We start from the raw sequence: 57671 nt of genomic DNA on the forward strand, positions 1-57671 counted from the left end.
TCGACGCTCCGAGACAAACGTCTTGATTGGGAACATCGTTTGTCGGGTGGCACGAACGTGTCACCCTTGCCCGCTGTGACTTCCAGCTACTGCTGAGAACTGACCAACAATCATCTACCCAAGAGCGGTCGTCTTATTCCACGTGCGGCGCGGTCGCGTCGGTGCGGCCGGGAATCTCGATCTCGATTTCGAGTTCCGGCTCGTCCATCCCTTCGTACTCGACTTCTAGCTCGATGGGTTCGCCGAAGGCGAAGGGGAGTTCCCACTCCTCGTCGACGATGGTGAGTTCCTCGCCATCGCGGAGCTGTTCGCCAAGGGAGACGAGAAAGTCGCCGACCTCGCTGGCATCGAGGCGGTACTCCTGTTCGAAGTTGCGGCCCTGACGGATCACGGTGCGGTCGTCGTCTGCTGGGGTGTCGGCATCTGGCATGGGATATCGACTCAGTAGGCCGCGAACAACAAATCAGTCGCGGTTCAGTCATGCGAGCGCTCGCTCGGCGGCGTGAGCGACCGTCTATCCGAGGAGTCGATGCCAAGCACCGTCGTGGCCAGCCGGTCGGCCACCAGCGGGCTCACCGATCCCGCCAGTTCGAACGCTTCGGCCTCGGGGTCGTCGAGATCGAGCACGTCATCGAAAAAGCGGCGCAACACCAGATACGACTGCTGCAGCTCGACGGCCCGCTCGTGGCCCGCGTCGGTGAGTTGGGTTCCCTCGTAGGGCTGGTGGTCGACCAGTCCTTTGTCGGCGAGCCGCTGGAGCATCTCGGTCGCGGTCGACGGCGACCGGCCGAGTTCGTCGGCGACCCGTCCCGAGGCGACCGGCTCGCCGCTCGGGCCGGCGAGTTGGTAGACGACCAACAGATACTGTGCGGCGTCGCTCATCGACCCACCGTCCGGCGGCAGGTGGTCGACGACTGGCGATGATGGGGTGCAGTGAGTGTCATACGCGTTGTGTGAGATGACGGCGAACGGTTCGCTGGCGGGACTCACAGTAGTCGGTTAGCTGGGCGGCCGCCGAGAGGACGGGGTAGTCGACCGCAAGCGGCTGGTAGAGGTACTCGACGAGCGTACTGTGTGAGAGGCTCGCAGTGGCCGTGTGGTTCGTCGTCCCGTGGAGCGTCGACTGGCGGTCGGCGGCGAGGGCATCACACTGCTGGCGGAAGTCGGCCAGTCGCTCGTGTCGGCGACAGAGGGCCTCGAACCCGAGTTCCAACGACGGCTGGCAGTCGTCGATCCAATCGGCAAGCTCGCCGCGGAGGTCGTCGGCCGCTCGCAACGAGTCGGCCTCGGTGTCGAGTCCCTGCCGCATGGCCCGGAGTTCAGCTTGCGACTGGTCGACCGCCGAGCAGATCGCCGCCTGAACGTCGGCGGTGAACGCCCGGTCAGTCGACGGGGCCACCGCGAGGGCGATCTCGGGGCTGAGTTCTTCGCGGATCGTCACCAAGAGCGGCTCGGGCTCGTCGACGTCCTCGATGCTGTAAGGGCGGACCGTCTCGGCAAACAGCGACCGAACCCGCCGGGTGGTGCCGTCGCTGGAGGTCCGGCCGCTGACGGCCGCCGAAATCGAGCCCGGCGGGCCGGTGCCAGCCGGAGCCGATCCTGCCGACTGCGCCGACCCCGCCGACGAGGTCGGTGAGGTCGTCGACTGCGCCGAGGGCGGTGAGGCCGTGGGGAGTCGACTGACCCCAGTAGCAAACCGGTCGAACGCTGTCAGTTTCTCGTCGATGTGGGTTCGCTCGTCGTCGATCAGCCGCCGGGCGTCGGCGAGCTCGGTGGCCAGCTCCGAGTCGGTCATGCTGCCCCCGCTTCGACGACGCTCAGTGGACCGCCCGCCCCGTCAGCCGTCGCCGTGAGCGTGAGCCGCCACGACGGCGGGACGGTGGCCGTGCGTTCGACGCCGGAGATCCGGAAGTCGACCGCCGACAGCCGCCGGAAACATTCGACGACCAGCGGCAGGGTGACGATGCGGTCGGCGTTCCCGAGCGGGTAGTCGGTGAGGGTGAGCTCCCAGCAGGTCGACGCACAGCGAACCGACTGGCAGTCGACGGTGTACCCGTCGAGTATCGACATCGACTGGAGGCTATCGAGGGCGGCCTCCAGCGGGGCGGCGGTCGGCGTGGTCGTCGGCGTCGAGAGCCGACACGCCGCCGTCCGAAGGATCTCGGCCTGCTCGGCGGGCGAGAGCCGCGTGTCGAGTTCGGTGGCGATGGCCTCGATGAGGAGGAGACAGAGCTCGTCGGGATGAGCGACCGTCTCGGCCACTGCGAGATACCGATCCATGATCGCCGCCTGAACCGCCGAGTGCGACGAGTCGGCGATCGTCTCGAAGACGACCCCGGCGACGGTGTGACAGAAGTCGACTGTCGCCGCTCTGTCGTCGGAACGATCGACCGGGTCTGTCGCGGGTTCGGGGTCGGTCGTGGCTGCGATATCGGTCGCAGCGACGGCGTCGACCGCTGACGGCACCGTCTCGAACTGCTCGCAGACGATGATATCGCGGCGGGGAAGCTGTGGATCGTACCGCCGGAGGGCAGTACGGTACTGTTCGGTCGCCGTGGCCGCCGCCCGGGCGGTCGACCGGCGGTCGAAGTAGCAGCCGTCGGCTGGAACCGGTCGCTCACCGGTTCGGCTACAGACGAGGTAGTAGCTCCCGGTCGGGCTAGCGAGTGACTCGATGTGGTGGCGGATATCGCCGAGTGTGGTTCCGATCATGGCTTCGTGGTGGTCGGGGTGGTCGACGAGGGTGATGGGCGCGAGCCGGTGGCGGTCAGGTAGTCCCGGTGCCGTCGGCGTAGGCGAGTGCGACCGCCGGGTCCGTGTCGGCTGCAGTACGACCAATCCGCGGGTCGGGGATCGTAACGACCGTACCGCCGTACTCCAGTGCGTCCCGTCGCGTCGGTACCGGCGGTGCCGGTCCCTCGGTGAGTATGTTTTAGGCTTACCTAAAAATATATAATTACTTCGGTTGTAGGTCGGCCAAACTGTTGTGCTGTTCGGCGTGCGTCGTCGGCAGCGTGGGGCGGAACAGCCGCCCCAGCGGCTTCGAGAGCCGGGTTCGGTAGACATCGAGTTCGCTCCGTCGGTCGCTACTGACTCCCGTCGGCGGACGTGTCCGGAGCGTCGGCATCCCGATTGTCGTGAATCGGCCCGATCGGTGTGATCGTCGGGCCGCGATCGGTCGACTCCACGTCGGCCTCGATACCGAACACCTCCGCGAGCAGGTCCTCGGTGACAACGTCTGTGGGCCGACCGCGGGCCCGGATCACGCCGTCTTCGAGCGCGATGATCCGGTCGGCGTAGCGGGCAGCCTGCTCGATGTCGTGGAGGACGACGACGACCGTGATGTCGCGTTCGTCCCGCAGCGTTTCGATGATCTCCATTACTTCCAGTTGGTGGTGGAGATCGAGGAACGTCGTCGGTTCGTCGAGCAACAGGACGTCGGTGTCCTGTGCGAGTGCCATCGCGATCCACGCCAGCTGTTTTTGCCCGCCGCTGAGACTGCCGACCTCCCGATCCCGGAGATGCTCACAGCCCGCCAGATCGATGGCGTTGTCGACCGCACACTCGTCGTCCTCGGTGACGTGCTCGAAGAACCCGCGGTGGGGGTACCGGCCGTGGTAGACCAGATCTTCGACGGTGATCGAGCCGGGGGCGGTGCTCTCCTGGGAGAGCAACCCGAGCTTTCGGGCGAGTGCCTTCGTGTCGAGGGTGTGGATCTCCCGACCGTCGATCAGGACCGACCCCTCGTCGGGCGTGAGCTGGTTGGCGAGTCCCTTCAGCAGCGTGCTCTTGCCGGAGCCGTTCGGACCGACGAGCGCGGTCACCGCACCCCGCTCGGCGGTGATCGTCGCGCCGTCGACAATGGGGCCATCGCTGGTTGGATAGCCCAATACGAGGTCCTCGCCGGTGAGCGTCGACGCCGAGCCCTCGGTCGACTCGGAGTCCACTTCGTCCGACGCCTCGGCGCTGTCGTCGGCTCGCTTCGTCGCTCGTGTGATCGACCCGGTGATGTCGAACATCAGAGCTCACCCATCTGTTGTTGTTTCCGCATCAGATACAGGAAGTAGGGCCCGCCGACCAGCCCGGTGACGATGCCGACCGGGATCTGGACCGGGGTGAGCGCCAGCCGTGCGCCGACGTCCGCGCCGACCATCAGCGCGGGGCCGACGAACAGACAGCCGACGATCAGCTTCCGGTAGTCGCTGCCGACCAGGTTCCTGACCACGTGGGGAACGATCAACCCGACGAAGGTGACGATCCCCGCGACCGCGATGCTGGCCGAGGCAGCCAACACGGCGACACCGGACAGCGCGAACCGAACCCGCTCGATGGACATCCCGAGGGATTTCGCCGTCTGTTCGCCCAGCAGCAGGACGTTACATTGTCGGGAGCCGGCGACGGCCAACAGCAATGCGCCCACCGACCACGGCAGCGCGAGCCGGACCTGCTCCCAGTCGGTGCCGGTCAGCGAGCCGGTCGTCCACGCGATGGCCGACTGGACGACCCCGATGTCGTCGGCGAAGAAGAACAGCGAGGTCTGGAGGCTCTCGAAGACGGTGGCGACGATGATCCCCGCCAGCACCAGCCGGACCGGCGAGGTGCCGTTCTTCCACGCAATCGCATACACGAGCAGGAAGGCGACCGAGCCGCCAGCCGCCGCGATTAGCGGGAGAAACGCCGTCAGCCCACCGAAGACGACGAGTGTCAGCAGGATCATCAGCCCCGCCCCGGCGGAAACCCCGAGGACGAACGGACTGGCGAGTTCGTTTCTGGTCACCGCCTGGAAGATAGCCCCCGACACCGAGAGGTTCATCCCGACGAGAATTGCGACGAACACCCGTGGCAGCCGGATGTTCCAGACGACGAGGCTCTCGGTGCTCATCTCGGGCAGCTCGCCGCCGAACAGGAAGGCGTTCCACGCCTCGAGGTTCAACACGACGTTCGGATCGAAGACGGCCTGCCAGGCCTGCGTGATCGTCATCGAATAGGAGCCGAAACTCACCTGAATCAGCCCACCGATGACGACGATGGCGAGGCTGCCGAGGGCGACCGCCAGCAGTTGTGGATCGAACAGCCAGCCGAACCGGTTCTGTAGTCGTGGGGATCGCGTTGTCTGCTCGGCTCCGGGAGTCGACTCCTGATTGCTCATTGGGCATCCAGTCCGGACTGCTGGTCGTCGTCACGATACGCGCGAATCGCGTCATCGTCGATCGCCGCCAGCAACTGGTCGGTGTCGACGGCCGCGACGATCGCCTCGGGATCGAGATGGTCGGCCAGCGTTTCGTGGGCCTCCTCGGCCCGGCGGTCGATTTCCGCATCGGTCAGATAGCCGTCGAACCGGTCGTCGATGTAGGTTTCACGCACGCGCTCGAAGCGGTCGGAGTCGGGATCGACCGGAGCCGCCTCGCCGTAGAAGTCGTCGAACCACTCGACCCAGTTTGCTCGCTCGGCCCACTCGTCGTCGAGTTCGGACTGCTGTCGGACCCAGTCGACGCCGGCGGCGACCGACTCCCACCAGCCGTCGTCGATGCGAGCGTCGGCAACGACGCGTTTCCCGACTCTCGCACCGCGTCCAGCCGCAAGGATCGCCTGTTTATCCGGTTTCCCGGCGGGCGAGGCGACGTAGAGCCCCTCGACTGGCGTCGAGCCATCGGCGTCGGGATAGTCGCGGTCGAACCGGTCGTCGGCCTCGTTGTCGTGGTCGCAGGTCTCGAACATCGCCTCGTTGGAATCGAGGCCGCGCAGGTACTCGCCGTCGTAGCGCGTGGCCGCGATCACACGGCGGGCAGTGACTGGCTCGCTCTCCTGCGATGTGATAACGAATCCGTCGGCGGCATCGTCGTCGGGACGGTCGACCGACTCCACGAGGTCAGGAACGACGGTACAGCCGGCGGTTTCGGCGTGGTCGTGGATCAGGTCGTAAAAGGTCTCGATGTCGGCCCCCTCTGGAAACCCGAGATAGTTTTCGAGGTGGGCACAGCGCTGGATCGACGAGCGGCCACGGTCGAAGACGGCGGTGTCGAGGCCCTCACGGGCGGTGAACACGCCAGCCGAGCAGCCCGCGGGGCCGCCGCCGACGATGACGACATCGTGGTCGTATTCAGTCCGTGTGGTGGGTGATGTGCTCACAATTAGACGTCTCCGTTGACGATGTCGGCGACTCGTTGGCGGTCGAACAGCTGTTCGTCGGCGGGGATTTCGGGGTACGGGCCCTCCTCGTATTCTGGCCATGCACCGAAGGTATCCGGATACAGCTGCTTGGCAGTCATCTCCAGCTGGAACAGATTGAGAATCGGCCCCTGATATCGGGCCCCCTGTGGGTACAGCCGGTCGTCCTGGACTGCCGTGATCTCCGAGGCCACCGGATCGGATCGAAACGCCTCCCGTCGCTTCGGGAGGCTCGTCTCCGGTTCGAAGCCGCCGAGCAGGAGGATCACGTCGGGGTCGGCCTCCAGTAGCGTCTCGAAGTCGACCACCGAGTTCGATTCGACCTCCCCCTCGAAGGCGTCGCGTGCGCCGAGCGGTTGAGTGTGAGCAGTCAGGAAGCCGGGGGTACTCAGCGTGTAGGCGTAGATCTCTTCGATATCGGCCGACGCGAGCATCACTGCCGAGGGGCGCTCGGATTCGGCCGGGAGATCCGTCTCGATAGTCGACAGGAGATCCTCGTGGATTTCGGCGAGCGCCTCGTACCGGGCCTGCTCTTGGAACGCCTCGGCAACGAGTTCGAACTGTTCCCAGAGGGTGTAGTATTCGTAGCCGTCGGCGTAGGCAGCCGCCGGTTCGGCGTGGCGATCGGAAAGCGAGTTGCCGAACCACGGTGAAATAGTGGTGCCGATCTCGTCGATATCTGCTTGGTCCCAGCCGTCCTGTTTGGTGATCCACGCCGGGTCCGCGAGATGGATATCGCTATCGAGTTCGTACAGTTTCTCTTTGCTCGGCTCCCACGAGGAGTAGAGACCGGTCCAGTCCAGCGAGACGCCCGGCAGGCGTTCGACGAACTGGTTCCACAGTCCATCGTAGTAGTCGGGAGCGTGCATCGCCGTGATCGAGTCCCCCCGACCGAGGGCGAATGCCATCCCGGCATGGTGAGTGAGTCGCGTGAAGACGGTCTCGGGCGGCGACTCGAAGATGACCTCGCCCATCGGCGCGATCGAGACCGTATACGAGTCATCAGCCTCAGTCGAGTCACCATCGGCCTCGTTCGAATCACCGTCCTCGCTGGCGTCCGTCGGCTCGGTCGACGACCCCGTACAGCCGGCTAGGAGACCGCCGCCGACCGCGCTTCCGATGCCGAGATAGTGTCGACGTGTAACGTCCAACTGCGTTTCGAACCCTTCCTGCATGCGTTTTAGGGTAGCCTTAACCAATAAAGGAGTTTCGGAACTTAGGGAGACCTAAAACCAACCAGTGGTTAGAACGGTCGACCACACCGGGGACACATCGGCGACGGTCCGGAGCGTCCGGAGTGCGACTTTCCGATCGTCGGCTGCGGCGGGGTAGAGGGCGACAAGCGTGTCGACTGCCTCGTCGACAGCACCGGCCTCGACCAGTTCGCGCAGGTGGTCGGATGCGGGAGACTGGTTCGAATCGTCCATCGGATGCTGTGAGTACGCGCTCTGTGACGACGGCAAAAAGAGAGGACACAGTGATGACCGCCAAACTGTTTTGCCACACGACTCAGTCACCACGGGTATGTCCGACCCGCCCCTCTGTGAGCTGTCGGCGACCCGGCTCGCCGAGGATATCCGAACCGGATCCCTCAGGCCCGTCGACGTAGTCGACGCCTACCTCAACCGAATCGAGAGCGAAAACAACTCACTCAATGCCTATATCTCCGTCATCGAGGAGTCCGCCCGCGAAGCTGCCCGCGAGGCCGAGACAGCCCTCGACCGTGGCGAGGCGGTCGGCCCGCTCCACGGCGTCCCGGTCGCACTCAAGGACCTCCGAGCGATGAAAGCGGGCGTCCGCCACACCTTCGGCTCGCGGCTGTTCGCCGACTTCGAGGCCGACCGAACCGCGGTGATCGTCGACCGCCTGGAAGCCGCCGGAGCCATCGTCCTCGGGAAGACCAACACCTCCGAGTTCGGCCACAAAGGGGTGACACAGAACGAACTCGTCGGCGCGACCGCCTCGCCGGTCGACCGGTCGCTGAACGCCGGCGGCTCTTCCGGCGGCAGCGCCGCGGCGGTCGGCGCGGGTATGGCCGCACTCGCCACCGGCAGCGACGCCGGGGGGTCGATCCGTATCCCGGCGGCCTGCTGTGGCGTCTTCGGGATGAAACCCTCCTTCGGGTTGGTCCCCATCGACTCGCGGCCGAACGCCTTCGGAGCCAAGCGACACCACACCGCGTTCGGCCCGCTGAGCCGAACCGTCGAGGACGCCGCACTCATGCTTGAGGTGATGGCTGGCCCCCATCCGGCCGATCCCGGTTCCGTTCCGGTCGACGTCGACTTTCGGGCAGCGGTCGACCGGCCGATCGACGACGTATCCATCGCCTACTCGCCGGATCTCGACGTCTTCGCGGTCGACCCTGCGGTGCGAGCAGTCGTCGAAGACGCGCTGACGGGCTTCGAGGCCGCCGGAGCCACCGTCGAGGCGGTGACGGTCGATCACGGGCTGTCGATGGCCGAACTGAGCGAGGCCGTCGGCGCGACGTTCACTGCAGCGATGGCGGCCACAGCGACGGTCCTGAAAGAGAGCGCCGGCGTCGACCTGACAGCCCAGCCGGACGATGTGAGTGACAGCCTGCTGGCGATGATCGAACAGGGACGGGCCGTCGAGTCGACCGAGATCGCGCGGACAGGCATCGTCCGCACCGAGCTGTTCGACGCCGTCCAGTCGATCTTCGGACCGTACGACCTGCTGGTGACGCCGACGTTGGCGCGGCCCGGCTTCGGGCTGCACGAAGAGCTCGGACCCGACGAGTGGGGCACAGTGCTGACGTGGCCGTTCAACATCACGGGGCATCCGGCGGCCTCGGTTCCGGCCGGCCGGACCGACGCGGGGGCTCCGGTCGGCCTGCAGGTGGTCGGACGGCGGTACGCCGACGATACGGTGCTGACGGCGAGTGCGGCGCTCGAAGGCCAGCGGCCGTGGGGAGACAACTAAGTTTTTTGCCCCGGTGAGACATTGAGAGTTCTATGAACTACCGTGAGGTCACCACCACCGGCGAGTATATGGCGCGGCTCGAAACCGGCGCGGACTGGCGCGAGGAGATCGAAACGCTCGCTGCGGACGTCGACGCCGAAGCTGGCTGGTTTAGCGCCCTCGGCTCGGTCGAGGACGCCGAGATCTGGTTCTACGATCAGGACGACAAAGAGTACCAGTCGGTGACCTTCGACGAACCGCTGGAAGTCGCCGCCTGTGTCGGCAACGTCAGCCTGCTGGACGGCGATCTGTTCGCCCACACCCATGCGGTGCTCTCACGGCGGAACGGGCAGGCGCTGGCAGGCCACATCAACGCCGGGACCGTCTTCGCGGGCGAGTTGTATTTCCGTGCGTTCGAGACACCACTGACCCGCGAGCGGGACGAGGATACCGAGTTGGACCTCTGGCTGTGAGCGAGACGAGCGACGGCCCCGTCGACGGCGACCAGCCGGAAGAGACCGAGAACCGGACGCCGATGCGACCGGACGACGAACGGTATTTCGACCGGATCGAGAGCCGTCTCGACGAAGCGATGGCGGTCGCCGAGCGCGCCAAAGGCCAGGGCAAGGACCCCCAACCCGAGGTCGAGATTCCCATCGCCCAGGACATGGCCGACCGAGTCGAGAACATCCTCGGGATTCCGAACGTCGCCGAACGCGTCCGGGAGCTCGAAGGCCAGATGTCCCGCGAGGAGGCGGCCCTCGAACTGGCAAAGGACTTCGCGGAGGGCCGCGTCGGCGACTACGACAGCAAAGCCGGGAAGATCGAAGGGGCAGTCCGAACCGCGGTGGCCCTCCTGACGGAGGGTGTTGTCGCCGCCCCCATCGAGGGGATCGACCGGGTCGAACTGCTCGACAACGACGACGGCACCCAGTTCGTCAACGTCTACTACGCCGGGCCGATCCGGTCTGCGGGCGGCACGGCACAGGCGCTCTCGGTCCTAGTCGCCGACTACACCCGGAGTATCCTCGGTCTCGCGGAGTACAAAGGCCGCGAAGAGGAGATCGAACGCTATGTCGAGGAGATCAACCTCTACGACAAGGACACCGGCCTCCAGTACTCGCCGAAGGACAAGGAGAGCCGGTTTATTGCCACCAATATGCCGATCATGCTCGACGGCGAGGCGACCGGCGACCTCGAAGTCTCGGGCTACCGGGATCTCGACCGCGTCGACACCAACTCCTCCCGCGGCGGGATGTGTCTGGTGATGGCCGAAGGGATCGCCCTGAAAGCCCCCAAAATTCAGCGCTACACCCGCCAACTCGACGAGGTCGACTGGCCGTGGCTGCAAGACCTCATCGACGGCACCATCGAAGGCGACAAGGACGACAGCGACGAGGAAGCCACGGCAGAGGGCGACGAGGACGATGCGGATGACGAAGCTGACGACGGCGACAGCGAGACGGGCGACGACAGCGCGCCCGACGGACCAGCACGTGTCAAACCCAAAACGAAGTACCTACGCGACCTGATCGCGGGTCGACCCGTCTTCGGCCATCCCTCCGAATCGGGCGGGTTCCGACTGCGCTACGGCCGCGCCCGGAATCTGGGGTTTGCGACTGCTGGCGTCCATCCGGCGACGATGCACATCATCGACGACTTTCTGGCCACCGGCACGCAGATCAAGACCGAACGCCCCGGCAAAGCGGCGGGGATCATCCCCGTCGACTCCATCGAGGGGCCGACCGTCAAGTTGGCGACCGGCGAGGTCCGCCGGATCGACGACCCCGAGGAGGCACTGGAACTCCGCAACGGCGTCGAGAAGATCCTTGATCTCGGCGAGTATCTCGTCAACTACGGCGAGTTCGTCGAAAACAACCACCCCCTCGCGCCGGCCGCCTACGCCCCCGAGTGGTGGATCCAGGAGTTCGATGCTGCGGGCGCGGATGTGCAGGCGCTGGAGGACGACCCGCACGTCGACCTCGAATCGCCAACCGCCGCCGAAGCCCTCCGGTGGGCCAGCGAGTACGACTGCCCGCTCCACCCGAAATACACCTACGTCTGGCACGACATCCCGGTCGAGGCCTTCGAGGAACTCGCCGCGGCCGTCGCCGACGGCGAGACTCGTGAGGGCGGCGACGTGCTCGTCGTCGAGCGAAGCAAGACGATCCGGCGGAGCCTCGAAACGCTGCTGGTCGCCCACCAGCAGACCGACGAGAGCTGCGAAGTCCGCGATTGGCTCCCGCTGGCCCGCTCGCTCGGTGTGAGCGAGGACCTCACGAAAGAGTGGGACGAACTCTCCGACGAGGCGCAGGCGTGGGACGGCGGCGACAACGCCGTAAAGGCCGCCAACGAGGTCGCCCCCTTCGAGTTGCGGGAGCGTGCGCCGACGCGGATCGGCGCACGGATGGGTCGACCCGAGAAGTCCGAATCGCGGGACCTCTCGCCGGCAGTCCACACGCTGTTTCCGATCACCGAGGCCGGCGGCAGCCAACGAAACGTCGCCGAGGCCGCCCGGACGATGGACGACCAGGGTCGACGCGGTGTCCACAGTATGCGGATCAACCAACGGCTGTGTCCGGACTGCGGGACCCGGACGTTCAAATCCCAGTGTCCAGACTGCGGTGCCCACACCGAGCCGCACTACGAGTGTGAGGACTGTGAGGTCGTCTGCGAACCCGACGAGGCCGGCCGGGTCGAATGTCCGCGCTGCGAACGCGAGGTCACCGCCGCGGACTGGGAGGAGGTCGACCTCCGCAGCGAGTACCGCGAGGCACTGGAGACCATCGGCGAACGCGAGGGCAGTTTCGACATTTTGAAAGGTGTCAAAGGGCTCACCTCGGCGAACAAGACCCCCGAACCGATCGAAAAGGGGATCCTCCGGACGAAACACGGCGTTTCGGCGTTCAAAGACGGGACGGTCCGCTACGACATGACCGATCTGCCGGTGACCGCAGTCAAACCCGAGGAACTCGACGTGACCGCCGACCACTTCCGCGGGCTGGGCTACGAGACCGACATCAACGGCGACCCGCTGCGGCACGACGATCAGCTTGTCGAACTCAACGTTCAGGACATCGTCCTCTCGGACGGCGCGGCCGAACATATGCTGAAGACCGCGGACTTCGTCGACGACCTGCTGGAGCGGCTGTACGGCCAGCCCGCCTTTTACGACGTAGAGGAGCGCGACGACCTCGTCGGGGAGTTGGTCTTCGGGATGGCCCCACACACGAGCGCGGCGGTCGTCGGTCGCGTCGTTGGGTTTACCAGCGCGGCAGTCGGCTACGCGCATCCGTACTTTCACGCCGCCAAACGGCGGAACTGCTTCCATCCGGAGACCGAAATCAAATACCGAAACGTCGGCGGCGAATGGCAGTACGAGGATATACAGTCCATCGTTGAAGAGCGCCTCACAGATCCGGAAACGGACGATTTCGGCACCGAATTCCAAAAACTATCGGCGACGATCGAGGTGCCGTCGATTGACAGTGACGGTAACCGAACTGTCCAGCGAGTCGACGCTGTCTCGAAACACCAGTCGACTAACCACCTCGTCACCATCGAAACGGAACACGGTCGAGAGATTACTGTCACGCCGGACCACACCATGCTCCGGTGGGATAATGGCCCACAGGAAGTCGACGCGATGGCACTCGAAGTCGGTGACACGGTCCCGGCACCGAGCAGTCCTAACCGGGAGCCGGTGACTGGTTCCGACAGCAGCGAGCCGATCGAGTTGTATGGTGACGGTGGGAACATGCTGGTGGACGAAATCACGTCGGTACAGTACGTCGAAAGTGATATCGACCACACGTACTGTCTGACTGTTACAGAAACGAACACACTCGTCGCAAATGATCTATTTACTGCGCAATGTGACGGCGACGAAGACTGTGTTATGTTATTAATGGACGGCCTTTTGAATTTTAGCAGAGAATTCTTGCCAGATAAGCGCGGTGGGAGGATGGATGCACCTTTAGTGATGTCCTCGCGAATCGACCCCGCGGAGATCGACGACGAGGCCCACAACATGGACATCGTCGACACCTACCCACGAGAGTTCTACGAGGCCACGCTGGAGATGGCCGACCCCGAGGAGGTCGACATCCAGATCGGCGAGGACACCCTCGGCACCAAAGACCAGTACCGCGGCTTCGACCACACCCACTCGACGACCGACATCCACATGGGGCCGAGTCTGTCGGCCTACAAGACACTCGGCTCGATGATGGACAAGATGGACGCCCAACTGGAGTTGGCTCGCAAACTCCGGGCGGTCGACGAGACCGACGTGGCCGAACGCGTCATCGAATACCACTTCCTCCCGGACCTGATCGGCAACCTCCGAGCCTTTTCGAGCCAAGAAACCCGGTGTCTCGACTGCGACGAAAAGTACCGCCGGATGCCGCTCTCTGGAGAGTGCCGGGAGTGCGGCGGCCGGGTGAACCTCACCGTCCACGAGGGCTCTGTCAACAAGTACATGGACACCGCTATCGAGGTCGCCGAGCGGTTCGGCTGCCGGGAGTACACCAAACAGCGCCTGCGGATCCTCGAACGCTCCCTCGAATCGGTCTTCGAGAACGACAAGAACAAACAGAGCGGCATCGCGGACTTCATGTAGCGGGTGGGAGACGTTCCCGAACCCCCTCCGTTTCGAGTGGAGATCGTCGATCGACGGGCCCGGTCGACCATCCGGCGTAGGGACGCCGACCACTCGCGGCGTTTTTGCGGTCGGCCTGCCACTACCGGATATGGAGATCGTCGTCTTCGGTGCCGGGAGTCTCGGGAGTCTCGTTGGGGGACTGCTTGCAGGAACTCACGACGTGACGCTGGTCGGTCGATCGGCCCACATGCGGGCAATCGAAGCCGACGGCCTCACCGTTGGCGGTGCAGTCGAAACGACGGTGCGACCCCGGACCACGACCGACAGTGAGGGGTTGAGCGGGGACGTGGTGCTCGTGACGGTGAAGGCCGGCGACACCGCCACGGCCGCCGAGGCGCTGTCGACCGGCAGTTTCAATACCGTTTGCTCGCTGCAGAACGGGTTCACCGAGGAGACGCTGGTAGCCGAACTCTCGGTGCCGGTGCTGGCGGGGACGGTGACCTACGGCGCGCGACTCCGCGAGCCCGGTCACGTCGACTGCACCGGCCGCGGGACGGTTACCCTCGGTCCCTACACGGAGGACAGCGCGGCCGACGACGCGGCGGCAGCCGAACGCGCCGCGGCGGTCGGTGAGGCGTTCCGGGCGGCTGACATCGAGACCGATGTCCGCGAGAATATGGCGAAGCAGCGCTGGGAAAAACTCGCGGTCAACGCGGCGATCAACCCTGTCACCGCGCTGGCACGGGTCGAAAACGGGGCGGTTTGTGAGGAACCACTGTGGCCGGTCGCCCGGCGGGCCGCCCGCGAGACGGCCGCCGTCGCTCGGGCATCGGGCGTCGACCTGAGCGACGACACCGCGGTCGAAGCCGTACGGACGGTCGCGGCGTCGACCGCGGCCAACCGCTCGTCGATGCTGCAGGACGTCGACGCCGGGCGGGTAACCGAGATTGAGGCGATCAACGGTGCCGTCGTCGAGCGCGGTGCTCAGTACGGGGTCGACGTCCCGACGAATCGGCTGCTGACGGCGCTCGTCAACGGGTCGAAACCGCGATAAAACAGGTCAACACCATTCTGCGAGTACCGGCGCGTCGCTCTGCCGGACCGACACCCACGCGTCGTCGCGACTAATATCGGCGATAATATACGACGGGCTCCCGGAGGCGCCATCGATCGATGCCATCACCTCGGCGTCCGAGCCGTCGGCAACAGGTGTGTGTTCCTGTGGCATGGTTGACTGTCTCATCCAGATACACATAAACGTGTCGAAAGGGAATGTAAACGAGACACCACTGCGGGCCGCCGGCGTTCGGATGATACAAGAGGCTGGCCGACGGTACGCGAACTATGCACGTAGTCGACGCGATGACGCCACGGTCGGAGCTGGTGACCGTCGAGCTGCCCGGCACCCGCGATGACGTTCTGGAGTACCTACAGGAATACGGCTTTTCATCGGTTCCGGTCGTCAAGGAACGTGACGGAGCGGAGATCTATCGCGGCTTAGTCTCCCGGGACGACCTGATCGACAGCCCCGACGAGGACCAGTTGGCGCTGCTGATGCGGGACGTGCCGACGATCACGACCGACGCGGACATCCACGCCGCCGCGAAGCTCATGCGCGAGGAAGCAGCCCGGCGCGTCCCCGTCCTCGACGCTGACGACGACGAACAGCTCCGTGGGATCATCACGCTCACGGATATCGTCCGGGCGATCGCCCGCGAAGAGATCGACGGCGAGACGCCGGTCGGCGAGCTCGCCAGCCGGGATATCAACACCACCTACGTCGACACGCCGCTGCCGGTCGGCGAACGCGAGATCTACTACGCGAACGTCCCCTACACCGTCGTCCTCGACGACGACGGCGAGATGACCGGCATCCTCACCGAGGTCGACATCGTCGAGGTCGCCCGTGTGGTCGAAGGCGAAGACGACACCGGCGAGTCGATCGCCGAACAGGACTCCGAGTGGGCCTGGGAGGGAATCAAGGCAGTTGGAAATAGCTACTTCCCGACCCGGAACGTCGAGATCCCGGCCGAACCCATCGCCGAGATCATGACCGAGGACGTGGTGACGATCTCCCGGACCAAGACGGCCAAAGAGGCCGCCCAAGCGATGATCACGAACGATATCGAGCAGATCCCGCTGTTCGCCGGCGGCGACCTCGTCGGGATGGTCCGGGACATCGACCTGCTCGGGGGGATCTGATGGCCGAGCAGCACGACCTCATGGAGCTGGCCAAACGCCGCGGCTTCTTTTTCGGTTCGAACGGGGCCTACGGCGGGACGGCGGGCTTCTACACGTTCGGCCCGGAGGGCGCGTCGCTCAAACACAACGTCGAGTCGGCGTGGCGCGACCGGTTTACGGTCCGGCTGGGTAACGACGAGATCGAAGCGCCGACGATCATGCCCGAGGCCGTCTTCGAGGCCTCCGGCCACCTCGATGGGTTCGACGACATGCTCGTCGAGTGTGCCGAATGCGGCGAGAGCCACCGCGCCGACCACCTGATCGAGGACGCCGTCGAGGACATCGAGGATGCCGAAGCTCTCGGCGTCGACCGGGTCGAAGAACTCATCCGGGAACACGACCTCGCGTGTCCGACCTGCGGGGCGGCCCTCGCCGGCGAGCCGGTCGAGGACTTCAACCTCATGTTCGAGACTTCGATCGGCCCCGGCTCGGGCCAGACCGGCTATATGCGCCCCGAAACAGCACAGGGAATCTTCGTGGAGTTCCCGCGGCTCAAGGAGTACGCCCGCGGCCAGTTGCCGTTCGGCGTCACCCAGATCGGCCCCGCCTACCGCAACGAGATCAGCCCGCGGCGCGGCATCATCCGCGTACGCGAGTTTACACAGGCCGAGTTGGAGCAGTTCATCGATCCCGAGGAGGACGAACCACCCCTTGGAGAAGTCGACGACGTCGGCGTGAGGCTCTACCCGGCGAGCGAACAGCACGCCGACGACGGCGGCTACGTCGACACCACGATCGGCGAGGCCGTAGCGGAGGGGATCATCGGCTCGCCGTGGGTGGCCTACTACCTCGGCGTCGCCCAAGAGTGGTACGAGCGGGTGGGAGTCGACATGGATCGCTTCCGCTTCCGCCAACACCTCGGCGGCGAGCGGGCCCACTACGCGGCCGACTGCTGGGACGCCGAAAGCGAGATCGACGGCAACTGGATCGAGATCGCCGGCTTCGCGTACCGCGGCGACTACGACCTCAGCAAACACGGCGAGTACTCCGGCGACCGCTTTACCATCTTCAAGCGGTACGACGAGCCCGTGACGGTCGAGAAGGCAGTCGTCGACCCCGACATGTCGGCCCTCGGGCCGGAGTTCGGCGGCGCGGCCGCCGACGTAGCCGAGGCACTGCAGGACCTTGCCGAAGACGATCCCGACGCCTTCGATAGCGACGAGGTGACCGTCGACGTAGACGGGGAGAGCTACACCGTCGACACCGAGGTCGCCAACTTCTCGATCGAAGAACAGACCGAGTCGGGCGAACACATCACGCCTCACGTGGTCGAACCCTCCTTCGGGGTCGGGCGAACGGTCTACACCCTCTTGGAACACGCCTACCGCGAAGACGAGGTCGACGGCGAAGAGCGGAGCTATCTCTCGCTCGCACCGGAGATGGCCCCCACCGACGTTGCGGTCTTCCCGCTTGTGACCAACGACGACGAGTTGGTCGGCGTCGCCGAGGACGTCGCGGGGTCGCTCCGGAAGGCGGGGCTGTCGGTCAGCTACGACGATTCGGGCTCGATCGGCCGCCGCTACCGGCGGCAGGACGAGGTCGGCACCCCGTTCTGTGTCACCGTCGACAAGGACGGCCTCGAAGGCGACGGCGGGCCGACCGTGACGCTGCGGGAGCGGGATTCGGCCGCCCAGATCCGACTCCCGGTCGACGACGTGGCCGCCGAGTTGGCGGCGCTGCTGGCCGGCGACCGGGAGTTCGAGGGACTCAGCCAACGGTACGACGACGTCGACACCGACGTGACGACGGCGTGAGCCCACGATGAGCGAGTACGGTCGGCGGGCGGTCCACGTCAGCGGCGCGGGGATGCCACTGCTGTACCTGCTGGATCTGGCGACGTGGACCCAACTGCGGCTCTTCATGCTCGGGGTAACGGCCGTGGCCTTCGCCTTGGAGTTCCTCCGGCTCGTCGTCGGGCTGAACCACTGGCTCTACGACGAACTCACCCGGCCCTACGAGGCCGACAGCGTCGCCGGCTACGCCCTCTACATGCTCAGTGTCACGGCGGTCACGGTGAGCTTTGGCCCGAGCGTCGCGCTGCCGTCGGTGTTGATGCTTGCGGTCGCCGATCCGATCAGTGGCATGATGAGCGACAACGGGGCCCACGAACACAAACGGCCGGCCGTGGTCGGCGTGACCGCCGGCCTCTGTTTCCTGCTCGCGGTGCCGTTTACGGTTGCCGCGAACGGCCCTGCGGTGGGAATCGCCGCCGCTGTGGGGGGTGCGCTGCCCGCGGCGGTCGCCGACGGGATCAAACCGATCGTTCGGGGCGTGGCCGTCGACGACAACCTCACCATTCCGCTGGTCGCGGCGGTCGGCATCGCCGGAACGTGTTGGCTGCTGGGTGTCGACACCGGCGTCGACCCGCTTTGGCTGTAGAGTGATCGACCGCGGTTGGAGCCGATAGCCCGTGGCCGTCTGTCGGGCGGCTGTCTCGTGGTGCCATTCGTCGACCACCCGAGGAACCGAAGCCCATTTACTAACTAATCAGTAAGTACGAGGCGAGAATGGAATCGGAGACGACCGAAACGATCATCCGGGCAACCGGTCGGAGTCTCTGTGAGTACGGGTATGCCGACCTGACGATGCAGCGCATCGCCGAGGCGTCGTCGGTAACGACGGCGGCGATCCACTACCACTTCGACACGAAAGAGGAGCTTTTGAACGCGTTTCTCGACGATCTGGTCGACCGGTTCGAACGACAGGTCGACTGTGAGGCGGCCGATCCCCGCGACCGGCTCGCAGGGTTCCTCGATTCGGTGTTCGATTCGGAGGCCGACGACGAGTTCCCCATCGCACTGATGGAGCTGAAGGCCCAGGCCCCGTTCCACGAGACCTACCGCAGACGGTTCGTCGAGCTCGACGATGCGGTTCAGGGAGTCGTCGCCGACGCCGTCGACGACGGGATCGAGGCCGGCTACTTCGAACCGGTCGACGCCGACGAAGTCGCCCGGTTCGTCAGCACCGTGATCAACGGCGGCCACCTGCGACAGGTCGCCCTCGGCGAGGATCCCGGGAAAACCCGACGGGTGATCGAGAGCTACTTCGAGACCCAACTCGGCTGGAGTCCGGAGGGTAGCGCGTGAAGATTTTCAAAGGCCAGGAGGAACTGGAGTTGACCGAGGGCGGCATTCTCAAGCCGCTGGTGTATCTCTCCTTGCCGATCGTGGTGACGAACCTGCTGCAGACGGCCTACAATCTGGCCGATACGTTCTGGCTCGGGCGCTACTCGACGGAGGCGCTGGCGGCAATATCGTTCGGCTTCCCGATGGTCTTTCTGCTCATCTCGCTGGGAATGGGGCTCTCCGTCGCGGGGAGCGTGCTCGTCGCCCAGCATACGGGGGCTGGCGAGACCGATCAGGCGGAGTACGCCGCCTCCCAGACGGTCACCTTCGCCGTCGTCGGCTCGCTCCTGTTGGGGCTGGCCAGCTACCCGCTCATCGAGCCGTTCCTCGCGTTGCTCGGGGCCTCACCCGAAGTGCTGCCGGGAGCGACCGCCTACATGGAGGTCATCGCGCTGGGCTTGCCCTTCATGTTCGGCTTCTTCGTGTTCATCTCGCTGATGCGGGGGGCCGGCGATACGATCACGCCGATGGTCGTCATGTTCGGCACGGTCGTCATCAACGTCGTCCTCGATCCGTTCCTCATCAACGGCTGGGCGATCGGCCCCGTAGCGTTTCCCGAACTCGGGATCGAGGGAGCGGCGATCGCGACCGTCTTCTCGCGGAGTTTGGCGATGATCGTCGGGATCGGAATCATGCTGTCGGGGCGGCGGGGGATCCGGATCAACGCCGTCGACATGTGGCCGGACGGCGAGTATCTCCGGAAACTCCTCCGGATCGGCGTTCCGGCCAGCATCGAGGGAACCGGTCGGGCGCTGTCGATCAACGCGCTGTTGGTCGTCGTCGGGCTGTTCTCGACGGCCGTGGTCGCAGCCTTCGGGATCGGCACGCGGGTGCTTTCGGTGATCTTCCTGCCGGCGATCGCGGTCGCCCGCGGCGTCGAAACGATGGCCGGCCAGAACATCGGGGCGGGCAACTACGACCGCGCCGAGGCGGCCAACTACCTCGCGGCCAAGGGGCTGTTCGCAGTACTCGGGTTCGTGGGCGTGCTCATCTTCCTCGTGCCGACACCGATCGTGAGCGTCTTTACCGACGATCCCGCGGTGCTTTCGGAGGGGTCGACGCTGCTGCGGTACGTCGCGCTGTCGTTCGGCTTTACCGGGATCATGCGGGCTTTTACCGGCGGATTCCGCGGGGCGGGCAAGACGCTCGTCGCCGCTGCGATCGCCATCCTGACCCTCGGGGGGATCCGGCTGCCGGTCGCTTACGTCGCCTCGCAGTACCGGCTGCCGATCCCCTACGCCGAGTTGGTCTACGGCGTCGAGGGGATCTGGACCGCCTTCTTCGTCTCAAACGTCGCCGGCGCGGTCATCGCGTGGCTCTGGTTCCGGCGCGGGACGTGGCGCGAGGCCGACGTCCGGGGGCCACCGGAGGGACTCGACCAGCCGGCCGACCCCGGCGAGACCGACGCCGAAGGACTCGACGCCTCGGCGGACGACGACTGACCGATCGGTAGTCGACGACGCTTTGCTATCTCGTGTGACCATAGCACACGGCAACAGGGATCACGCAACGGTTTTGTACCAGAGCCCAAAACGCTCTGGTAATGGCAGTGAGTCGTCGACCGAATCCGCTCGCCCTCACCCGGCAGCGGCGGCTGCGGCGACTACCGCGAGCGGGGCGGCCATACGTGGCCGACCTCGCCTCGTTTTGACGACCGAGCCTATGATTTTGGTTCGGCCGTCGATTCGTTCTACGAGACCTCGTTTTTAGGCGCGTAGCTTGCTCTATACCACTATTTTCGAAAATTAGAAGCGCTGAATTTAAGTTCCATAACTCACAGAGGGTAGGTAATGACAAAGCGTGTGGCACTGGCGTTCAGCGGCGGTCTCGATACGACCGTCTGCGTGCCGGTTCTCGAAGAGGAGTACGGCTACGACGAAGTGATCGGCGTGACGGTCGACGTCGGCCAACCGGCCGAGGAGTTCGAGGAGGCCCGCGAGACGGCCGAAGCCCTCGATCTGGAGCATCACATCGTCGAGGCAAAAGAAGAGTTCGCCGACCTCTGTTTCGACGCGGTTCGCGCGAACGCGGACTATCAGGGCTACCCGCTCGGGACCGCGCTGGCCCGTCCCGTGATCGCCAAGGCGATCCTCCGCGTCGCACAGGAAGAGGGCTGTGACGGCATCGCCCACGGCTGTACCGGCAAAGGCAACGACCAGCTGCGGTTCGAGGCCGTCTGGCGCGCCTCGGATCTCGAAGTCATCGCGCCCGTCCGCGAGATGGGGATGACCCGCAACTGGGAGATCGAGTACGCCGACGAGCGTGACCTCCCCGTGCAGGCGGGCAACGAGGGCACGTGGTCGATCGACACCAACCTCTGGAGCCGTTCGATCGAGGGCGGCGATCTCGAAGAGCCAGACCACGTCCCCGGCGAGGAGATCTACAACTGGACCACCACACCGAGCGGTGACACCGAGGAGATCGAAATCGCCTTCGAGAACGGCTACCCCGTGGGGCTCAACGGCGAGTCGATGGAGCCGATCGAACTCATCGAGGAACTCAACGAACTGGCGGGCTCCTACGGCGTCGGCCGCACCGACACAATGGAAGACCGCATGCTCGGGCTCAAGGTCCGCGAGAACTACGAACACCCCGCGGCCACCACGCTGCTCAACGCCCACAAGGGGCTCGAATCGCTCGTCCTCACGAAGGAGGAACGCGACTTCAAGGCCCAAGTCGACGCCGAGTGGAGCCAGAAGGGGTACGAAGGCCTCGTGGATGGCCCGCTCGTCGCCGCGCTGGAAGGGTTCATCGACGAAACCCAGAGCAAGGTCACCGGCACGGTGACGATCCGCTTCGAGGGCGGCCAAGCCCGTGTCGTCGGTCGCTCCAGCGAGTACGCCGTCTACTCCGCCGACGCCGCCTCGTTCAACACCGAGACGGTCGGCAAGATCACCCAGGAAGACGCGACGGGTGTTGCCAAATACCACGGCTACCAGGACCGTATCGCGGCCCAAGCCGAGAAAGCGGCACAGGACGCCGAGACGAAGACGGCCGCAGACGGCGGCAACGAGGAATAATATGGCCGGAGACTCGACAGACAGCGACGGGGCACAGGGCGACGAGACGGTCGTCCGCCGGGACCGCTTCAGCGGCGGCCCGGCCCGCGAGTTCCTGTCGAGTCTCGCTGGCGACGAACGGATTTTTGAGGCCGACTTGGCGGTCGACCGCGCTCACGTCGTGATGCTCGCCGAACAGGAGATCATCAGCGACGAGGAGGCAGGCACGATCCTTGACGCGCTCGCGGATGTCGAATCAGCTGGCCACGGCGCGCTCGGCGGCGGGGAAGACGTTCACGAAGCCATCGAGTCGGCGGTCATCGACCACGTCGGCCCCGACGGCGGCAAGATGCACACCGCCCGGAGCCGCAACGACGAGGTGGCGGCCTGTATTCGCTACCGCCTGCGCGCGGACCTGTTGGAAGCCGCTGAGACGACCCTCGGACTGCGCGAGACGTTGATCGAGGCTGCTGCCGAGCATACTGACACCTTGATGCCCGGCTACACACACCTCCAGCCAGCCCAGCCGATCACGGTCGGCCACTTCCTCATGTCGTACGCGTCGACGATCAGCCGCGATACGGCCCGCCTGCTGGATGCCTACGACCGAACCAACGAGTCGCCGCTCGGCGGAGCCGCGTTTGCAGGCACGCCGTTCGATATCGACCGCGAGCGCACCGCCGCGTTGCTCGGCTTCGACGGCGTGGTGGCGAACTCGATGGACGCCTCCTCGGCGCGGGATTTCCTCGCCGAGTCGACGGCGGCGCTGGCGACCCACGCCACGACACTGTCGGGACTGGCCGAGGACATCATCATCTTCGCCAACAAAGGGTACGTCGACCTCTCGGACGACTACAGTTCGACCTCGTCGATCATGCCCCAGAAGAAGAATCCCGACACCCTGGAGTTGACCAGAGCGGTGGCGGGCGACGCCATCGGCGAACTCACGGGGTTGTTGTCGACGCTGAAAGGGCTCCCGCGGGCCTACAACCGCGACCTGCAGCGGGCCCATCCGCACACCTTCCGCGCAGTCGACGCCGTCGTCGAAGCCTCGGCTGTGGCGGCCGGAGCGGTGTCGACGGCCACGTGGAACGAATCGCTACTGGCCGACGAGGCCGGAGCGGGCTTTTCGACGGCGACCGGGATCGCCGATCTGCTGGCGATGGCCGGCCTCCCGTTCCGCACGGCCCACGAAGTGGTCGCACTGGCCGCCGAGGAAGCCGAAGACGCCGAGACCTCGGTCTCGGCCGCACTGCTCGATTCAGCCACCGAAGAGGTGCTCGGCGAGTCGTTGTTCGAGTACGTCGACCGGTCGGCCGTCGAGTCGGCGCTCGACCCCGCTCAAAGTGTCGACAGCCGCGATTCGCAGGGCGGCCCGGCGGCCGCGGCCGTCGAGTCGAGCATCGCGGGCGCACGCGAGACGCTCAGCGCCGACAGCGAGGCACTGGCCGACAGACGCAGTGCGCTTGACGACGCCGAAACGGCCCTCCAGGAGGCGGTCGACGAGTATGTGTAGGCGACTGCGGCGACCCCCGCTTGGGGGCAACACACCAACATGAAATTCAGCCGAGGATTTCGCCAAGCCGTCGACGCCCGATAACACTCCCGTAGTGGCTTCTCCGTTTATTGTAAAATTTCAAACAAGTTCGATGTGTTTAAGTATATAGGTAGGCAACGAGTGGGTACGCACATGACAGACGCAGAATGTCCGGAGTGCGGGGCTGAGGTTTCCCTGCACGACGACCTGGAAGTCGGAGAGATCATCGACTGTGGAACCTGCGGTGCCGAACTCGAAGTGATCGCGGTCGACCCGCCGGAGCTCGATACGGCCCCCGAACTCGAAGAGGACTGGGGCGAGTAAGTTTGGCGACGACCGCCGCGGTGGCGTCTTCACGCCAGATCATACACCTATGAACATTGGAATTCTTTATTCGCGGATTCGGAAGGACGAGAAGCTCCTGCTGAGTGAACTCCGGGAGCGGGACCACGAGATCACGAAGATCGACGTCCGGAAACACCAGTTCGGACTCGACGGAACGACCGCCGATATTGAAGACTTGGATATCGTCGTCGACCGCTGTCTGTCGACCAGCCGGTCGCTGTACGCCACGCGGTTCATCGACCACTACGGAGTTCCGGTCGTCAACGGTCCCGAGACCGCCGACGTCTGTGCCGACAAGGCCAAAAACAGCCTTGCGCTCGACGACGCTGGCGTGCCCACACCCGAAACGAAGGTCGCGTTCACGACCGACTCGGCGATGGAGGCCATCGAGGAGTTCGGCTACCCCTGTGTCCTCAAGCCAGTCGTCGGCTCGTGGGGTCGACTCATGGCCAAAATCGACTCGAAGAGTGCTGCCGAGGCCATTTTGGAGCACAAGAAGGTGCTGGGTCACTACGAGCACAAGGTATTCTACATCCAGGAGTTCGTCGACAAGCCGGGGCGCGATATTCGCGTCCTCGCTACTGACGGCGAGCCGGTCGCCGCGATGACTCGCAGTTCGGACCACTGGCTGACCAACGCCGCCAAAGGCGGCGAAACCGACGACTTCGGCCTCGACGACAGAGCCTTAGAGCTTGTCGAGCAGGCCAGCGACGCGGTCGGCGGCGGCCTGCTCGGCGTCGACCTGATGGAGGTTGGCGGCGAGGAAAGCGGCGAATATACTGTCCACGAAGTCAACCACACCGTCGAGTTCAAAGCCCTCGATAGCTGTGTGGATATCGACGTGCCCGCCGCGGTGGTCGACTGGCTGGAATCGAAAGCCGCGGCCGAAAACGAGGAGCTGACGACCGCATGAGCGAGGAGACTTACACCGCGACGGTCATCGGCGGGACGGGGTTTACCGGCGGCGAACTCCTGCGCCTGCTGGCGGGTCACCCGAACTTCGAAATCGAACAGGCCACCAGCCGCTCGAAGGTCAACAAGACGGTGGGCCACTCCCACCCCAACCTTCGGGAAGTGGACCTGCGGTTCAGTTCGCCCGACGACCTCGAATCCGTCGACGTGATCTTCGCGGCGACGCCACACGGCGTCTCGATGGAGCAGATCGACACCTTCTACGAGCACGCCGACACGGTAGTCGACCTCTCGGCTGACTTCCGCCTCAACACGGCCGAGCAGTACGAGGAGTGGTATGACGGCCACAGCGCACCCGAATACCTCGAAAAGAGCGTCTACGCGCTTCCCGAGTTGACCCGCGAGGAGTTGCCCGGCGCGGAGCTTATTGCGAGTGGCGGGTGTAACGCCACCTCGACCATCCTCGGCCTGAAACCGCTGTTCGACGCCGATATCCTCAGCGGCGACGAGGATATCGTGGTCGACGTCAAAGTCGGCTCCTCGGAGGGCGGGGCGGGCGGCGGCGCGGCATCGAGCCACCCCGAGCGTTCGGGGATCGTTCGCCCCTACGCGCCGATTTCCCACCGCCACGAGGCCGAGATCGAGCAGTTCCTCGGCATCTCGGTGTCCTTTACCGTCCACGCGGTCGACATGATCCGCGGTTCGTCAGCCACGTGCCACGTCTTCCCCGGCCAACCGGTTTCGAAGGGCGACCTCTGGCAGGCCTACCGTGGCAGCTACGAGGACGAGCCGTTCATGCGACTCGTCGCCGGCGGCGGTGGCGTCTACCGCTACCCCGAGCCGAAGGCCGTCGCAGGGACGAACATCGGCGAGGTCGGGTTCGAACTCGATCCCTCGAACAAGCGTATCGTCGCCTTCTCGGCGATCGACAACATGATGAAGGGCTCGGCGGGCCAAGCGATCCACGGCGCAAACGTCGCCCTCGGCCTCGACGAGACCGCAGGCCTCGACTTCGCGGGCCTCCACCCAGTCGGCGCACCATAGCGCCCTCGACTTTTCACTATGACCGGATACATTACAGATTCGCGTACTGCTCGTATTTCGGAGCCACGCACAGACGACCAGTCGACCGAATCGGCCACCCCACAGGTGAACCAGTTTGCGACCGACGGTGGCCGACGGCCCCCGGTCGTGGTGAAAATCGGCGGCGCGAAGGCCGTCGACCCCGAAGGCGCAGTCAGTGATATCGCGAGCCTCGTCGACGAGGGCCGCGACGTGGTCGTCGTCCACGGCGGCTCAACAGCCGTCGACGAGACGCTCGAACGGATGGGGATCGAACCGACCTACGTCGAAACCCCCGGCGGCGTCACTGGCCGCTTCACCGACGAGGAGACCATCGAGGTCTTTGAGATGGTAATGGCCGGCAAGCTCAACACCGAACTGACGACGCTCTTTCGTAATGCGGGCGTCGACGCGCTCGGTCTCTCGGGAGTCGACGGCGGCCTCTTGAGTGGCCCGCGGAAATCCGCCGTTCGCGTGCTTGAAGACGGCAAAAAGAAGATCAAACGCGGCGACCACTCCGGGAAGATCACCGACGTGAACGACGAGCTACTGACCGATTTGTTGGCGGATAGCTATACGCCGGTCGTGAGCGTGCCGATGCTCGGCGAAAACAAGGATGGGTCGGTGACCCCAGTGAACGCCGACGCCGACCGCTCGGCGGCCGCAATCGCGGGCGCACTCGGCGGTGAGCTTATCATGCTGACGGATGTAACCGGAATCTACGAGGATCCGGACGATCCGGAGACGTTGATCGAATCGGCGTCGACGCCCGACGAGTTGGACGATATCGAAGCGGCAGCGGAAGGATTCATGACAAAGAAAGTGATGGCAGCGACAGAAGCACTCGACGGCGGCTCTCCGGCGGTCTATATTGGAGACGCCAACAGCGATACGCCGGTGACCGACGCGCTCAGTGGGAGTGGGACGACGATCCACCGTAGCGTCTTAACGGAGGAGGTCGACCAATGAGCGGGTTCGTCTTCTCGGAGAAACCGATCGAAATCGCCGACGGTGACGGCGCGTACGTCACCGACAGCAACGGCACCGAGTATCTGGATATGGGCGCGAGCTACGCCTGCGTCCCCCTGGGTCACGGCCACGAGGCCGTCCAGGAGGCCGTAAGTGACCAGCTCTCGAAGATCACCTACGTTCAGGCCTCCTACCCGGTCGAAGTCAGGACGAAACTGTACAAACTGCTCGCCGAGACGGCCCCGAAGACCGTCGACAAGGTGTGGCTCTGTAACTCCGGGACGGAAGCCAACGAGGCGGCCCTGAAGTTCGCCCGGAGCGCGACGGGAAACTCGAAGATCATCGCGACCAAACGCGGGTTCCACGGCCGGACGATGGGCGCGCTGGCGACCACCTGGAAGGACAAATACAAGCAACCCTACGAGCCGCTGATGGGTGATGTCGAGTTCGTTCCGTACGGTGATACTGAGGCGATGGCCGAAGCGGTCGACGACGAGACCGCCGCGGTAATCATCGAACCGGTCCAAGGCGAAGGCGGGATCAACCCCGCACGCAAGGAGTACCTCCAGCGTGTCCGCGTCGAGACCGCGACCAGCGGGGCGGCGCTGATCTTCGATGAAGTACAGACCGGGATGGGTCGAACCGGCACGCTGTGGGCCTCCGAGTGGGCCGACGTGGTGCCGGATATGATCACGAGCGCGAAAGGCCTCGGCAACGGGGTCCCGATCGGCGCGACGCTCTGTCGGGACTGGATCGCCGACAACTACGGCTCCCACGCCTCGACCTTCAGCGGCGGCCCGGTTATTTCCGCGGCCGCCCATGCGACCGTCTCGACGATCGTCGACGAGGAGATACCAACCCACGCCGCCGAGATCGGCGAGTACATGATGGGCGAAATCGAGGCCGCCGTCGAGGAACACGAGCTGCCGGTCCGTGACGTCCGTGGCAACGGGCTAATGGTCGGCGTCGAAACGAAACGCGGCGCGAACCGTGTGCTGCGGGAGCTCGCGCTTGAGCACCAAGTGTTGGCGCTCCCGGCTGGCCGGACAGTTGTGCGACTGCTGCCGCCGCTCACGATCAATAAAGAACACGTCGACACGGTCGTCGGCGCACTGACGGAGGCGCTGTCGTAATGGCGGTCGGCACCGACGCCGACGCGGTGCTCGATCACCCCGCCGTCGACACCGAGGGCCGCAAACTCCTGACAGAACTCGTTTCGATCCCCTCAGTATCCGGTGACGAGACCGAGGCCGCCGAGGCGCTGGCGGCATTCTTCGAAGCCCACGACCGCGAGGTGTGGCTCGACGACATCGGCAACGTCCGTGCGCCGGGCGACGATACCGTCCTGCTGACCTCGCACATCGATACGGTGCCCGGCGATATTCCGGTCGAGATCAAAGACGGCGAGGAGGGACCCGAACTCTGGGGCCGCGGCAGCGTCGACGCCACCGGCCCGTTGGCGGCGATGGCGATCGCTGCAGTGGAAACGGGGGCCTCCTTCGTGGGCGTCGTCGGCGAGGAGTCGACCTCCCGCGGCGCGTGGCACCTCATCGAGAACCGCGAGGCACCCGACGCGATCATTAACGGCGAGCCATCTGGCTGGGACGGGATCACGCTTGGGTATCGGGGCTTGCTTGAGGGAACCTACGTCGCGACCAGCGAATCCGGCCATACCTCCCGGCCCGACCCGAACGCGATCCAGCACGCCATGAGCTGGTGGGAGCGCGTCGAGGACGTGTTCGAACCTGACGAGTGGATTCCGGTCTTCGAGCAGGTGACCACCAAGCCCGTCGAGTTCGAGGGCGGCATCTCGGTCGACGGGCTGTCGATGGAGTCGACCATGGAGTTCCAGCTTCGGGTGCCGCCGGAGCGCACCCCCGAGGAAGTCCGCGAGCTATCGGACGCCGAACTGGAGACAGGGACAGTCAACTGGACGGAGTTCATCCCGGCGGTGATGACCAGCCCCCGCAGCGAGGTCGCCCGGCTGTTCCGGGTGGCGATCCGCGAGCAGGGCGGCGATCCCCGGCTCCTGAGAAAGACCGGAACGGCAGATATGAACATCTACGCCGAGGAGTGGGGCTGTCCCATCGTCTCCTACGGCCCCGGCGACTCGAATCTCGATCACACCCCCCACGAACACCTGCCGCTTTCGGCGTTCGACCACTCGGTCGAGGTCTTGATCGAGGTCTGCGAACAGCTCGGTGTCGGCGAGAACACCACACCAACGGAGCAAGCCCAATGAAGGCGAACGACTTTCTCGACATCGACGATCTGTCGGCCGACGAGGTCGACGCGGTACTGACGCGTGCAGCGGCACTGAAACACGGCGAGGACGACACCCAACTGGCCGACCAGACGCTGGGGATGCTCTTCGAGAAGCCGAGCACCCGGACCCGGATCTCCTTCGAGACCGGGATGACCCAACTCGGCGGCCATGCCATCTTCATGGGCCCCGACGACATCCAACTCGGCCACGGCGAACCACTTAAAGACACCGCCCGCGCGATGGGCCGGTACGTCGACGGGATCATGGCCCGCCTCTTTAGTCACGAGGACGCCGAAATCCTCGCCGGGTACGCCGACGTGCCCGTGATCAACGGCCTGACTGACGATGCGCATCCGTGTCAGACCCTTGCGGATCTGCTGACAATCCGCGAGCGGTTCGACGACGACGTCCAGGTCGCGTGGGTCGGCGACGGCAACAACGTCGGCCAGTCGTTCGCGATCGGCTGTGCGCTGGCGGGGATCGACCTCACGGTCGCGACGCCATCGGAGTATCCGATGGACGACGCGGTGGTCGACCGGGCGACCGAACTCGGCGGCGAGCCCGACGTCTACACCGACCCCGAGGCCGCCATCGAGGGTGCGGACGTGATCTACACCGACGTCTGGGTCAGCATGGGCGAGGAGGACGAACGCGAGGAGAAACTCGCCGCCTTCGAGGGGTTCCAACTCAACGAGGACCTGCTGGCGGGCAGCGACGCCGAGATTATGCACTGCCTCCCAGCCCACCGTGGCGAAGAGATCACCGACGCAGTGTTGGAGAGCGACAGCTCGATCGTCTGGGAGCAGGCCGAAAACCGGCTCCACGCCCAGAAAGCGCTGTTGGTCGAACTGCTTGGATAGTCGGCTCCCTCCTTTTAAAATAGTTCAGTAGTCGTCGACTACCGACTGGTAAACACCGGGTACAACAGCCCTAACAGGCCGCCGTAGACGACGTGGCCGACGAGGCTCATGGGATTGATGTTCGGGACCGGTGGGGTCGCTGGCAGGACTGCGCCGACCCAGATCGGCATGACGACCGCCCCGAGGATCGCCCAGAGGACGATGCCGTAGCCGACGCCCGCCACGAGGCTCTTGCCAGGAGTGTTCGTGTACTGGGGGGCCGCGTCAGCGAGACCAGCGAAGACGACGCCGAGGACCGCCGAGTGGGCCATGTGGATCGTCCAGCCAGCGAGGCCGCCGCTGAAGCCGTAGAGGCCGGGGATCGCCCCGCCGATGATCTCGGGCATCATGACCGACATCAGGATGCCGAAGACGAGACCGCCGCCGAGCCCCGCGATCACGCCTGCTTTCCAGTCCGCCAGATCTGCCACGAGTGCCGTTCGAGTGGAGGTTTTGGTTGCCATCTCGTGTGAGACGACGCGCAGAAAGCGGAAAATACTGCCTCGGCACGGCGCGGTCGACGCACTCCACCACAACAGTTAGGAGACCGCCGAGAGCATCGCGCAGCTATCCGGCAACCGTGTCAGTCAGAGTGGTCCCCGCCGTCGGGCGTTTCGATCCCCGGCGGCAGGCCGAGGTGTTTGATACCAGTCCAGTCGGTGATCTCGAACCGATATACGACCGTGGGCTCGTCGACGCTAGCCTGTCTGAACACCTCAGGTCGCCACTGTAGGTCCATTCGGTCGAGGACGCCCGCGAGTTCGGCCTCGGGGACCTCGCTCAGCCGGCCGGTCAGCAGGGCGCTCCGCCAGTTGAACGGCGTCTCGGCGCTGTAGACGAGAAAGCGGGCAGTGTCGACGGCCCGGCTCAGATCGTGTTTGCGGCTCTCCCCGCCGAGGACGTAGACGAAGTACAGCGCATCGTCGCCGTCGTACCAGAACGACAGCGGCCGGAGCACCGGGACGTCGTCGGTCGGCAACGCGAGCACGCCAACGTTTCGACTCGACAGAAAGCTCCGGATGTTGGCGTCGGTCATCGGCTCCATCCCGTATTCGGCGAGGTCGTCGACGGTCATAGGGAGGGAAGACGGGCGAGAAATCCATAAGCGGTCGCTCCCGCCGGAGTACGAGACAATCGATGAAAGCGACCGGTCGCGGCCGACCACTTTCACCGCGGCCACCACACGTTTTACTTCGGTGACGCCAAAGGGAGGGCTGTGGCAGCCATCGACGACGAGTTGCGGTTCTTCCCGTACGCCGAGCCCTACCCGAACCAGCGGGAGGCCATCGACCGGATCGCCAACTCGCTGGACCAGCGCCGGGACGTCCTCTTAGAGGGCGCCCCCGGCACCGGCAAGACGCTGTCGGCGCTCGTCCCCGCCTTAGCCTACGCCCGCGAGCACGACAAGACGGTCGTCATCACCACCAACGTCCACCAGCAGATGCGGCAGTTCGTCGCCGACGCACGGGCGATCACCGACACCGAGCCGATCCGGGCGGTCGTCTTCAAAGGTAAGAAGCAGATGTGCCACATCGACGTGGGGTATCAGGAGTGTCAGAGCCTCCGGGATACGACGCGGGAGTTGGTCGACACCGAACAGGACAAAGCGGAGTTGGCCGCCCGCCAACAGGAACTGCTGGATGCGAGCAAGGAAGGCGACACTAGCGCCACGGAGGCCCGCAGCGCGGTGATGGACGAACTCGATTCGGTCGAAGACGAACTCGACGAGTTGCGGGGCGGCAACGTCTGTGACTACTACTACAACAACCTCACCGACGACACCGACGACTTCTTCGCGTGGCTCTTTGATGACGTCCGGACCCCCGACGACGTTTATAAATACGCTGACCAGCAGGGACTCTGTGGCTACGAACTCCTCAAGGAGGGGATGGAGGGCGTCGACCTCGTGGTCTGCAACTACCACCACCTCCTGGACCCGATGATCCGCGAGCAGTTCTTCCGGTGGCTGGATCGGGACCCGAGCGACGTGATCACGGTGTTCGACGAGGCCCACAACATCGAGGGTGCGGCCCGTGACCATGCCACCCGAACGCTGACTGAGAACACCCTTCAGTCGGCACTCGATGAGTTGGAGGATCTCGACGACTCCCGCGCGGAGCCGGCCCGCAACGTGATCGGGGCGTTTCTCGCAGCCCTGCGGTCGACCTACGACGACGCCCTCGGCTCGGCCTACGCCCGCGAGCAGGTCGGCGACAACTGGGAGGATATCACGGTCGCTAACGCGGACCGCCGGGACGACCTGACGCTGGCATTTTTGCAGCGCTACGAGGGCACGGGGATCGAGATCGAGACCGAACTCGCCGTCCAGTTGGGGAAGGTCCTCGACGAGGAGTACGAGCAGGCCTACAAGAACGGCGAGGCGACGACCCGGGCGGAGTGTCAGACCCTGCAGGCAGCGACCTTTATCAACACGTGGATGTCCGAGGGGACCGAACTCGGCCAACATCCGATGGTCGGCGTCCGGCGTGACGGTGCCACCGACGAGATCTACGGCCGCGCCGAACTCTATACCTGTATTCCACGCGAGGTCACGCGCGAGTTGTTCGACGAGGTGTATGCGAGTGTACTGATGAGCGCCACGCTCCGGCCGTTTGATGTGACCGAGGACGTCCTCGGGCTCGAATCGCCGGCGCGGTTGGCCTACGAACTCGGCTATCCCGAGGACCACCGCCGAACGTACGCGGTCGATGTCCCGCCGCTGTTCGCCAGCGAACGCGACGACCACGAGACCCAGGAGACGATTACGGCGACACTGCGGGACGCGATTCGGTTTACGCCCGGCAACACCTTGCTCTTCTTTCCCTCCTACTCGGAGGCCGATCGCTACTACGACCGGCTGGGCGGGAACAGCGTGCAGGACCACGGCCTCGGGACGCTCATGCTCGACGAGTCCGGCACGTCGACCGAGGAGCTACGCCAGCGGTTCGTCGACAGCGACGACGCCACCCTGCTGACCTCGCTGTGGGGGACCCTCACCGAGGGGGTGAGTTTCGACGGCGACGACGCCCGGACAGTCGTGGTCGTCGGCGTCCCGTATCCCCAGCTATCGGAGCGGATGGATGCGGTACAGGATGCGTACAACCGAGCGTATAGTGACAGTCGACGCCAGCGGGACGCCGGCTGGGCCTACGCCGTGGAGATCCCGACGGTCCGCAAAACCCGGCAGGCACTCGGGCGGGTGATCCGGTCGCCCGACGACTTCGGCGTGCGAATCCTGGCGGATCGGCGGTATACGAGCGCCGACATGGGCAAGTACAGCGTGCGGGACAGTTTCCCCGTCGAGGAGCGCGAGGAGCTGGTCGACATCGATCCGGCGAAACTGAAGTTTGCGATGCTGAACTTCTATCAGGACCACGACGCCTACGACGGCGAGCCACCGCAGCCCTGAGCCGACCGCCAAAGTGATGCCCGCGACAGGGAGCCGAGTACGACTGTCGTGTCGTCAGTCGACCGTCGGCCGCAGGAGCCGCACGACGATGCAGGTCCCGCCCGAGGCGCTCGGTTCGACGCCGACTCTGCCGTCGGCGCTCCGGACGATCCACCGGGTCAGCCAGAGTCCGACCCCCGAACTGTGGCTGAGCGGGGTTTCGGTGTCGGTGGTCAGGACCTCCCGTTCGGCGGGTGGGAGTCCGGGACCGTCGTCGGCGATACGGAGCGTCAGGTAGTCGTCGTCGGGCGTCGGCTCGGAGACGGTCACGTCGACGCGGGGCGTCGACGACGGGTTGTGGATGACGGCGTTCTCGAGGACGTTGTCGAGGGCGTACGGCAGCAGGTCGTGTGCCACCGCCGGGGCGGTCTCGGGGACGGACGCAGTCACCTCGGCCGACGGATAGTCGGCTTCGAGGCGACCGAGACGCTCGTCGACGATGGCACCGAGATCGATCGGCGTCACGCCGCCCTCGGCATCGCCTTCCAACTGGTCGATACAGCGTGCAGCCTCGCTCAACTCGGTGATGTTCCCGAGTCGTTGCTCCATCACGTCGACGTGGCGGTTGTCCGCGGGTAGCTCGTCGGCCAGCATCGAGAGATGGCCTTGGATGACGTTGATGTCGGTTCGGATGTTGTGCCGGAGGACACGGTTGAGCACCGAGAGTCGCTGTGCCCGCTGTTTTTGAGCCGTGATATCGCTGATGGCGAACGTCGCCCCGCTGAACCCCGCGTCGGTGTCCTGGAGCGGAGCGGCCCAGATGCGGACGTCGAGCACCGACCCGTTCCGGTGGCGGTGCTGGGCCTCGATGCCGGCCAGCGACTCGCCGCTCCGGAGTCGATCGCCGAAGGAGTCGGTGATCTCCGGTGTGGCCGTCAGACAGACGGGATACTGCCGGTTGTGCATCTCGGCCTCGCTCCAGCCGAACATCCGCGCCGCGCCGTCGTTCCACAGCTGGATCGCCCCGTCGGTGTCGACGACCACGATAGCGATGGGGACCGCTTCGATCACGGTCGTCAGCCGGTTGCCCAGATACTGGATCGCCGTCGTCAACACGTCGGCCTCGTCTTCGGCATCCAAGCGCTCGTTCAGTACGGTGAGACAGTCGACGAAGAGGTTCTGTGCCAGCTCCTCGCGGTCGTCCATCGCCTTTCGCTGGTAGGTCTCCAACAGCAGCTGCTGGGCGTCTCCGTGGCCTTCGTCCGCGAGCACACGAAAGAGTGCGCCGATCAACTGGTCGGTATGACCACCCATTTTAGGCTTGCCTAAAGGCTAGGGTGGGTTAACCATTTGGATACCGACGAGGCAGGATCGCTCGTCGTGGGTCGGTTTGATCGAAGCGAACGGGAGGAGACTCGTCGCCGGATTGGTATCCGCTGGCGGTCGCGTATCGGTTCAGGTGAACAGCCGTTCGGAGAGCGGCGCGAGGCGTCGACGGACGGTGACGAACAGTCCAGAGACCACCAGAACCGCCAGCAGTCCTCGCCGGAGCGTGCCCGTAGTGACAGCGAGGGCCGGCAGTCCGACCGCCAGCGCGACCAGGAAGTCTTCGGGCGCGCCGGCATACCTGACGAGTCGACGCGGTCGGAGCCAACTGTGCCGCCGGCAAGCACAGCAGTATTCGACGGGGCGTCAGTGCTACATCTCCGGATGAGGAGGCATCAGGCAGTGGGATAGACTGGGGATTCACAGCCGCACAGGACGGTTCGGTCGACCGGTTGACTGTCGGTGAACCTACAGCACGCGGAGCCGGTAGCCCTCGGCGGCCGTCTCGTCGGTCACCCGGTCGGCTTCGACGGCGGCGTCGAGGAGGTCGTCGACGAACGCTTTGGGTACCTCGACGCTGATGAAATCGGTGCCCTCACGGGCCGTGGTGAGGCGGGCCATCGTCCGGCTGGTACCGTCGTCGTTGTAGATACTGCCGACGCGCTCGCCGTCACGGCGAAAGCGGAGGGTCACGTCGGTCGGCTCGATCTCGTCGAAGCTCACTTCGAAGACCCGGTCGTCGCTCTCGATCCGGGCGAGCATGCGGCCGTCCTGTTCGGTGACGAGCTGTTTCACACCGCGAGTAGGGGCTCGGATCGAATAAATCGGGCGGTGGTCACGTCCGGTGGAATGTCGACTTCTCGGTGTTCGGAGCACGCAGCCAACTTCAGGACGCTCCTGCAAAATTTAGTGCGTGAAGTCGGCACAGTACCGTCGGTTCTTTCAGGTTCCTCCTGCTGACTCAGTTGTGCAGTGTAGATGCATACTGAGCCCGTCAAACCAGTTTAACTTCGCATACAGTCAGATGACGTCTCTGGTCGCCGCTTCAGCAAGGCAATGCCAATACCTAGTCCGAAGAGTCCGAAGACCAGTGTTGTTACGGCTGCCAGCATCGGTGACGGGGTGAATTGAACCCCAAGAACACCCCCGAATACGAGTGCGACACCGAACGGGATCTGCATCCGCAGCCATCCTCGAAAGTCCGCCACTGGGTCAGGATTCGGAACCTGCATTAGTTGTTGGTTTTTGAACCAGTATGATAAAGACTGAGGAGTGTCGCTGGGCAGTTTGGTTTCTGGACTAACCGCTCAGAGACTGGTTCGGACTCGATCAAAACTGCTGCTGTACACGCGGTCGCAGTCTCGCATATGAAAACAGATGTGAAAGTTCAACCGTCGACACACCGATCCACCGAGAGCCGCTTACAGGTCAGCGACGTCTTCGATGGCGTCGGTCAGTTCCTTGATCGACTCGACGTCGTGTTCGCCCATGTGACCGATGCGGAACGTCTTCTCGCCCAACTGCGAGCCGTAGCCGTTCGAGAAGACCATGTCGTACTCCTCGCTGACCTGCTCGATTGTCTCGGCGACGTCGATCCCCTGCGTATTTTCGATACAGGCGACCGTCTTCGACTCGTAGCCCTCCTCGGGGAACATGGCGAAGTGTTCTTCGGCCCAGTCCTGGACGTACTCGGCCATCTCCGTGTGGCGCTCGGCCCAGCCCTCGTGGGTTTCGTCGAGCATGCGTTTCATCTGCTTGCGGTAGGCCAGCATGATCGGGATCGCGGGCGTCGAGTGGGTCTGGCCCTTCCGGTCGTAGTAGTCGAGACAGCGCTGGAAGCCGCCGTACCACGACGCCTCGTCCTTTTCGAGCTCTCGCTCGTAGGCCTCGTCGCTGACGACACAGATCGCGAGTCCCGGCGGCATCGCGAAGGCCTTCTGTGAGGAGGCGAAGATCACGTCGATCCCGTGTTCGTCGATGTCGACGTAGTCGCCGCCGAGACACGACACCGCGTCGACGACAAAGTAGGTGTCGGGGTACTCGTCGACGACGTCGCCGATCTCCTCGACGGGGTTGCGGACGCCGGTCGAACTCTCGTTCATGACCGTCGCGACCACGTCGTAGTGTTTGTCGCTGTTCTCTAGTTCCTCACGGATGTCTTCGGGTTTGATCGCCTCGCCCCACTCGTATTCGAGCCGGTCGACGTTCTTGCCGAGCCGCTCGGCGACGTTGGCGTGGCGCTCGCTGAAGCTCCCGCAGGTCGGCACGAGGATGTTCTCGTCGACGAGGTTGAGCGTCGACGATTCCCAGAACTCGGTGCCCGAGCCCGTGAGGATGATGACCTCGTTGTCGGTGCCGAGGAACTCCTTGGTGTCCTCGACGATCGTGGTGTAGAGGTCGGTCATCCGGTCCATCCGGTGGCCGAACATCGGCTGGGCCATCTCCTCGATGACGTCCTCCCGTACTTCGGTCGGACCGGGGATGTACAGCGTCTTGTCGGGGTAGTCGTCGGTATACTCCTGTTTCTTGGTCACGAAATCCACCTTCTGGCTGTTTTTGGGCAGCGAGAGGCTATGGTAGTTTTGATACTGGTCTGGCGTCGACCGGGAGCGATCACCGCCACTGTCGACCGTTAGGAGAGGTCGAAGTGCTCGGCGGCCGTCTGCATGTCCTTGTCCCCCCGTCCACAGAGATTGACGAGGATGGTGTCGTGGCGGTCTTCTTGGGCCAGTTTCTTCGCCAGTGCGATGGCGTGACTCGGCTCCAGTGCGGGAATGATCCCCTCGGCCTGACTCAGTTCCTGGAACGCATCCAGTGCCTCGTCGTCGGTGATCGCGTGGTACTCCGCCCGGCCGAGCGACTGGAGGGCGGCGTGTTCCGGCCCCACAGCAGGATAATCGAGGCCCGCCGAGACCGAATGGTTCTCGGTGTCGTCGTCGATGACCTTCGTTTTCATCCCCTGGAAGATCTGGGGCTCCTCCTGTTTGGATTTCGACAGCGGCGCGGAGTGGTGGGAGTCGTCGGTGCCGCCGGGTTCCGCGCCGTAGAGCGCCACGTCGTCATCCAAGAAGGCGCTGAACAGCCCGATGGCGTTCGAGCCGCCGCCAACACAGGCGACACACGCGTCGGGCAGTTCGCCGTGGAGCTCCTGAATCTGCTCGCGAGCCTCTTTCCCGATCACCGACTGGAACTCCCGGACCATCCGCGGGAAGGGGTCGGGGCCGACAGCGCTGCCCACGAGATAGTGGGTCTCCTCCATGTTCTGGGCGAAATCTTCGAGGGCGGCGTCGACGGCCTCGGCGAGGCCCTTGTTCCCGCGGGTGACGGGTTCGACCTCCGCGCCCATCAGGCGCATCCGGAAGACGTTCATCTCCTGTCGACCGATGTCCTTGGTCCCCATGTAGACGGTCACGGGCATGTCGAGCAGCGCGCCGACCATCGCGGTCGCGGTGCCGTGCTGGCCCGCGCCGGTCTCGGCGATCAGCCGCTCCTTCCCGGCGTGTTTGGCCAACAACGCCTGCCCGAGGGCGTTGTTCAGCTTGTGGGCCCCGCCGTGGAGCAGGTCCTCGTGTTTGAAGTAAATGTCCGCACCGTAGATTTCGGACAGTGTTTCGGCGTAGAAGACGGGGGTCGGTCGACCGCCGTAATGTTTCAGATAGTACTGGAACTCCTCCTGGAACTCCTCGGTCGGCACGACCGAATCGAAGGCCTCCGCGAGTTGGGCGAGCGGCTCCTCTAGTGCTTCGGGAACGTGACGACCACCGAATTCTTCAAATTCACCGGACATGGAACAAAGACGGGTGGGTGTAAATATAGCTTTTATTATTATCAGCTATGAAGGATCGAGAGTCGATTGAGAGGGAGCGGCAGAATCGAGAGCCGACGGAGCGAATCGGGACGATCGACCGACTGTTCACCCGCTCAGAGGAACTGGAGGGGGACGACGGCGATGTAGGCGAGAACGCCGACGACGACCGCCCAGAACGCCACGTCACGGCGGCGGAACAGGTCGAACTCCTCGTAACACCCCGCGTTGAGGGTCCGGACGGCAAGACCGGTGATCACGAGCCCGCTCCCGAAAAAGACCGAGAGCTGTGGCTCGAAGCCGGCCAGCGAGGCGAGCCCGACGGCTTGGCCGATCGTGGCCAACCCGAACAGCCCGACGAGGTAGACGGCGAGTTTCGCACGATCCACACCCGAGTGTCAAATTAGAATAATATAGTATTTTCCATTACGTTCTGGGATGGTCGGGGTCCGGAAATTTAAACCCCGACAGCGGTCAAGGGGAGCCAATGAAGCCAGCCGAGATCCCCGGACTGCCGCCGGGGGTCGACGACCAACTCGCGGGCGAGGGGATCGAGGAGCTGTATCCGCCGCAGGCCGAGGCCGTCGACGCGGGCCTCACCGAGGGCCAGAGCCTTGTCGCCTCGGTGCCGACCGCCAGCGGCAAGACCCTGATCGCCGAGCTCGCGATGCTGTCGGCCATCGAACGCGGCGGCAAGGCCCTCTACATCGTCCCACTGCGGGCGCTCGCCAGCGAGAAGAAAACCGAGTTCAAGCGCTGGGAAGACCACGGGATCTCCGTGGGAGTCTCGACCGGCAACTACGACTCCAGCGAGGAATGGCTGGCGAGCCGGGATATCATCGTGGCAACGAGCGAGAAGGTCGACTCCCTCGTGCGGAACAACGCGGGGTGGATCGACCAACTCTCCTGCGTTGTTGCTGACGAAGTCCACCTCGTCGACGACCGGAACCGCGGCCCGACGCTCGAAGTCACCCTCGCCAAACTCCGGCGCATTAATCCGGGGCTGCAGGTCGTGGCGCTGTCGGCGACCGTGGGAAACGCCGACGAAGTCGCCGACTGGCTCGATGCCGAACTCGTCCACTCGGAGTGGCGACCCATCGACCTCCGGATGGGAGTGCATTTCGGCAACGCGATCAACTTCGACGATGGCAGCCAGCGCGAGGTCCCCGTCGAGGGGAGCCAGCGACAGACCGAGGCGCTGGTCGACGATACCCTCGACGAAGGTGGGTCGACGCTCGTCTTCGTCAACTCCCGGCGGAACGCCGAATCGGCCGCGAAACGGCAGGGCGGGGTTGTGGGGCGTCGACTCGATACCGACGAGAAAGCGGAACTCCGAGAGTTGGCCGAGGAAATCCGCAATGTCTCGGACACCGAAACGAGCGACGATTTGGCCGACTGCGTCGAGAACGGCGCGGCGTTCCATCACGCCGGACTGGCCAGCGAGCACCGAAGCCTCGTCGAGGACGCCTTTCGGGACCGCCTGCTGAAGGTGATCTGTGCGACGCCGACGCTCGCGGCTGGGGTGAACACGCCCAGCAGGCGGGTCATCGTCCGAGACTGGCGGCGTTACGACGGCGAGTTCGGCGGGATGAAACCCCTCGACGTCCTCGAAATCCACCAGATGTGTGGGCGCGCGGGCAGGCCGGGCCTCGACCCCTACGGCGAGGCCGTCCTACTGGCGAAGGACGCCGACACGATGGACGAACTCTTCGAGCGCTACATCTGGGCCGACCCCGAGGCCGTGCGGTCGAAGCTGGCTGCCGAGCCCGCCCTGCGGACCCACTTACTGGCGACGATTTCCTCGCGGTTTGCCAACAGCCGCGAGGGACTACTCGAATTTCTGGAGGCGACGCTGTACGCCACCCAGACCGGCGACGACGGGCGGTTGGAGAGCGTGACCGACTCGGTGCTGGCATATCTGGAGGCCAACGAGTTCATCGAGCGCGAGGACGGCACGATCCGGGCGACAAACATCGGCCACACGGTCTCGCGGCTCTACCTCGATCCGATGAGCGCCGCCGAGATCATCGACGGCCTGCGGTACGCCGAGGAGAATCGTGGCGAGGCATCGACGTCGACCGGCGGAAGCCAGCGCGAGCGACCCGCCGCCGATACAGCTGACGACGCGGCAGGAGCATCCGGTGGCTTCGTCTCGGCGAGCGACCTTCGGGATGGAGACGAAACGGAGGGCGATGGTGAGTCGACTGGTGACGCCGATACGGAAAGCCGAGAGCCTGCACGACCGAGCCCACTCGGGCTCTACCACCTCGTAAGCCGGACGCCGGATATGTACGAGCTCTACCTGAAATCGGGGGATCGGGAGACCTACACCGAACTCTGTTACGAGCACGAATCGGAGTTTTTGGGCCGTGTGCCGTCCGAATACGAGGACGTGGCCTTCGAGGACTGGCTGGCGGCGCTCAAGACGGCCAAGCTGCTCGACGACTGGGCCAGCGAGGTCGACGAGGATCGGATCACCGAACGGTACGGCGTCGGACCGGGCGACATCCGCGGCAAAGTCGAGACCGCCGAGTGGTTACTGGGCGCGGCCGAGCAGTTGGCCGGAACGCTGGAACTGTCCTCGACGGTCGCCGTCCGGGAGGCGAAAAAGCGGATCGAGTACGGGGTCCGCGAAGAGTTGATCGACCTCGCAGGGGTACGGAACGTCGGCCGCAAGCGCGCCCGGCGGCTGTTCGAGGCCGGGATCGAGAGCCGGGCGGACCTGCGGGAAGCCGACAAGGGGGTCGTGTTGGGGGCGCTCCGGGGTCGACAGAAGACCGCCGAGACGATCCTCGAAAACGTCGGTCGGGAGGATCCCTCGCTGGAAGCGGTCGAAGCGGTCGAAACCGACACCGCGGCAGTTGCGCGCGAGGGCGACGACCGGACTGAATCGGACAGCGAAACCGACGCCGACCAGTCGAGTCTGGGTGATTTCTGATGGCACTCATCGACGGACACGCCGAGATAGACGATCTGGATGAGTTCGTGACCGAAATTGGTCGGATCGGCGACGAAACGGGGTCGACGGTCCAGTTGTTCGACGCCGACTACGTTGCCGGAGAGCGGCACCTCCGGCGGGCCGTCGAGATGGCGAATCGAGCCGTCGACCGCGGGTCGGCGATCGCCCGCGATCCGGCAGTGGAGGTGTTGCTGTATGCGGCCGGCCGACGGCAGATCAATCGGGCACTCGAAACCGGGGTCGGCGAGGAATCCCAAGCGGTCGTTGCCGTCGTGGACGGCGGCGACGAGGCCGCAGCGGTCGCGGCCGTCGAGGCGTTGCTGTCGTCGACCGACCCCGTCCAATGGGGCGACAGAGAGACACTAACGGAGTTTTTCGATATCGGGGATGCGGAGTTAGCTGTCGTCGACGGCGACCTCGAATCGGTCGTCCTCGAACGGGTCGCACTGCTGGCGGTCGAAGGGTAGCGCCGGCGAGCGTATATCGAACCCCCCTGTTTCGGCTGGAGAGCTGTTGGAGGTTGTGAACGAGAGAGAATAGTTCCACCAGGATTCGAACCTGGGTCGTTGCCCCCAGAAGGCAACAGGATTGGCCACTACCCCATGGAACTGTGCGCATCCGGTAGAAGCAGGTGAGTTTACAAAACCGTGTCGGTTCGGCAGTCGACTGTGTCGACGACCCACGGGTCGGGTCAACAGGCGAGCGCCGAATCAGCACCTATTAGGTCGCAAGCGAGCCACTCGCCTGTATGTACATCGGCCGCTTCATCGTCGTCGGACCGGGACTCGGAGCCTACCGCGTCTCCTCCCGGTCGTTTCCGAACCGACAGATCACCGACCGTGAGGGCACCCTGACCGTCGGCCCAACCGAAGACGCTCCCGAGACCGACAACCCATACGTCTCGTACAACTGCGTGCGAACGGTCGACGGCCCGGCCACGGAGGGCGAAGTCGCCGTCGTCGGCAACGGCTCCCACGTCGACCCCGTCGCCGAGAAACTCGAACTGGGCTACCCGCCGCGGGACGCGCTGGCCGCGAGCCTGCTCACACTCGACTACGAGAAGGACGACTACAACACCCCCCGGATCGCAGGCGTCGTCGCCGCAGAGGAGGCCTACATCGGTACCGTGCGCCACGACACGCTGCTCGTCAAAGCGGTCGACGAACCGACCCTCGTGGCGACCTACGAGGAAAACAGCCCCACGGCCTACGATCTCGACGCCGCAACGGCCGCCGACGCCGCGGCGGAACTCTACGAGGCAGCGTACGAACACGCGGTCTGTGCAGCCGGTGTCGAAGTCGACGACGGCGCGACGTACGCTATCGAAAACGGCGAGTAGTCGGCAGTAGTCGTCGCATAACCGGGAGTAGTCAGCACCTAATCGGGATCAGTCGACGAATTCGTCGACGACTGCCTGTCCGACGCGAACGGCGTTTTCGATGCCGAGATCGAAAACGTCGGCCTCGATGCTTGTGGCTGGATCGCCGCCCGCCGGTTCGCGGTCGAAGTTGGCTGCTGCGCGGATACTGAGATACTGATCGAGCAGGTCGAACCGGTCGAGCGCCGTGGCGGTGCCGGCGTCCTCCATTTGGGTGGTTGCGTAGTCGTCGATGCCATAGGAGTCACAGAGCGCGTCGACCTGTTGTGCCGTCGTCTCGCCGTGATACACTTCGTCACCACAGACAGTCGGACCGACGTCGACTGCGGGGGTGCGGGAGTCGTCGTACCGCTGGCGGATTTCTGTTGCCCGGTCGCTATCGGCTAGCTGTACGTCGCTGGCGGCCGCCAGCGCGCGGTCGACGAGCGACTCATCGAGGTGCCAGAGGTAGTCGTCGGCGAGCCACTGCATCCGGCCCGTCGTCTCGCCGATCCGGAGTTTGATGTCCCAGTCGACCACGCGGTCGGCGACGAACACCGAGCCGAGCGTGCCCGCAGCGGGCCGACAGCCGGCGATGCCGACCGAGAGGATCGTGGCATCGCCGAGGTCGACCGCTTGACCCGCGGCGAGCGCACTGACGGTCGTGGCCGCGGCGGCCTTCCCGATGCCGGTCGGCGCAACCGCGAGGCCGGAGTTAGTCGCGTAGTACAGGGGATAAGGGAGGCCCGCGAGGGCGAGTTCGCGGTCGAAATCGTACCGGTCGAGCCACGGGTCGACCTCGCTGGCGTCGCCGGTGTACTCCGCGTCGGTAAAGGCCGGAAGTACGACGGCTTCGGGGGCGACGGTTGCAGGGGAGTGCGTCATACCGACCGGTCAGTGCGGGTGACAAAGAGCGTGGGGGTCGGAGGGCGGAGGTCTGCGGGGCGGTCCAAGGGTCACGGACCCAACGAATTTCCGACGCTCGACCATACGGGGAGTATGCGCTTCGGCGTCATCTCGGATATTCACGGGAATCTGCCGGCTCTCGAAGCCGTGTGTGAAGCCATGCCGCCGGTCGACCGCGTACTGTGTCCGGGCGACGTGGTTGGGTACAACCCGTGGCCCGCGGCGTGTGTCGACCGGCTGCGGGAGTTGGGCGCGGTGACCGTCCGGGGGAACCACGACCGGGCGGTCGCCTTCGACGGCGGCCGGGGGTTCAACGCGATGGCGAAAGCCGGGGTTCGGTACGCCCGCGAGCAGTTGGGCGAGGCCGACGTCGAATGGCTCCGGTCGCTGCCAACCGAGCAGTTCGTCGCCGACGGGCGGGTCCACGTGGTCCACGGCCACCCGGAGGACCCCGACCGCTACACCTACCCGCGGGAGTTCGCGGCGTCGATGCTCGGCGACGGTGTCGACGTGCTGCTGCTTGGCCACACTCATGTTCAGGGCGTTCGGCGGTTCGACGACGGTGTCGTCTGTAATCCGGGAAGCGTCGGCCAGCCGCGGGACGGCGACCCGAAAGCGGCCTTCGCGGTGCTGGATCTCGACGAAAACGAGGGGACGGCGACCGTCGAAACCCATCGAGTCAGTTACGACGTCGACCGCGTGGTCGAGGCCGTCGACGAGGCGGGGCTCCCCCGAGAGATCGGCACCCGATTGCGGTCGGGGAGGTGATCACGCGCCTGCGGTCGAGGGAAATGACACACAGATTTATCAGATTACAGTTACTGGTGGAACTATGGTATCACCAACACTCCTACAGGGAATACCCACTAACCCTGGAGAGCTATTTGCACAGTACGGGGATGTCGTACTCGCGTTTGGCATCCGGATACTCACCTTCGTCGTCGCCTTCGTCGTGCTCTATCGGATCGGCAAGTCGGTGTTCGTCCGGATGGTCAAACGGGCACTCGACTCCCGTGAGTTCTCCTCGGCGGTCGTCAGTCTCGGCTCGTCCATTGCCGGGGCGGTCGCCCTGTTCGGCGCGGTGGCGGTCGCGGCGGCGGTCGCTGGCGTCGACGCCATCCTGACGGCGTTTGCGACGATCACCGGCGCGCTCGCGTTGGGTGTGGCGTTCGCTGCGGGCGACATCATCGAGAACTTCGTTGCGGGAATCTTCATTCTCAAAGACAAACCGTTCGAGGTCGGCGACCACATCGAGTGGGACGGCAACGACGGCATCGTCCGGGAGATCGACCTCCGTGTCACCAAACTCGATACGTTCAACAACGAGCAGGTGACGGTGCCGAACGGCGATCTGGCCAACTCGGTCGTGATGAATCCGGTCGCCAACGAGACCCGCCGGGTGCCGTTCGACTTCGGCATCGAGTACGACGCCGACATCGAACTGGCCCGTGAGATCATCATCGAGGAGGCCCACAAGATCGACGGCATCCTTGACGATCCCGAACCGACCGCGCCGGTCACGGGGCTCGCGGACTCGGCGGTCGTCCTCAACGGTCGCGTCTGGATCAACCCTCGAAAGACGGGTGCTGGCGGCGTCAAAAACCAGTGGGTCGAGGCCGTCAAAACGCGTTTCGACGCCGAAGGCGTCGGGATGCCGTACCCCTACACCGAACTCACCGGCTCGATCTCGGTCGACGGCATCGAGACCGCAACCGCCGAGGCAATCAGCGACGACTGAATCGAGCGGATTCCTTTTTCGAAGGCGGCAGTCGGCTCAGACGTGGTCCTGAACGATTTCGAGCGTTTCCTCGCGGTCCTCCCAGTCGACGAACAGTGCGACCGAGGTTGCGCTGGTGATCACGTCTTGGAGGTTGATGCCCGCGTCGGCGATCGGCGTCAGGATCGACTGGATGATCCCCGGTCGGTTGGGGAGTTCGCCGCCGGTGACGCGGATGACCGCGACGCCGTCCTCGACGGTCACACTCGAGAGGGTTGTCCCGCCGACGACCTCCTCGTGGAGCAGTGCTTCGGCCTTCTCGGCGACCGACTCGGTGACGTAGAACGTGATCGAGTCCATCCCGCTGGCGACCGCGTCGACGTTGATCTCGGCGGCCCGCAGTGCTTGGGAGAGATCCGCAAGGATGCCGGGACTGTTGCGGATCGCCCGGCCGGCGACGGTGAGGCAGGCGAGTTCGTGTTCCTGCATGTCGATGAGGTTCTCGAACTCGCCTTCGATCTGGGTGCCGCCCGTAAGGAGGTCGCCGTGCTGGTAGTGGACGACCCGGACACCGAGGTGTTCGTGTTTGTACGACAGGGCACTCGGCGCGACGACCTCCGCCCCACGGAACGAGAGGTTCCGGAGTTCGTCGACGGAAATGCGGCCGACGTTGCGTGCACCCTCGACGACGCGGGGGTCGCCGGTCATGACGCCCTCGACGTCGGTGACGATCACGACCTCGTCGGCGTCCATGTAGTTGCCGAGCATGACCGCGGTGGTGTCGCTGCCGCCGCGGCCGAGCGTGGTGATCTCGCCGGCGTCGTTCTGGGCGAGAAAGCCCGTGATGACCGGGACGACGCCGTCGAGTTCGCCCGCGAGGTCGGCAGCGCGCTGTTTGGTGGCCTCGACGTCGACCTCGCCGAGATCGTTGGTGATGATCGGCCACTCCTCGCTGCCGGGTTCGAGGAAGACGGCGTCGACGCCGCGTGCGGAGAGCGCGGCCTTGAGCATCCTAACGCTAGTGCGTTCGCCCATCGAGACGATCTCGGCACGGTCGGCATCCGAGGCCTCGAAGTTGATCTCGTCGAGCAGGTCGTCGGTCGTCGACCCCATCGCGCTGGCGACGACCGCCAGTTGGTGGCCCGCCTCGACGGCGGCGGCGATCGAGTCCGCCGCACGGTTGATCCGGTCGCCGCTCCCGAGACTCGTTCCGCCGAACTTGGCGACGAGGCGCATCAGGCGGCCCCCCGCAGGCACGATACGTCACTGCGACCGTCGTAGGTAGCTTCCGTGTCCGTGGTAAACATGAACGGTCATAACATGGGGTCCCGCATAACGTTGTTCACTTCCGGAAGAGTCGACGAACGGAACAATCAGGGCCGCAAACCGAACACGCGCCGACCGACCGGCGGGATGTGACGGAATAATCGGACGAAAAAGCAGGAAATCCGGGCCCGGAAACGAAACGGGCGGGTGGAAGCAGGACCGATGGTGCGGCTCAGCTGTCGCCCCAGCTGTCGGGAACCTCGATGACGTAGCGGCCGTCCTCGCGGAGCGAGATGATGTACTCCTCGCGGTCGTACAACTCCATCAGGTTCAGTTCGTACTGGCCGGGGCTGACGATCCGGATACTCTCGAACTGGTCGTTGAGTTCCTTTCTGAGTTGGTCGAGGTTCGACTCCGATCGCTCCCCTTCGGATGTCGACTGCTCGGCGGCCGGTGTCGACTGCTCGGCGGGTTGCCCATCGGTCGGCTGTCCGTCGGCCGGCTGGTCGGCGGTCGGTGGCGACTGCCCGGCCGGCTGGTCGGGGGCTCCGGAGGCCTCCGACGACTCGGTCGACGGCCCCATCGCACCGGCGGCGGTTATCTCCGAGGAGTCGACCACGTCCGAACGAGCGGTCGACTGGGCCGGCGATTCGCCCGCCGCGGCGGCGGGCTCCGCGGAGCCGGCTTCGTTATCGTCGCCGAACCCCTCCGTTTCGGGTGGAGATGTCTGACGGTCGGCTGATGCAGTCTCGGCGGGTTCAGGGTCGATCGTCACCGACTCTCCAGTCGACGCGTCAGGTGAGGAGTCCGCCGAGGAATCGGCGGCCGGCTCGTCGTCAGTGGTCGATCCGGACGGTTCGAACTGGAACTTGTTGCCGCCGCAGTCCGGACAGCCCGACAGCATCTCCTTGGAGCCATCGGGGAAGGTACGGCCGCAGTTGGTACACTGGTGTGGCATAGACGCTTACTTCCGGGAGACCAGCGCGCTGATGAGCTGTTCGTCCTTGTGGAGCGTCTCGATCTGGTTAGCCGGACCGATCACGGTGAGTTTCTTGGTCGACTCTCGGCCCATCAGGCGGTCGAGAAAGCTCTGGTCGGCTGTCTCGGCGCGGGGGTAGCTCTCGATTTCGATTCCGGAGAAGTCGTCGGGGCTGATCTCGGTCATCGTGACCTCGATGAGCTTGGACTCCTCGTCGGGAGAGAGTCCCTCTTCGAGGATGACGATGTTTCCCTCGCGGACCCCATCGAGGATGAGCCGTATCTTCTCCATGCTCCGAAGCCCGGCCATCCGCGAGCCGCTAATGAGGTCGATCTGGACGCCGTCGTTCGAGTCGGGCGTTGTCTCTGGCATTATCCGAAGTACTCCGCGATCTTGTCGTAGACCTCGTCCATGTTGTTGCCCTCCAGCGCCGACAGCGGGACCGTCTCGTGGTCGGGGAAGGCGTCGGCGACGCGTTGGACGTCCGACTCTTCGAGGTCGGTCTTGTTGGCGAAGATGAGGACGGGGAGTTCCCGGCTCTCGATGATCCCGATCAACATGGTGTTGACCTGCGTGAAGGGGTCGCTCGTCGAGTCGAGCACGTAGATCACGCCGTCGACGTCCTCTCGGAGCCAGTGCATGGCCTCGGCGACCCCTTCGGTCGCCTCTCGGGAGCGCCGGATGGCGTCGTCCTTCTCCATGTCGTGGTCGAGGAACTCCTTGTAGTCGACCTTCGTGGTGACGCCGGGCGTGTCGACGATGTCGATGGTGACCGACCGTCCGTTGCGCTCGATGTCGACGCCCTCCTTCCGGCGAGCCCGCCGCGTTTCGTGTGGAACGTGGCTCTCGGGACCGATAGCGTCGCCGGTCCAGTCGCGTGCGATACGGTTCGCAAGGGTCGTCTTCCCGGCGTTTGGCGGTCCGTAGATGCCGATCCGCTTCGGCTCTGCGGACGCAAACAGCCGGTCTGTGACCCGTGAGATGCTGTCTTTGAGGTTCGTTATCAGACCCATCGTTGAAGCTCCCGCACCCCCCGCATCCGCGCGTACAGAGGAGCGTATGGCACATGGTGGCTGCCGTGTCCACTTAAGCACTGCGTCAGACAGGGGTCGACCGACAGCCGTATTACGGTGGCTACCGGCCGATCGTGGGTGTTTCAACCGGTTTTTCCGACTCGCATGGAGTGTCGACCGGTCGTGAGTGTCGGTGATCGATGACGGTCAGTGGGAGACGAGAGCCGATCGCTTCGACAGTACGCGGGAGCCCCGGAAGGACCTCGTAGTCCGACAGACTGTCGGTTTAGAAATGTAGATCGAACAGTAATTATGGCTCGAATTGGTGACTATCTCGGAAAGGTCGATTAGCAGATAGCTTACTCGGGTGACAGGTACCGGGCGAATCCCGGCCTAGCCCCCCACCCCTTCGTTTCGAGTGGAACACGACACAGGCGCCTGGCGGTCGAGGGGTTTCGCGTCGACTAGAAAATTGCTAGACTAGTCGTACTCTCATACAACAATGAACGGTCTATATCTAAAAGAATAGTAGAGCAGTGCGGGTCCTGTTTAAGCGATTAGAATATAAAGATTTTGCTTATATAGGAACAGTTATTGGCTCACCCCCTACCCTCCCTCGTGCGTTTCCAGTTGAAACGAAGGGGTGGGGGGCTAGGCCGAATAGTTACCTATCCGACAGTACGGGTCGGCACAGTTTCGTGTCGGCTCCGTCCGCTACTGCGATGACTGTTCCTACGACAACCATTTTCGCGACAATCATTTCCACGACGATTATTCCCACGATAATGGTTCTCGCAACTACTTCCCACCCGACACCGGTTATCAGGTTGTTGTTTCCCGTGACACCGTTTCGGTCGCCCCGACCTGTACGTCGACTCGAAACGGAGGTGTCGACGGTCCACTCGACCGGACACCGAGACAGCGGTCCCGATCCGAACGTGTGTCAGTCCCGGTCCGGACGTGTGTCAGTCCCGGTCCGGACGTGTGTCGGTCGACCCGCGTGCGTGGAACAAGGTTATAGTCTCGACTCCGAAACGTCACGTCAATGGACGACGACGCGGACGGCCGGGTCTACTACGTGATCAGTGACCTCCACATCGGCGGCGACGAGCAGTTGGAGGACGTCGAGTTCCTCGACGAACTGCTGTCGTTTCTCGACAGCCTCGCGTCGACCGACGAGAACGCCGAGCTGATCATCAACGGCGACGCTTTCGGTCTCTGGGAGTTCACCACCGTCGAGGGGCTCGAGAAGTTCGACGTCCTCGAGTCGACCTACCCCGAACTGTTCGCCCAACTCCGAACGACCGGTCGGAACATCGATATCACCCTCCTGCCGGGGAACCACGATCACGAACTGGCGGCCTACGACGCCTACGTCGACCGGTTTGCCGAGTACAACGTCGACCTCGTCCAGGAGCCCGCGATCGAACGCCGGGTCGGCGACCGGCTGATCCACTTCGAACACGGCCACCAACAGGACCCCAACAACCGGATCGACGACTGGGGGAACCCTCATGCCACCCCGCTGGGCTACTACTACAACACGCTTGTCACGAGCCGCGCCGGCCAACTCTCCGATCGGGGCCGCTACAACTGGCTCAAGGACGTCCAGGCGGTCACGCCTACCGAACGGATGCCCGTCTGGCTCATCTCGAAGTACTTCTACCGGGAGATGAACCCGGTCCTCCGCTACTCGCTGTTCCCGTTCCTCCTGTTGTTCAACATCAGCGCCCTGCTGGCGGTCGTCGCCGGCCTCGATCTCCTCGGCATTTGGTCGCTGCCGGTCGACTGGACGGCCGCGTTCCTCGAGCAGTTCGGCCGCGCCGGCGACCTCGCGTGGCTCCTGTTGTCGATCAACGTCAGCGTCACCGGCCTCCTCCTGCTGGTGGGGATCCCCCTGTACTTCATTCGTCGGGACGCCAGACAGACGATCAACCGGTTCGGCGTCTTCGAGACCGAACTCACCGTCGACGCCGAGGCCCCCTACGAGGCGGCCGCCCGCGAGGTGTTCGACGAGACGCCCGAAACGGCGATCTTCTGTTACGGCCACACCCACCGCCCGATGGTCAAGCGGGTCGACGACGGGGTGTTGGTCAACACGGGGACGTGGCTCAAGCGACTCCACCGCCGTGACGGGATCATCGGGATCCTCCCACCGGTCTTCTACCCCTCCTACGAGCTGGCGACGGTTCGTATCGCTCCCGCCGCCGACGGTGTGGCCGTCGAGTACCACACTATCACCAAACCCAGTCCGGCCACCGAGGAGCTCACGCTCACGGAGCGGCTGTTTACCGTGGGGCGGGAGCCCGAATCCGACCTCCCCGACCGGACGGTCATCGAGGGGGCGACAGGCGCTCGGCCGCCGCCCGAGCCGGCGGTCCAGGAACTCGACTGACCGGACCGAAGGGAGAACGTTTTTGTACTCGGTGTGCCTCTGCTTCGTCTGCATCATCTGGACGTCCCCACGCCACGCCGACGAACGGAACGCCCCGCTTACGGTCCCTCCGGTCGGTTTGGTGTGGTACGTACCACGGGTTCCACCCGAAACAGGGGGGTAGCATGACGAAGGACACAACTGACTCGGAGCCGGAGTCGGCCGCCGACGCCGACGAACCGACCGCCGCCAGAGACCGCTCAGCCACGTCGACCGACCTCGATTTCGATACCGTACTCGACGACGAGGAGGAAAGTCAGGGGCTGTTCGACGATCTGCTGGCCAGCGAGCCGATCTTCGAGAACAAGGAGGTCCTTCGGCCGTCCTACACGCCCCACGAGCTCCCCCACCGGAACGATCAGATCAACCGCATGGCGACGATCCTCGTCTCCGCACTTCGGGGCGATACCCCCTCGAACATCCTCATCTACGGGAAGACGGGGACCGGCAAAACCGCCAGCGCGAAGTTCGTCAGCCAGGAGCTCGAATCGACTTCCCAGAAGTACGACGTCCCCTGCGAGGTCGAGTACATCAACTGTGAGGTCACCGACACCCAGTATCGGGTGTTGGCCCAACTCGCGAACAAGTTCATCGAGAAAAACGAGGCCCGCATCGAGTCGAAAATCGAGCGTCTCGAGACGGTTCGGGACCGTTTCCAGTCGACCGACACCCCGTCTGATCCCACCGGCGAGCCCGACGACACCGACGAGGAAATCCGCTCGCTCGCCGCCGAGTACGACGACGTCGCGGCGGTCGACGACGAGATCGACGAACTGGAAGCCGACCTCGCGGAGCTCGATCCCGTCCCGATGACCGGGTGGCCCACTGATCGCGTCTATTCGACGTTTTTCGAAGCCGTCGACTACCACGAGCGGGTGGTCGTCATCATGCTCGACGAGATCGACAAGCTCGTCGAGAAAAGCGGCGACGACACCCTCTATAACCTCTCGCGGATGAACTCCGAGCTCACCAACTCCCGGATCTCGATCATGGGGATCTCCAACGATCTCAAGTTCACCGACTTCCTCGATCCCCGCGTCAAGTCCTCGCTGGGCGAAGAGGAGATCGTCTTCCCGCCGTACGACGCCACACAACTCCGGGATATCCTGCAGCACCGCGCGGACGTGGCGTTCAAATCCGAGGCCCTGACCTCCGACGTGATTCCGCTGTGTGCGGCCTTCGCCGCTCAGGAACACGGCGACGCCCGGCGCGCGCTCGACCTCCTTCGGACGGCGGGCGAACTCGCCGAACGGAGCCAGGCCGATCTCATCGAGGAGACCCACGTTCGGCAGGCACAGGACAAGATCGAACTCGACCGGGTCGTCGAGGTCGTCCGTACGCTCCCGACTCAGAGCAAGATCGTCCTCTTTTCTATCATCCTCCTCGAAAAGAACGGGGTCCACAACATCAACACCGGCGAGGTGTTCAACATCTACAAGCGGCTCTGTGAGGAGATCGACGCCGACGTGCTCACCCAGCGCCGGGTGACCGACCTCATCAGCGAACTCGATATGCTCGGGATCGTCAACGCGGTCGTCGTCTCGAAGGGTCGCTACGGCCGGACCAAGGAGATGAACCTCTCGGTGCCGATCGACGAGACCGAGGCCGTCTTGCTGTCGGACTCCCGGCTCGGCGACATCGAGAACGTCCAGCCGTTCGTGCAGGCCCGCTTCGACAACGACTGATCAGCCTAGCAGTTCGCGTCGACCGACGGCGTAGGCTCCGCTGGCCCCGATCGCACCGAGTCCCGCGGGCACCAGCGACCCGAAACTCGCCGCCCCGGTCAGCGCCAGTCGGATGTAGCCGACCTTCGGGAGCCGAAGCTGTGCGATGCCGGTGATCCATCCCGGTTTGACGACCGGCGCGATCCCGTTTGCCTGATCGTACTTCCCGTTGCTCGCCTCGTTGTCCCCTTTGGTGATGTAGCCCCCGTGGGGTGCCGGGCAGTTGTTCAACTCCTCACAGCTGTCAGCGGAGACGTAGTCGGGGTTCGCCCGGTCGTACCAGTTTTCGCCCGCCTCGACGGAGAAATGTGCCCGGTGGATGATCGGCGGCCCGAGCGAACCGGGATCCTTGTAGACGACCACGCTTCCCGGCTGATTGAACGACTCGTGGCCCTCTCCGTCGACCGCCGTGCGGGTTACGACGCCGGTTTCGTCGGCCGCATCGGGGGCGAACCGGCCGGGCTCGGTGACCAATATGAGGTCGTACTTGTTGATGTTCGGCTCCATGCTCTCGCTTTCGACCGCGACCATCGGCGGCCAGACGCCGCTGACGCCGAACAGGACCAGCCCGATCAGCAACACGATCCCGAAGCTGATCGCCACCTCGCGGAACAACAACAGTGGGCCGTCGGTTGCGGTCCACACTCGTCGCCATACCGGTTCCTCGGTCGACGCCCGACTGCCCAAGCGCTCGCTCCCGTCGGCACCCGATTCAGTCGCCGCGGAGTCCGAACCTGTGGCGTCGACCCGCCGGTCGCCGGTCCCCCCGTCGGTCGTCGACCCTCGGTCCGCCGTCGACGCGGCTTCGTCGTCCGGCGACCGACGATCCCCTGGACTCATTGTCCGCTCATTCGATTGGCCCGTGTTTGAAGCTTCTGGGTATGTTCCCCGACACGTCTTGTGATTTAATCAGTGGATACTTCGATTCCATCGAGTTTAGTGGTCGCCTACTCACCGGTAGACCTCGTTTACTCCACCTCTGGCCGGGGTTCGATGCCACAGTTCACGGCCGGCGGTCGCGTGCCGGTTCGGCATCCTTTTGACCGGAGCCACCCCACAACTGGGTGTGTCTCTGGAGACGCAGTCGGCGGTCGTCCGCGCCCTCGCCGCTCGTGGGTACAACGCCGAGCGGAAGGCCGTGACGCTGCTGGCCGGGGCGGCAGACCCGGCGGCCGCCGTCGAGGCGGTCGCTGAGTCGACCGACGACGACGCACTTCGGGTGACCGTCGGCGACGTTCGGCGCGTTCTCGATGCCGACCCGGCCCCGGATCCGCCGGGCGTCGGGACCGACTCGTCTCCAACCTCCGTTTCGACTCCAACCGAAATAGACAGTAACCAACCGACGACAAGTGGCCCTCCAGCCGAAACAGGGGGGTCTTCCGAGACGACTTCCGGGACCGCTACCGCGGCGTCCGGAACGACGAGTGGGGCCTCCGGCGCCGCCAATGCGGCGGCTGCGGGATCGGCGGGCGAGCGGTCCCCGCAGCACGCCGAGATCACCGGCGATATCACCGGCCGGAGCACCGGTACCGGCGAGTACCGCCAGTTCGTGACGACGTTTCGGGACCGCTACGAGCGGCTCTCGAAACTCCTCGGCGGCCGAGTCAACCACCGGCCGGCGTCGGCGATCCAGTCGATGGGCGGCGGCAGCGACGCCGAGATGATCGGACTGGTCAACGACATCCGGTCGACCGCCAGCGGCCACTGGCTGATCGAACTCGAAGACACGACCGGGACGTTCCCGGCGCTGGTGATGAAGGATCGCGACATCGCCGATCTCGTCGACGACCTGCTGCTCGACGAGTGTATCGCCGTTCAGGGGACACTCGCCGACGACGGCGGTATCATGTTCGTCGACTCGCTTTTCTTCCCCGATGTCCCCCGGACGTTCCGCCCGTCGACGGCCGATCGCCACGTCCAGGCCGCCCTCATCTCGGACGTCCACGTCGGCAGTCAGGAGTTCATGGCCGACGCGTGGAACCGGTTTGCGGACTGGCTCCACACCGAGGAGGCCGAACACGTCGAATATCTCCTCATCGCGGGCGACATGGTCGAAGGTGTCGGCGTCTACCCGGAGCAGGACAAGGAGTTGGACATCGTCGACATCTTCGATCAGTACGAGGCCTTCTCGGAGCATCTCAAAGCCGTGCCCGGCGACATGGAGATCGTGATGATCCCCGGAAACCACGACGCCGTCCGGCTGGCCGAACCACAGCCCGGCTTCGACGAGGAACTCCGGTCGATTATGTCGCCCCACGATGCCCGGATCACCGGCAATCCGTCGACGGTCACCATCGAGGGGGTCTCGGTGTTGATGTACCACGGCGTCTCGCTCGACGAGGTGATCGCCGAACTCCCCGACGACAAGGCTAGCTACGACGAGCCGCACAAGGCGATGTACCAACTCCTGAAAAAGCGACACGTCGCACCACAGTACGGCGGCAAGATGCGGCTCGCCCCCGAGACGAAGGACTATTTAGTTATTGACGACGTACCGGACGTGTTCCACACCGGTCACGTCCACAAACTCGGCTGGGGGAAGTACCACAACGTGCTCGCAGTCAACAGCGGCTGTTGGCAGGCCCAGACCGCCTTCCAGAAGAAAGTCAACATCGACCCCGACGTTGCTCACGCCCCGATCGTCGACCTCGATACGCTGGATATGACCGTCCGGAAGTTCGCCTGAGGCCCAACAGCGATAGATGCTATTTTAGGCCCGACACACGGAGAGGCCCGTATGGATTACGACCCGCAGGAACTCGAAGCCGACTGGCGGGAGCGGTGGGATGCCGAAGGGCGCTACGAGCCCGATCCTGCCGCGAGCGCCGACCTCGAAGACGAGGAGACGACCTTTATTACCGTCCCGTATCCCTACCCCAGCGGCGGAATGCATATCGGCCACGCCCGAACCTACACTGTCCCCGATGTCTACGCCCGCTACCGCCGCCAGCAGGGCGACGACGTGCTGTTCCCGATGGCGTGGCACGTCACCGGCACGCCGATCATCGGCGCGGTCGAGCGGCTCGAAAAACGCGAGGAAAAACAGATGTCCGTCCTGCAGGACACCTACAACGTCTCCGACGACGTGCTCTCGGAGCTCGAAACGCCGATGGGGTATGCCCGGCATTTCATCGAGGAACACTACAAGCAGGGGATGCAGTCGCTGGGCTTGTCTATCGACTGGCGGCGGGAGTTCACGACCAACGACGACCGCTATTCCAAATTCATTACGTGGCAGTACGAGACGCTCAAAGAGCGCGGTCGACTCGAAAAGGGCCTCCACCCCGTCAAATACTGCACCGAGCAGGAAAACCCCGTCACTACTCATGACCTCTTAGAGGGTGAGGACGTCGAGTATCAGGAGTACACCCTCGTCAAGTTCGAACACGGCGACGCTGACGACACGACCACGGTCCCGATGGCCACGCTTCGACCCGAAACGGTCCGTGGGGTCACAAACGCCTACATCAATCCCGACGCTACGTACGTCGAGGCGACCGTCGACGGCGAGCCGTGGCTCGTTTCGGTCGAAGCCGCCGAAAAACTCGAACTGCAGGACCACGACGTCGAGATCCACCGCGAGTTCCAGGGCTCCGAATTCGTCGGCGAAGGCGTCACCAACCCAGTCACCGGCGACGAGGTCATCGTGCTCCCCGCCGAGTTCGTCGACGCGGACAACGCCACGGGCGTCGTCATGTCGGTGCCGGCCCATAGTCCGGACGACTACCTTGCCTTGCAGGAAGCGAAAGCCGACTCCGACCGTCTCGAATCCTACGGGATCGACCCCAAGGAAGTCGACGCCATCGAGCCAGTCCCCATTCTGGACGTCGAGGGGTACGGCGAGATTCCCGCGAAGGACGCCGTCGAATCGGCTGGCATCACCGACAGCAACGACCCCGATCTCAAAGAGGTCACTCAGGACGTCTACAACGCCGAGTTCCACACGGGTCGACTCCACGACGAGTACGGCGAGTACGCCGGTGAGCTCATCGAGGACGTTCGCGACGAGTTAGCCGCCGCCTACCGCGAACAGGGCGACTTCGGCGCGATGTACGACTTCCCCGAGCCGGTCGTCTCGCGGGCTGGCGGGAAAGTAGTCGTCGCCTACCAGGATACATGGTTCCTCACGTACAACGACGAGGACTGGAAGGCCGAAGCCAAGCGGGTCGTCGAGGGGATGGACACTAACCCCGCCAACACCCGCGGGGAGTACGACCACACCATCGACTGGCTCAACGAGTGGCCCTGCATCCGCAACTACGGGCTCGGCACTCGGCTCCCGTGGGACGATAGCTTCGTCATCGAGCCGCTTTCGGACTCGACGATCTACATGGCCTACTACACCATCGCCCACCGGCTCGACGAGATTCCGGTCGACGATCTCGATCGGGACTTTTTCGACGCGCTGTTCTACGGCGCAGACGCCGTCGAGGGCGAAGTCGACGAGCGCGCGCTCGATCTCCGCGCCGAGTGGCAGTACTGGTACCCCGTCACCCAGCGGTTCTCGGCCAACGACCTCATCTCGAACCACCTGACGTTCTACCTGTTCCACCACGCCGAGTTGTTCGACGAGGCCCAGTGGCCCGACGGCATCACGATTATGGGAATGGGCCTGCTGGAGGGCGAAAAGATGTCCTCCTCGAAGGGCCACGTCGTGCTCCCCGGGAAGGCCATCGAGAACTACGGCGCGGACACCGTCCGCTTCTTCCTGCTGAACTCCGCCGAACCGTGGCAGGATTACGACTGGCGAGC

52 protein-coding genes and 1 tRNA gene (1 of these 53 running past the window's edge) are annotated in these 57671 nt (G+C 64.6%); 29 read left to right on the forward strand and 24 right to left on the reverse strand.

Annotated features, from left to right (window positions below; all coding sequences use genetic code 11):
* Positions 1-133: 133 nt before the first annotated feature.
* The 9 genes from NKJ34_RS07115 to NKJ34_RS07155 form a co-directional block, all read right to left on the reverse strand.
* Positions 134-430, reverse strand: a complete 297-nt coding sequence (locus NKJ34_RS07115; RefSeq protein ID WP_253737599.1) for an amphi-Trp domain-containing protein — start codon at positions 428-430, stop codon at positions 134-136.
* A 44-nt stretch (positions 431-474) separates the two neighbouring features.
* On the reverse strand, positions 475-882 hold the full coding sequence (locus tag NKJ34_RS07120) for a metal-dependent transcriptional regulator (RefSeq protein ID WP_253737600.1): 408 nt from the start codon (positions 880-882) through the stop codon (positions 475-477).
* A gap of 58 nt (positions 883-940) precedes the next feature.
* On the reverse strand, positions 941-1795 hold the full coding sequence (locus tag NKJ34_RS07125) for a DUF7260 family protein (protein ID WP_253737601.1): 855 nt from the start codon (positions 1793-1795) through the stop codon (positions 941-943).
* Positions 1792-2712, reverse strand: coding sequence for a DUF7551 domain-containing protein (locus tag NKJ34_RS07130; protein ID WP_253737602.1), 921 nt, complete (start codon positions 2710-2712; stop codon positions 1792-1794). Before NKJ34_RS07130 ends, NKJ34_RS07125 begins: the two co-directional genes overlap by 4 nt.
* 374 nt (positions 2713-3086) lie before the next feature.
* Positions 3087-4019, reverse strand: a complete 933-nt coding sequence (locus NKJ34_RS07135; RefSeq protein WP_253737603.1) for an ABC transporter ATP-binding protein — start codon at positions 4017-4019, stop codon at positions 3087-3089.
* Positions 4019-5149: a FecCD family ABC transporter permease gene (locus tag NKJ34_RS07140; RefSeq protein ID WP_253737604.1), complete on the reverse strand. Its 1131-nt coding sequence runs from the start codon at positions 5147-5149 to the stop codon at positions 4019-4021. The genes NKJ34_RS07135 and NKJ34_RS07140 overlap by 1 nt, the downstream gene beginning before the upstream one ends.
* Positions 5146-6132: an NAD(P)/FAD-dependent oxidoreductase gene (locus tag NKJ34_RS07145; RefSeq protein ID WP_425491803.1), complete on the reverse strand. Its 987-nt coding sequence runs from the start codon at positions 6130-6132 to the stop codon at positions 5146-5148. The genes NKJ34_RS07140 and NKJ34_RS07145 overlap by 4 nt, the downstream gene beginning before the upstream one ends.
* Positions 6132-7343: an ABC transporter substrate-binding protein gene (locus tag NKJ34_RS07150; protein ID WP_253737606.1), complete on the reverse strand. Its 1212-nt coding sequence runs from the start codon at positions 7341-7343 to the stop codon at positions 6132-6134. The genes NKJ34_RS07145 and NKJ34_RS07150 overlap by 1 nt, the downstream gene beginning before the upstream one ends.
* 51 nt (positions 7344-7394) lie before the next feature.
* Positions 7395-7595 carry a hypothetical protein gene (locus NKJ34_RS07155; RefSeq protein ID WP_253737607.1) on the reverse strand — a complete coding sequence of 67 codons (201 nt, stop codon included), beginning with the start codon at positions 7593-7595 and terminating at the stop codon, positions 7395-7397.
* A 97-nt stretch (positions 7596-7692) separates the two neighbouring features.
* Here NKJ34_RS07155 and NKJ34_RS07160 point away from each other — a divergent pair, with 97 nt between their 5' ends.
* The 4 genes from NKJ34_RS07160 to NKJ34_RS07175 all read left to right on the forward strand — a co-directional run bounded on the left by NKJ34_RS07160 (position 7693) and on the right by NKJ34_RS07175 (position 14744).
* Positions 7693-9108 carry an amidase gene (locus tag NKJ34_RS07160; RefSeq protein WP_253737608.1) on the forward strand — a complete coding sequence of 472 codons (1416 nt, stop codon included), beginning with the start codon at positions 7693-7695 and terminating at the stop codon, positions 9106-9108.
* A 32-nt stretch (positions 9109-9140) separates the two neighbouring features.
* Positions 9141-9560: a PPC domain-containing DNA-binding protein gene (locus NKJ34_RS07165; RefSeq protein ID WP_253737609.1), complete on the forward strand. Its 420-nt coding sequence runs from the start codon at positions 9141-9143 to the stop codon at positions 9558-9560.
* A gap of 62 nt (positions 9561-9622) precedes the next feature.
* Complete coding sequence (locus NKJ34_RS07170; protein ID WP_253738117.1) at positions 9623-13708, forward strand: DNA-directed DNA polymerase II large subunit; 4086 nt, start codon at positions 9623-9625, stop codon at positions 13706-13708.
* Positions 13709-13838: 130 nt separating this feature from the next.
* On the forward strand, positions 13839-14744 hold the full coding sequence (locus NKJ34_RS07175; RefSeq protein ID WP_253737610.1) for a ketopantoate reductase family protein: 906 nt from the start codon (positions 13839-13841) through the stop codon (positions 14742-14744).
* 6 nt (positions 14745-14750) lie between these two features.
* On the opposite strand, the gene NKJ34_RS07180 is transcribed toward NKJ34_RS07175, so the two are convergent.
* Positions 14751-14918 (reverse strand): DUF7556 family protein, encoded by a 168-nt coding sequence (locus NKJ34_RS07180; protein ID WP_253737611.1) that lies wholly within the window; start codon positions 14916-14918, stop codon positions 14751-14753.
* Between the two features lie 116 nt (positions 14919-15034).
* Here NKJ34_RS07180 and NKJ34_RS07185 point away from each other — a divergent pair, with 116 nt between their 5' ends.
* The 14 genes from NKJ34_RS07185 to argF all read left to right on the forward strand — a co-directional run bounded on the left by NKJ34_RS07185 (position 15035) and on the right by argF (position 30006).
* Positions 15035-15892, forward strand: a complete 858-nt coding sequence (locus NKJ34_RS07185) for a CBS domain-containing protein (RefSeq protein ID WP_253737612.1) — start codon at positions 15035-15037, stop codon at positions 15890-15892.
* The gene (glyS, locus tag NKJ34_RS07190; RefSeq protein WP_253737613.1) at positions 15892-17685 is read left to right on the forward strand and encodes a glycine--tRNA ligase; all 1794 of its coding nucleotides are present in this window, start codon (positions 15892-15894) and stop codon (positions 17683-17685) included. The genes NKJ34_RS07185 and glyS overlap by 1 nt, the downstream gene beginning before the upstream one ends.
* Positions 17686-17692: 7 nt before the next feature.
* Positions 17693-18310 carry a diacylglycerol/polyprenol kinase family protein gene (locus tag NKJ34_RS07195; protein WP_253737614.1) on the forward strand — a complete coding sequence of 206 codons (618 nt, stop codon included), beginning with the start codon at positions 17693-17695 and terminating at the stop codon, positions 18308-18310.
* A gap of 128 nt (positions 18311-18438) precedes the next feature.
* Entirely contained in the window at positions 18439-19017 is a 579-nt protein-coding gene (locus NKJ34_RS07200) for a TetR/AcrR family transcriptional regulator (protein ID WP_253737615.1), read from the forward strand.
* The gene (locus NKJ34_RS07205; RefSeq protein ID WP_253737616.1) at positions 19014-20498 is read left to right on the forward strand and encodes an MATE family efflux transporter; all 1485 of its coding nucleotides are present in this window, start codon (positions 19014-19016) and stop codon (positions 20496-20498) included. Before NKJ34_RS07200 ends, NKJ34_RS07205 begins: the two co-directional genes overlap by 4 nt.
* A gap of 348 nt (positions 20499-20846) precedes the next feature.
* Positions 20847-22076 carry an argininosuccinate synthase gene (locus NKJ34_RS07210; protein WP_253737617.1) on the forward strand — a complete coding sequence of 410 codons (1230 nt, stop codon included), beginning with the start codon at positions 20847-20849 and terminating at the stop codon, positions 22074-22076.
* Position 22077: 1 nt separating this feature from the next.
* Positions 22078-23571: an argininosuccinate lyase gene (argH, locus tag NKJ34_RS07215; protein WP_253737618.1), complete on the forward strand. Its 1494-nt coding sequence runs from the start codon at positions 22078-22080 to the stop codon at positions 23569-23571.
* Between the two features lie 174 nt (positions 23572-23745).
* A complete protein-coding gene (gene lysW / locus NKJ34_RS07220; protein WP_253737619.1) occupies positions 23746-23916 on the forward strand; it encodes a lysine biosynthesis protein LysW in 171 nt (56 codons plus the stop codon).
* 49 nt (positions 23917-23965) lie between these two features.
* Complete coding sequence (gene lysX, locus NKJ34_RS07225; protein WP_253737620.1) at positions 23966-24850, forward strand: lysine biosynthesis protein LysX; 885 nt, start codon at positions 23966-23968, stop codon at positions 24848-24850.
* Positions 24847-25893, forward strand: a complete 1047-nt coding sequence (gene argC, locus NKJ34_RS07230) for an N-acetyl-gamma-glutamyl-phosphate reductase (RefSeq protein WP_253737621.1) — start codon at positions 24847-24849, stop codon at positions 25891-25893. The genes lysX and argC overlap by 4 nt, the downstream gene beginning before the upstream one ends.
* A gap of 18 nt (positions 25894-25911) precedes the next feature.
* Positions 25912-26880 (forward strand): acetylglutamate/acetylaminoadipate kinase, encoded by a 969-nt coding sequence (locus NKJ34_RS07235; protein ID WP_425491779.1) that lies wholly within the window; start codon positions 25912-25914, stop codon positions 26878-26880.
* Positions 26877-28013 carry an aspartate aminotransferase family protein gene (locus NKJ34_RS07240; protein WP_253737623.1) on the forward strand — a complete coding sequence of 379 codons (1137 nt, stop codon included), beginning with the start codon at positions 26877-26879 and terminating at the stop codon, positions 28011-28013. The genes NKJ34_RS07235 and NKJ34_RS07240 overlap by 4 nt, the downstream gene beginning before the upstream one ends.
* Positions 28013-29122 carry a [LysW]-lysine hydrolase gene (locus NKJ34_RS07245; RefSeq protein WP_253737624.1) on the forward strand — a complete coding sequence of 370 codons (1110 nt, stop codon included), beginning with the start codon at positions 28013-28015 and terminating at the stop codon, positions 29120-29122. The genes NKJ34_RS07240 and NKJ34_RS07245 overlap by 1 nt, the downstream gene beginning before the upstream one ends.
* Positions 29119-30006 carry an ornithine carbamoyltransferase gene (gene argF, locus NKJ34_RS07250; protein WP_253737625.1) on the forward strand — a complete coding sequence of 296 codons (888 nt, stop codon included), beginning with the start codon at positions 29119-29121 and terminating at the stop codon, positions 30004-30006. Before NKJ34_RS07245 ends, argF begins: the two co-directional genes overlap by 4 nt.
* A 38-nt stretch (positions 30007-30044) precedes the next feature.
* Here the strand turns inward: argF and NKJ34_RS07255 are convergent, their stop codons facing one another.
* A complete protein-coding gene (locus NKJ34_RS07255; RefSeq protein ID WP_253737626.1) occupies positions 30045-30509 on the reverse strand; it encodes a histidine kinase in 465 nt (154 codons plus the stop codon).
* Positions 30510-30628: 119 nt separating this feature from the next.
* Complete coding sequence (locus tag NKJ34_RS07260; protein WP_253737627.1) at positions 30629-31120, reverse strand: pyridoxamine 5'-phosphate oxidase family protein; 492 nt, start codon at positions 31118-31120, stop codon at positions 30629-30631.
* Positions 31121-31261: 141 nt separating this feature from the next.
* On the opposite strand from NKJ34_RS07260, the gene NKJ34_RS07265 reads away from it, so the two are divergent.
* Positions 31262-33454, forward strand: coding sequence for an ATP-dependent DNA helicase (locus NKJ34_RS07265; protein WP_253737628.1), 2193 nt, complete (start codon positions 31262-31264; stop codon positions 33452-33454).
* A 54-nt stretch (positions 33455-33508) separates the two neighbouring features.
* Here the strand turns inward: NKJ34_RS07265 and NKJ34_RS07270 are convergent, their stop codons facing one another.
* A complete protein-coding gene (locus NKJ34_RS07270) occupies positions 33509-34747 on the reverse strand; it encodes a PAS domain S-box protein (RefSeq protein WP_253737629.1) in 1239 nt (412 codons plus the stop codon).
* 36 nt (positions 34748-34783) lie between these two features.
* Here NKJ34_RS07270 and NKJ34_RS07275 point away from each other — a divergent pair, with 36 nt between their 5' ends.
* On the forward strand, positions 34784-35170 hold the full coding sequence (locus tag NKJ34_RS07275) for a hypothetical protein (protein ID WP_253737630.1): 387 nt from the start codon (positions 34784-34786) through the stop codon (positions 35168-35170).
* Between the two features lie 57 nt (positions 35171-35227).
* On the opposite strand, the gene NKJ34_RS07280 is transcribed toward NKJ34_RS07275, so the two are convergent.
* The 4 genes from NKJ34_RS07280 to NKJ34_RS07295 all read right to left on the reverse strand — a co-directional run bounded on the left by NKJ34_RS07280 (position 35228) and on the right by NKJ34_RS07295 (position 38953).
* A complete protein-coding gene (locus NKJ34_RS07280) occupies positions 35228-35521 on the reverse strand; it encodes a hypothetical protein (protein WP_256488686.1) in 294 nt (97 codons plus the stop codon).
* A 659-nt stretch (positions 35522-36180) separates the two neighbouring features.
* A complete protein-coding gene (locus tag NKJ34_RS07285) occupies positions 36181-37293 on the reverse strand; it encodes a pyridoxal-phosphate-dependent aminotransferase family protein (RefSeq protein WP_253737632.1) in 1113 nt (370 codons plus the stop codon).
* Positions 37294-37391: 98 nt separating this feature from the next.
* On the reverse strand, positions 37392-38546 hold the full coding sequence (trpB, locus tag NKJ34_RS07290) for a tryptophan synthase subunit beta (RefSeq protein ID WP_253737633.1): 1155 nt from the start codon (positions 38544-38546) through the stop codon (positions 37392-37394).
* A gap of 134 nt (positions 38547-38680) precedes the next feature.
* Positions 38681-38953: a hypothetical protein gene (locus NKJ34_RS07295; protein ID WP_253737634.1), complete on the reverse strand. Its 273-nt coding sequence runs from the start codon at positions 38951-38953 to the stop codon at positions 38681-38683.
* Positions 38954-39051: 98 nt separating this feature from the next.
* Between NKJ34_RS07295 and NKJ34_RS07300 the strand changes: the two genes are divergently transcribed.
* A complete protein-coding gene (locus NKJ34_RS07300; protein ID WP_253737635.1) occupies positions 39052-41502 on the forward strand; it encodes an ATP-dependent DNA helicase in 2451 nt (816 codons plus the stop codon).
* Positions 41502-41990: a KEOPS complex subunit Cgi121 gene (gene cgi121, locus NKJ34_RS07305; protein WP_253737636.1), complete on the forward strand. Its 489-nt coding sequence runs from the start codon at positions 41502-41504 to the stop codon at positions 41988-41990. Before NKJ34_RS07300 ends, cgi121 begins: the two co-directional genes overlap by 1 nt.
* A 70-nt stretch (positions 41991-42060) precedes the next feature.
* Here the strand turns inward: cgi121 and NKJ34_RS07310 are convergent.
* Positions 42061-42133, reverse strand: a tRNA-Gln gene (locus NKJ34_RS07310).
* A 138-nt stretch (positions 42134-42271) separates the two neighbouring features.
* On the opposite strand from NKJ34_RS07310, the gene NKJ34_RS07315 reads away from it, so the two are divergent.
* A complete protein-coding gene (locus NKJ34_RS07315) occupies positions 42272-42862 on the forward strand; it encodes an IMP cyclohydrolase (protein WP_253737637.1) in 591 nt (196 codons plus the stop codon).
* 48 nt (positions 42863-42910) lie between these two features.
* On the opposite strand, the gene NKJ34_RS07320 is transcribed toward NKJ34_RS07315, so the two are convergent.
* Positions 42911-43765 carry a purine nucleoside permease gene (locus NKJ34_RS07320; protein ID WP_253737638.1) on the reverse strand — a complete coding sequence of 285 codons (855 nt, stop codon included), beginning with the start codon at positions 43763-43765 and terminating at the stop codon, positions 42911-42913.
* Between the two features lie 114 nt (positions 43766-43879).
* On the opposite strand from NKJ34_RS07320, the gene NKJ34_RS07325 reads away from it, so the two are divergent.
* Both NKJ34_RS07325 and NKJ34_RS07330 read left to right on the forward strand, forming a co-directional pair.
* Positions 43880-44554, forward strand: coding sequence for a metallophosphoesterase family protein (locus tag NKJ34_RS07325; RefSeq protein WP_253737639.1), 675 nt, complete (start codon positions 43880-43882; stop codon positions 44552-44554).
* A gap of 64 nt (positions 44555-44618) precedes the next feature.
* Positions 44619-45524, forward strand: a complete 906-nt coding sequence (locus tag NKJ34_RS07330) for a mechanosensitive ion channel family protein (protein ID WP_253737640.1) — start codon at positions 44619-44621, stop codon at positions 45522-45524.
* A 36-nt stretch (positions 45525-45560) separates the two neighbouring features.
* Here the strand turns inward: NKJ34_RS07330 and NKJ34_RS07335 are convergent, their stop codons facing one another.
* From NKJ34_RS07335 to NKJ34_RS07350, 4 genes are all read right to left on the reverse strand, one after another.
* Positions 45561-46739, reverse strand: a complete 1179-nt coding sequence (locus NKJ34_RS07335) for an aspartate kinase (protein ID WP_253737641.1) — start codon at positions 46737-46739, stop codon at positions 45561-45563.
* Positions 46740-47001: 262 nt separating this feature from the next.
* Positions 47002-47727 carry a Zn-ribbon domain-containing protein gene (locus NKJ34_RS07340; RefSeq protein ID WP_253737642.1) on the reverse strand — a complete coding sequence of 242 codons (726 nt, stop codon included), beginning with the start codon at positions 47725-47727 and terminating at the stop codon, positions 47002-47004.
* Positions 47728-47733: 6 nt separating this feature from the next.
* Positions 47734-48120, reverse strand: a complete 387-nt coding sequence (locus tag NKJ34_RS07345; RefSeq protein WP_253737643.1) for a DUF2073 domain-containing protein — start codon at positions 48118-48120, stop codon at positions 47734-47736.
* A complete protein-coding gene (locus NKJ34_RS07350; protein ID WP_253737644.1) occupies positions 48120-48761 on the reverse strand; it encodes an Era-like GTP-binding protein in 642 nt (213 codons plus the stop codon). The genes NKJ34_RS07345 and NKJ34_RS07350 overlap by 1 nt, the downstream gene beginning before the upstream one ends.
* Before the next feature lie 1045 nt (positions 48762-49806).
* On the opposite strand from NKJ34_RS07350, the gene NKJ34_RS07355 reads away from it, so the two are divergent.
* Together NKJ34_RS07355 and NKJ34_RS07360 are read left to right on the forward strand one after the other, a co-directional pair.
* The gene (locus NKJ34_RS07355) at positions 49807-51156 is read left to right on the forward strand and encodes a metallophosphoesterase (RefSeq protein ID WP_253737645.1); all 1350 of its coding nucleotides are present in this window, start codon (positions 49807-49809) and stop codon (positions 51154-51156) included.
* The gene (locus NKJ34_RS07360) at positions 51153-52880 is read left to right on the forward strand and encodes a Cdc6/Cdc18 family protein (RefSeq protein ID WP_425491804.1); all 1728 of its coding nucleotides are present in this window, start codon (positions 51153-51155) and stop codon (positions 52878-52880) included. Before NKJ34_RS07355 ends, NKJ34_RS07360 begins: the two co-directional genes overlap by 4 nt.
* On the opposite strand, the gene NKJ34_RS07365 is transcribed toward NKJ34_RS07360, so the two are convergent.
* The gene (locus tag NKJ34_RS07365; protein ID WP_253737647.1) at positions 52881-53759 is read right to left on the reverse strand and encodes a S26 family signal peptidase; all 879 of its coding nucleotides are present in this window, start codon (positions 53757-53759) and stop codon (positions 52881-52883) included.
* A 226-nt stretch (positions 53760-53985) separates the two neighbouring features.
* On the opposite strand from NKJ34_RS07365, the gene NKJ34_RS07370 reads away from it, so the two are divergent.
* Together NKJ34_RS07370 and leuS are read left to right on the forward strand one after the other, a co-directional pair.
* Positions 53986-55605: a DNA-directed DNA polymerase II small subunit gene (locus tag NKJ34_RS07370; protein WP_253737648.1), complete on the forward strand. Its 1620-nt coding sequence runs from the start codon at positions 53986-53988 to the stop codon at positions 55603-55605.
* A 51-nt stretch (positions 55606-55656) separates the two neighbouring features.
* On the forward strand, positions 55657-57671 hold the 5' portion of the coding sequence (leuS, locus tag NKJ34_RS07375; protein WP_253737649.1) for a leucine--tRNA ligase. It continues 871 nt past the right edge of the window; the window shows 2015 of its 2886 coding nt (coding positions 1-2015); it begins with the start codon at positions 55657-55659; the stop codon falls past the right edge of the window.

It is taken from the genome of Halohasta salina (assembly GCF_024178165.1).
GTDB lineage: Archaea > Halobacteriota > Halobacteria > Halobacteriales > Haloferacaceae > Halohasta > Halohasta salina.

Excerpts from the sequence above, each read along its gene's own strand:
- NKJ34_RS07135 (WP_253737603.1), bottom strand. The coding sequence starts at position 4,019 with ATGTTCGACATCACCGGGTCGATCACACGAGCGACGAAGCGAGCCGAC.
- NKJ34_RS07125 (WP_253737601.1), bottom strand. The coding sequence starts at position 1,795 with ATGACCGACTCGGAGCTGGCCACCGAGCTCGCCGACGCCCGGCGGCTG.
- NKJ34_RS07320 (WP_253737638.1), bottom strand. The coding sequence starts at position 43,765 with ATGACGCACTCCCCTGCAACCGTCGCCCCCGAAGCCGTCGTACTTCCG.
- NKJ34_RS07130 (WP_253737602.1), bottom strand. The coding sequence starts at position 2,712 with ATGATCGGAACCACACTCGGCGATATCCGCCACCACATCGAGTCACTC.
- argF (WP_253737625.1), top strand. The coding sequence starts at position 29,119 with ATGAAGGCGAACGACTTTCTCGACATCGACGATCTGTCGGCCGACGAG.
- argC (WP_253737621.1), top strand. The coding sequence starts at position 24,847 with ATGAGCGAGGAGACTTACACCGCGACGGTCATCGGCGGGACGGGGTTT.
- NKJ34_RS07345 (WP_253737643.1), bottom strand. The coding sequence starts at position 48,120 with ATGCCAGAGACAACGCCCGACTCGAACGACGGCGTCCAGATCGACCTC.
- NKJ34_RS07280 (WP_256488686.1), bottom strand. The coding sequence starts at position 35,521 with ATGCTCGCCCGGATCGAGAGCGACGACCGGGTCTTCGAAGTGAGCTTC.
- NKJ34_RS07330 (WP_253737640.1), top strand. The coding sequence starts at position 44,619 with ATGGTATCACCAACACTCCTACAGGGAATACCCACTAACCCTGGAGAG.
- NKJ34_RS07160 (WP_253737608.1), top strand. The coding sequence starts at position 7,693 with ATGTCCGACCCGCCCCTCTGTGAGCTGTCGGCGACCCGGCTCGCCGAG.
- NKJ34_RS07155 (WP_253737607.1), bottom strand. The coding sequence starts at position 7,595 with ATGGACGATTCGAACCAGTCTCCCGCATCCGACCACCTGCGCGAACTG.
- glyS (WP_253737613.1), top strand. The coding sequence starts at position 15,892 with ATGGCCGAGCAGCACGACCTCATGGAGCTGGCCAAACGCCGCGGCTTC.
- cgi121 (WP_253737636.1), top strand. The coding sequence starts at position 41,502 with ATGGCACTCATCGACGGACACGCCGAGATAGACGATCTGGATGAGTTC.
- NKJ34_RS07235 (WP_425491779.1), top strand. The coding sequence starts at position 25,912 with ATGACCGGATACATTACAGATTCGCGTACTGCTCGTATTTCGGAGCCA.
- NKJ34_RS07365 (WP_253737647.1), bottom strand. The coding sequence starts at position 53,759 with ATGAGTCCAGGGGATCGTCGGTCGCCGGACGACGAAGCCGCGTCGACG.
- NKJ34_RS07165 (WP_253737609.1), top strand. The coding sequence starts at position 9,141 with ATGAACTACCGTGAGGTCACCACCACCGGCGAGTATATGGCGCGGCTC.
- NKJ34_RS07150 (WP_253737606.1), bottom strand. The coding sequence starts at position 7,343 with ATGCAGGAAGGGTTCGAAACGCAGTTGGACGTTACACGTCGACACTAT.
- NKJ34_RS07255 (WP_253737626.1), bottom strand. The coding sequence starts at position 30,509 with ATGGCAACCAAAACCTCCACTCGAACGGCACTCGTGGCAGATCTGGCG.
- NKJ34_RS07350 (WP_253737644.1), bottom strand. The coding sequence starts at position 48,761 with ATGGGTCTGATAACGAACCTCAAAGACAGCATCTCACGGGTCACAGAC.
- NKJ34_RS07315 (WP_253737637.1), top strand. The coding sequence starts at position 42,272 with ATGTACATCGGCCGCTTCATCGTCGTCGGACCGGGACTCGGAGCCTAC.
- NKJ34_RS07355 (WP_253737645.1), top strand. The coding sequence starts at position 49,807 with ATGGACGACGACGCGGACGGCCGGGTCTACTACGTGATCAGTGACCTC.
- NKJ34_RS07180 (WP_253737611.1), bottom strand. The coding sequence starts at position 14,918 with ATGCCACAGGAACACACACCTGTTGCCGACGGCTCGGACGCCGAGGTG.
- NKJ34_RS07260 (WP_253737627.1), bottom strand. The coding sequence starts at position 31,120 with ATGACCGTCGACGACCTCGCCGAATACGGGATGGAGCCGATGACCGAC.
- lysX (WP_253737620.1), top strand. The coding sequence starts at position 23,966 with ATGAACATTGGAATTCTTTATTCGCGGATTCGGAAGGACGAGAAGCTC.
- argH (WP_253737618.1), top strand. The coding sequence starts at position 22,078 with ATGGCCGGAGACTCGACAGACAGCGACGGGGCACAGGGCGACGAGACG.
- NKJ34_RS07245 (WP_253737624.1), top strand. The coding sequence starts at position 28,013 with ATGGCGGTCGGCACCGACGCCGACGCGGTGCTCGATCACCCCGCCGTC.
- NKJ34_RS07325 (WP_253737639.1), top strand. The coding sequence starts at position 43,880 with ATGCGCTTCGGCGTCATCTCGGATATTCACGGGAATCTGCCGGCTCTC.
- NKJ34_RS07270 (WP_253737629.1), bottom strand. The coding sequence starts at position 34,747 with ATGGGTGGTCATACCGACCAGTTGATCGGCGCACTCTTTCGTGTGCTC.
- NKJ34_RS07210 (WP_253737617.1), top strand. The coding sequence starts at position 20,847 with ATGACAAAGCGTGTGGCACTGGCGTTCAGCGGCGGTCTCGATACGACC.
- NKJ34_RS07185 (WP_253737612.1), top strand. The coding sequence starts at position 15,035 with ATGCACGTAGTCGACGCGATGACGCCACGGTCGGAGCTGGTGACCGTC.
- NKJ34_RS07175 (WP_253737610.1), top strand. The coding sequence starts at position 13,839 with ATGGAGATCGTCGTCTTCGGTGCCGGGAGTCTCGGGAGTCTCGTTGGG.
- NKJ34_RS07170 (WP_253738117.1), top strand. The coding sequence starts at position 9,623 with ATGCGACCGGACGACGAACGGTATTTCGACCGGATCGAGAGCCGTCTC.
- NKJ34_RS07120 (WP_253737600.1), bottom strand. The coding sequence starts at position 882 with ATGAGCGACGCCGCACAGTATCTGTTGGTCGTCTACCAACTCGCCGGC.
- NKJ34_RS07240 (WP_253737623.1), top strand. The coding sequence starts at position 26,877 with ATGAGCGGGTTCGTCTTCTCGGAGAAACCGATCGAAATCGCCGACGGT.
- NKJ34_RS07140 (WP_253737604.1), bottom strand. The coding sequence starts at position 5,149 with ATGAGCAATCAGGAGTCGACTCCCGGAGCCGAGCAGACAACGCGATCC.
- NKJ34_RS07300 (WP_253737635.1), top strand. The coding sequence starts at position 39,052 with ATGAAGCCAGCCGAGATCCCCGGACTGCCGCCGGGGGTCGACGACCAA.
- NKJ34_RS07335 (WP_253737641.1), bottom strand. The coding sequence starts at position 46,739 with ATGCGCCTCGTCGCCAAGTTCGGCGGAACGAGTCTCGGGAGCGGCGAC.
- NKJ34_RS07340 (WP_253737642.1), bottom strand. The coding sequence starts at position 47,727 with ATGCCACACCAGTGTACCAACTGCGGCCGTACCTTCCCCGATGGCTCC.
- NKJ34_RS07195 (WP_253737614.1), top strand. The coding sequence starts at position 17,693 with ATGAGCGAGTACGGTCGGCGGGCGGTCCACGTCAGCGGCGCGGGGATG.
- trpB (WP_253737633.1), bottom strand. The coding sequence starts at position 38,546 with ATGTCCGGTGAATTTGAAGAATTCGGTGGTCGTCACGTTCCCGAAGCA.
- lysW (WP_253737619.1), top strand. The coding sequence starts at position 23,746 with ATGACAGACGCAGAATGTCCGGAGTGCGGGGCTGAGGTTTCCCTGCAC.
- NKJ34_RS07200 (WP_253737615.1), top strand. The coding sequence starts at position 18,439 with ATGGAATCGGAGACGACCGAAACGATCATCCGGGCAACCGGTCGGAGT.
- NKJ34_RS07115 (WP_253737599.1), bottom strand. The coding sequence starts at position 430 with ATGCCAGATGCCGACACCCCAGCAGACGACGACCGCACCGTGATCCGT.